The organism is Globicatella sanguinis, assembly GCF_002847845.2.
Classification (GTDB): Bacteria; Bacillota; Bacilli; order Lactobacillales; family Aerococcaceae; genus Globicatella; species Globicatella sanguinis.
This window is the reverse complement of record NZ_CP126962.1, coordinates 807,402-865,072: the sequence shown is the minus strand read 5'-3', so window position 1 is coordinate 865,072 and position 57,671 is coordinate 807,402. Positions and strand designations below refer to the sequence as shown.

Below are 57,671 nucleotides of genomic sequence, written 5' to 3'. Positions count from 1 at the left end.
CGACACCAATCGAAGAAAGCTTCCATAACAGGGCGTAACTCTGACTGTCGTTTGACAAATCGTTCTTCTGGTGTGAGGTCTGCCCATGCTTCTTCTAAGCGGAATAGCTGATTACAATAGTCTAAACCAACTGCTCCCAAACTCTCTTTCGACTGCTTGGGTGTCGCTTCGTAGAATTTTCGTCGCACATGGGCCCAACAGCCGACTAATTTCGCATTCTCGAGTTGACGATAAGCCGCATGCATATCACAATGAACATACCCCGAGTAGTCACCTAAGAGTTCTTTTATCACCTGTCCACTCCGCTTAGCATCATGATGGTAGAGTGTGATGCCTCTTTCAGCGTCTTTACCAGAAGCAACGACCCAATAATAAGTTTGATTCGTTTTACTCTCTAAGACTCGATACGGTGTTTCATCCGCATGTAGATGCGTTTGTGATAACAGCTCTTGTGTTAACCGCCGATAAAGGGGTAGAAAATATTGTTCACTCACTTTCATCTGCCAGTGAGTCAATTCTTTTCGGGTGATGGGAAGGGATAACTTAATCCAATCTGTTTCTTGTCGATAATTAGGGACTTTTAAATTGTATTTTAGATGAATGGAATGCGCAATAATCGAAGCGGAGCCTAAGCTATGGTTCAAGGGAGCCTTCGGTACCGTGGATTTAATAATGACATCTTGATCGTTCAATTGACTACAATGCTCGCATTTATAGGCATGTTGAATATGATCCACCCGTTTTATTTGTGCAGGGATAAAGACTAATTCCTGACGATAACAGTGCGAACCGATTTCTTTTAAATGATGTTGACAATCTGGGCAGTGGCAAGCTTCCCCTTCAAGAGCATAGTGTTTTTCTTCAACAGGAAATTGATCGAGTGTGAGTTGGCGTTTTCCGGACGATTTCTTTCGTGTATACTGTATCGTTTCAATCTCGCCTGGGAGAGTCCGGCATTTGTTTTGCCGGTTCATTTTCATCTTCGAAGAGAGAAAGCTGACCATCAGGAATGATGATCTTCTCAGATTTTTTCCCATAGAGCTGTTTTAATAAATAAGCATTTTGTTCACGAAGTAAAGCAATTTCATTATTGAGTGTTTCGATTAAATTGAATTGTGATTCTAATTGTTTTTCTAAACTGTTCATATGCCTTACTCCGTTCATTAGTATAGGTATAGTATAAAACAGGAAAGAGAGACTATCAATAGAAAGTTCGCTGATTGGCCACTTTAATTTTGGGTTCGATCGAGAACCCTTGAAGTAACCAGTTCACTTGTGTTTCATTTAATTTTATTATGTCATCATTATGAGAAGGCCAAGTTAAACGACCATTTTCGAAACGCTTATAGAATAGCCAAAACCCTTGACCATCCCAATAGAGAATCTTAAACCGATCTTTTTTTGTCCCACAGAATAGAAAAAGTTTTTGTGAAAAAGGATCCAATTGATACTTTTCTCTCACGAGTGATGCAAGGGAATCAATTCCTTGGCGCATATCGGTTTTTCCTGAGATTAGATAAACTTGACCTAATTGATTGATATTCATTTTCAAGATAACACACCCCTAAAATAGTTTGATTATCACTATTTTAAGGGTGTTATCCAATTATTGATAGATACTCTGTTATGGGACGCTTACTTTGCTAAAGAGATGATTGGAGTTCGATTAGAAAAGGACTGTATTTTTTAGTCTTAAACCCAAAATATTTGTCAGACCTGTTCATTTTGGATAGGTTTTTAGACTTTTTCAAAAACAAAATTTTTTTTATCGAAAAACGGGCGATTTTTAATCAAGATTGAGCTAAAATGTGTTCATTTTGAACAGGTATTAATAATAGATTACAAAAGGTTGTGGAGAGTAGTAACGAGAGGTTGGATATTAACATTTAAACTTGATTCATTCATGGTGCAGTATTTGAGTGGCCCAGACTTTTCGATGCTAGACAAATGAAGCGAACTAAAGATGATTTTCTAGATCTAGTCCACTTCAAAGTTCGTTTGAAAGATTATTCTTTAGGCGAGAGAATGATAAAATAAAAAGGATCTATAATTTTTAGTGTTGGTGGCGAAATCACCAGCACTATTTTTATATACAAAAAGCCTGTGATTTCCTCTATAATTAAGTTGTCCAAAAATAATAGAAAGTAGGAAATCACATGGCTACAAACAATAATACTAAAATTTTACTTGGAATGGAAGACCTTAATATCAATATCGAACAGAATGATTTTGATGAAGAATGCTATTTCTCAGTTCATCAATTTAAAAGTTCTACTAAAAAAATGCTTCCTGTCTCAAAAGCCTTTAAAAAAGTATTAACCGTTACAGGAACGCTAAAGAATACGCCTAAAGTGTGCCCTCATTGTGGTAGTAGTAATAATGGAGCGGAAGATATGATTGATTATGGATCTTATAGGACCGTCATCCTAATTGGGCAATATAACCTTCAACCTGCTTATCTTAAACTGACTAAGCAACGATACCTTTGTAAACATTGTCAAAAAACAACGGTTTCTCAAACCAACTTAACCAAACAGCACTGTACGATTTCATCACCCTTAAAGGTAATGATTCTTCAAGAATTAGGTAAAACGAAGCCCATCAAAGATATTGCTGAAACCTGGAATGTTTCGTCGCATACGGTACTACGTCAATTGAAAGCCTATAGTTATCAATATAATACCAAGCCTACCTGACTACCCAAACATATCGCGATTGATGAATTTAAATCCGTGAAGAATGTGGAGGCAGCTATGTCGTGTATTTTAATGGATAATCACAAACATATTGTAGTGGATGTCTTAGAAAACCGAACACAAGCTTTTTTATATGACTATTTTATGCGTTTTTCTAGAGCGGAACGATTGAAAGTTAAAACCATCACGATGGATATGAACGGGGCGTTTAAAGACTTTCTTCCCTCGATTTTTCCAAATGCTGTCGTGGTCATCGACCGTTTTCATATCGTACAGTTGGTGACAAGGGCTTTAAATCAACATCGGATAGAAGTGATGAATCGTTTAAAATCAAAAAACAAACCTGATGCGAATAAGTTTAAACGATATTGGAAACTATTATTAAAAGATTGGAATGAGTTGGAGTTCGAAGAATATAAGAAATATTCATTATTTAAGCAAGCGATTCATGAAAGAGGTATTGTCGATTATTTATTATCAAAAGATTCTACTCTTAGTCTCAGTTACCGTTTGATTCATGAAGTAATGGATGCCATAAAGGAACATTCCTATGATCAATTCATCCATGTATTGGAGGAGAGTAAGAAATATCGCCTCCCTAGAAAAATACGAACGGCATTTAATACTTTATATCATTATCGCCATCATATACAGAATAGCTTAAAATATACGCTATCAAATGGTTGTGTGGAGGGTACAAATAATAAAATTAAAGTCATTAAACGAATCAGTTATGGATATCGAAACTTCTACCACTTAAGAAGTAGAATTATATTATCGACTGCTCATAATAATGTGAAGAATGAAGCTTATCGTCCACTATTATTTGCTGAAGAAGATGCCATTAAAAAATATGAGGAAGAATACCAAAAACAATTAGAAATGCAAAATGAGATAGCTTAATTTAAGTAAAAAAAGAGCACTTGAGCAAATGTTCAAGTGCAACTATTACTATTTACCAACACTACTTGACAAAGAGCCAATAAAAAACAATATCCATTGTTAGACAATTGTTGCTAACAAAGGATATTGTAGTGATGATTTATTATTGACGATTCCCAAAATGTCGCCATTCAATTTGGCGAGCATCGGCCCAGTCTCGCAAGTCAGATGATAATATTAAATTAACCTGATGTAAATCTTTAACAGATTTGGCGTTTAACATTAACATTAAATGTTGAATGGCTTCTTTCCAATTTTCAATCACTTCAATTGACTGCTCAACGCCTTGTTCATGAACCATCTGCAAGAAACGACCGGATAAGCCAACGGCATTGGCTCCTAAGGCTAAGGCTTTGACGATGTCTAAGTAATCGGTAATCCCGCCACTAGCTAAGATCGTGGTTTGATTTAAGAAAGGTTGTGCTTCTAGTAATGATTCAGGGGTGGTTTGTCCCCAGCCGGCAATGGCCTGATAATCTAATTTTTCGCGGCGTTCATTTTCAATTTGGATAAAGTTTGTCCCACCACGGCCACTGACATCAATATTTTTAACACCTAATTGAATTAAATGTTGAATCGTTTCGCGACTCATTCCAAAGCCAACTTCTTTAACGATAACCGGAACGGGCAACTCGCGTACGATGGTTTCAATGTTTTTAGACCAGCTCGTAAAGTCACGATCACCTTCTGGCATCACAATTTCTTGAGGAACATTCAGATGAATTTGCAAGGCATTGGCTTCTAATAAATCGACCGCTCGTTTAGCATTTTCAAGGTCATGATGAGCTCCAAGATTGGCCATCACAAAACCGTTGGGATTGACTTTACGCACGATGGTAAAGCTATCACGGACGGATTCGTCACTTAAAGCCCCACTGACAGAACCGGTCGCCATTGCTAAACCGGTTGCGGCGGCTACTTGACCTAGCGCTTCATTATATTGTTTGGTTTTAGCCGAGCCACCGGTCATGCCATTAATATAAAAGGGTACTTGATGAATGGTATCAGCCCAATGAGTTGTTAGTTGAATTTGGTCTAAGGTTAAAGGGGCGAAAGACTGATGAACAAAGCGGATGCCTTCAAAGGCTGAAATTTTCTTTTGAGATTGTTGTTCTAACGCATATTTTACATGGTCATCTTTACGTTTTTGTGAAAATGATGGTAATTGAGATTGAAACATGATAGCTCCTTTCATATGAATAAAGACCTGATGATTTACTTGCTCTCGGTAAGGGGTGGGGAAACCTGATAAGGGAGCGGAATGATATTCGCGACTTTCCAACTGTCAATTAGCCCTTGACGATTTGAATAAGCAGATCCAATCGCAATGCCACAATCGCCCCCACCGGCACCTGATGATTTTGCTTCATATTGATACGATTGGGCGATTTCAATTAATTGAGTTAAATGATTCGTTTCAAGTGGCAGTTGCCAATGGCGCGTCATCTTTCTTAATAAGTGACGCGCTTTAGCAATTCCTTTTTGAATGAGAGCCACATCGCCATTTTCTAAATCTTGGGCTAATTGTTGTACAGTCGCCTGAATATTGGCTAGAAATTGTTGATAGAGGTCACTTTCGGTGTCACGATGTTGTTGGTAACGATGGACTAATTCATCCGTCGAAGCCGGTGCGTCCGTCCAACCAATCACCAAGTCAACAGAGTGTGGGACCGTTAAATGGCTAATTGCTAACTGAGGCCAATCTTTAGCTAGTAATTGGGTTAAAGAAGGTGTTGCCTTGATTTGTTCGGCTAGCCATTGACGATCAGGGGATTGATAATAAATCCAACCACCATAAGCACTGGCAGCCAGATCACCAAAACTTCCCTTTGTAGACACCTTTAATGAAGCAATGGCCGCTAATTTATAGATAATTAATGGATTGGCTGAGTAACCATAGAAACGTAATAATGCCCGAATCGTACTGACGGTTACGGCACCACTTGAACCTAAACCATATTTACGACCATTTTCAGCTTCCAAATCGGTTTCATATTGAATATGATAATTTTGTAGAGGAAGATTTAATTCAACTAATAAACGTTCAACTGTTTCAATGGCACTTAAAACATAAGCCCAATGTCTTGGCCACATAGCAGAAGGCATTAAACCCGGTTGATTATGGGTAGAACGAGTATAGTTGAAAGGCTCATTTTGAATAGTTGTTGATTGTAAAGTTCCTGACAAATTATCAGTAGCTAAACTGACCGTACAAGACAAGTAAGCGTCTAATGCCACTAGTATCGCGGCCTGTCCTGGTTCTAAAATCGCATATTCTCCAGCAATATAGAGTTTTCCGGGAGTGGAGACGGTTTGCGTGACAAAAGCCTGTTCACTATCTATTTCTAATAATAAGTCTTTATAATGCATTTTGGGTTCTCCTAATCGATGGGTAATGGGCGCGGTGCCTCACCTGGATAAGCTTTGATGAGCTGTTCGGGTTTAAAATGAGTTAATAACTGTTTAGATAAGGCGTCGATTTCACTTTTACGGCATAAGACTTTTACATTTGGACCGGCATCCATAGTCGCGTAACATTCAAAACCTAAGTCTTCACGTAACGATTGCACAGCTTGTAAAGCGGTAATGGAATCCGGTGCCCAATAAGTAAGCGAAGGATTGGCAGCAATCGTTGTGGCATGCATTTTCATTGCATTATGTTCGGTTACTTCGCCTAAAGTTTTAAAATCTTTATCTTTAATGGCTTTTTTAATAAGGGCTAAGTCTTTTTCAACTTCTTGTGGCCATAAGGCAAAAAAAGGTGAAGTTTGAATGGTATGCTCCATACCCACACGACTACTAATTTTTTTCTTTTGATCATTAATCACAATGACTAACATTGCTATATCCCAGTCAGCATCAGCGATTTGTTCTGCATAACTTGAATCGGAGTCATCACCTTTGCCTTTATGCCATTCAACAAATCCACCAAATAAACTACGACTTGCACTACCAGAACCTTGACGGGCTATAGTGGAAAGAGTTCGTTGATCTAAATTAAGATTAAAAGCTTGATTGAGTGCACAAGCTAAGGCACTAAAGGCACTGGCAGAAGAAGCGAGACCCGCAGCAGTTGGGACATGGTTGACACTTTCAATATGAACATGTTCTTGGCTGCCAGCTAACTTACGGAATAAATCGACAAATTTTGATACTTTTTGAGTATCGGAATAACTTTGAGCGACACCATCTAAAGTAAAATAATCTTGTGATAAATTTGAATCGACAGTAACCTTCGTATCGGTATAAAAAGCATCTAAGGTTAATGATAAACTACTAGTCATCGGTAAAAACAATTCTTTATTGCGTTTTCCCCAATATTTGATTAAGGCGATATTGGTATTAGCACGATAGTAACCAATTTTCTTAGACAAAAGAATTCCTCCTTTATTAAAAAAATGCAGACCTTTAATTGTACGTACGAACACACTCACCAAAAGTCTACAAATCTATTTTTATTAACTTTCTAAATTTAAATACCATGTTTGAACAGCACCGGCTTCACGCATGGCACGTGCAACTTTACGGGCCATTTGTTTAGATTCTGCTAAGGCGATTAGACAACCTCCGCGTCCACTACCGGTTAGTTTTGCACCTAAAGCACCAGCCATCCAAGCGGCATTGACGATTTTATCGATATGGGTATTCGAAACCCCTAGTTGGTTAAGATAATAATGATTATAAGTCATTAAACGTCCTAATTCGATAACATTTTTCTGTGCAATCATTTGATAAGCTTGATGAACAAATTGTCCAATCGCTTTCATTGAATTATCAACAAAAAGTGGTTTGCGTTTACGTAACTCTGCTACATGTTGTACCGCTGAACGTGTTTGACCCGCTTGACCACTATCGGCCACGATTAAATAGGCCGGAATGTTTAATTCAAAATGATGTGGCGCTAAACTCTTGCGATAAATAATCGGCTGAGCCGTACTCGTCATTAAAGTATCAATCCCACTAGTTGACTGATGGGCAATCACTTCCGCTTGGTTAACGATAAATTGTAATTGGTAATCTGATAATTCCACTTTGAATAAATCAGCAATGGCTCTAACAACTGAAACTGATACCGCAGCGGACGAACCCATCCCACGTTCTTGCGGGATGTCACTGACAATTTTAATCGATAAAGACGGCTGTCCTAATTCAAAAGTTTCTAATGTTAACTCGATTGCTTTAACAATGTTTAATAAAATGCTAGGAGCCATTGAAATATCTCCAACAAAGTATTGGCAATCAAGTTCTATATAATCACGATCAGAGTGACGTGCAGTTGTATTCACTTTTACGGCAGGAAAAGGCAACGCAATAGCAGGATAATCATACACTACCGCATGTTCACCCATTAAGATAATTTTACTATGAGCGGTACCAACTCCGATTTCGTGTGAGTCTTGATCATGAAGGGGGACTTGACTTTCCTTTAGCGACTCAGACGATTCGAATTGCTCGATTGACACCGAAAAACCTCCTAAATTTAAGCGTCTGGTCAGAATTAAATCAACTTTCCAAAGCTTATAGTATTTATTTTTAGTATAGTACTTGAATGATATCAAACGCATCCGATGGAATGGGTTGATATCGATTGATTGATGGTACGGACAGACATTGAAAAGAAGCTCATTTTCAAGTTCTGACCCACTCTCAATATAATAACGATAATTTTCTAAAAAAGCGATAAAAAATAACCATTTTTTTGCGAAAGATTAAATATTTTATGTTACAATGGAAAAGCAAGTGCTTATCAATTGTATTTTGACATTGATAACATTAAGATTATAACAAAATATGTAGAAAAAGGAAAATCGAATGAAGTCACCATTATTTCAAAACTTTACTCGGGAAGAATGGCAACAATTACATCAAAATGGGCCATCCGTTTATACTATTGAACGATTGTCTGACTTGGTATCATTGAACGACCGCTTATCACAAAAAGATGTGAAAGAAGTATATGGTCCATTAGTAGATTATATTGATATGGTTTACCAAAATCAAGTTCGTCTTTTGAAGGAAAAACGTGCCTTTTTAGTCTCAAAAGAACCTGTTCGTAAAACCTTGCCACCTTTCATTATTGGTATTTGTGGGAGTGTTGCCGTGGGAAAAAGTACCACCGCACGTGTTTTAACTCAATTATTAGAACAATTCTATCCCGATTTAACGATTAACTATATGACAACAGACGGATTTTTGTATCCTAACGCTGAATTGGAACGTCGCAATCTGATGTCGCGTAAAGGATTTCCTGAAAGCTATAATATGCAATTATTATTAGACTTTATTAAACAGGTAAAAGTTAGTGATGAACCCGTCCAATATCCCATCTATTCACATTATATTTATGATATCGTGGAAGGGGAATATGAACTGATTCAAAATTCTGATATTCTTATTATTGAAGGAATCAATGTTCTACAATTACCACAAAATCAAGAAATCTATGTCAGTGATTTTTTTGATTTATCAATCTATGTTGATGCGAAGCAAGAGTTAATTCGTCAATGGTATATTGAACGATTTGATATGTTAATGGATTTAGCGCAACAAGAACCGGACAATTACTATCATGAGATGAGTAAATGGTCACGCAATCAAGCTCACGAATACGCTAGGAAAGTATGGCGTGAGGTAAACTTAGTCAATCTTAACGAACACATTTTACCAACAAGAGACCGTGCTGATGTGGTTATTCACAAGACTACTAATCACTATGTTGATAAAATTGCTGTACGAAAATATTAATTATTATGGAGGGAAAATTGTGACACAAACAATGACAGAAATGGAAAAAATTGTTGTTTTGGACTTTGGAAGCCAATACAATCAGTTAATCACACGACGTTTACGTGAATTTGGTGTATTTAGTGAATTATTACCTAATGATACCACTGCTGAAGAAATTAAAGCAGAAGGTAATGTTATCGGGGTAATTTTTTCAGGTGGACCGCATAGCGTATACGCAGCAGATGCTTTTACCGTTGATAAAGCCATTTTTGATTTAGGCATCCCTGTATTAGGGATTTGTTATGGTATGCAACTGACGACCCATTTATTTGGTGGAAAAGTTGAACCAGGTATTAAAAAGGAATACGGAACAGCTGCCATTGACGTGAAAAATATAGAAACAGGCTTATTTGCTGGTTTAAGTGAATCAGAAAATGTCTTAATGAGTCATGGTGACTTAATTACCCAAATACCTGAAGGATTTACAGTTACCGCATGCAATAGCCAAACCCCATTTGCTGCCTTTGAAAATGAAGAACGCCAAATTTATGGTGTACAGTTCCATCCAGAAGTACGTCACAGTATCCATGGTAATGAAATGTTACGTAATTTTGCCTTCAATATTTGTGAAGCTAAAGGCGATTGGTCAATGGAAAACTTCATTGAGATTGAAATTGCAAAAATTAGAGAACGTGTGGGTGACCGCAAAGTCTTATTAGGCTTATCCGGAGGTGTAGATTCCTCAGTTGTAGGTGTCTTATTACAAAAAGCCATTGGCGATCAATTAACCTGTATCTTTGTGGACCACGGCTTATTACGTAAAGGCGAAGGCGACCAAGTAATGGAAGCTTTAGGTGGAAAATTTGGCTTAAATATTATTCGTGTCAATGCCAAAGAACGCTTCTTGAATAAATTAGCAGGCGTTAGTGACCCAGAACAAAAACGTAAAATTATCGGTAATGAATTTGTCTATGTCTTTGATGATGAAGCGTCAAAATTACAAGGAGTAGACTTCTTAGCACAAGGTACTTTATATACCGATATTATTGAATCAGGAACTAAAACCGCCCAAACTATTAAATCACACCACAATGTCGGAGGATTACCAGAAGACATGCAATTTGAATTAATCGAACCATTGAATACTTTATTCAAAGATGAAGTTCGTGCATTAGGAACAGCTCTAGGAATGCCAGACTCTATTGTATGGCGTCAACCATTCCCAGGACCAGGATTAGGAATCCGTGTCTTAGGTGAAATTACAGAAGATAAATTAGAAATCGTGCGTGAATCAGATGCCATCTTACGTGAAGAAATCGCCAAAGCTGGCTTAGAACGCGATGTATGGCAATACTTTACTGTCTTACCAGGCATCCGCAGTGTCGGCGTAATGGGCGATGGCAGAACCTATGATTATACAATTGGTATCCGTGCTGTCACTTCAATCGATGGTATGACCAGTGATTTTGCACGCATCCCATGGGAAGTATTACAAGTGATCAGTGCCCGTATCGTCAATGAAGTAGCCCACGTCAACCGCGTAGTTTACGATATAACAAGTAAACCACCAGCAACAATTGAGTGGGAGTAGTAGAAGGAGAGCTGAAAACCCTTTGTTTACAAGGGTTTCGGCTCTTTACTCTATTTTCATTGCATTGTTATTGCATTATTTGTTTTTAATCCTTTACGTAGGTAACGAGCAGTGAATTGATTCTTGGGTGAAGTATCTTCATTTTCTGTTGCTGTTTGGTAAGACATAATACCTTCTAATTTATGGGCTACTTCAAAGTTGCTGTTAGGATACAAATGTCCGTAGGTGCCGAGTGTCGTTTCAATATCTTCATGCCCTAGGCGGTCTTTAATGATTAATGGGTTTTCGCCCATACTAATAAGTAAAGAAGCATGAGAGTGTCTTAAAGCATGTAATCTGATTCGATGAACCCCAGCTTTTTGTGAAAAACGTGTAATGGCATTCGCTAATGTATGCTTTTGTGTAGGGACACCATTATAGCTCATCACAAAATTGGTTTGAACGACAGATTGTTGCACGTCCTTCCATTCACGGAGTAACGTTAATGTATCTCCATCTAATGCAATATGACGAACACTAGCCTTTGTTTTTGGTTCTACAAAAGAATAGTTATCCAAATTCTTATAGTAAAGTGTTTTATCGATAGATAACAGACCTTTGTCAAAGTCAATATCTTCCCATTGAATCGCAGTGGCTTCTCCAATTCGCATGCCTGTCATAAATAAAAACCACAATGAAATAAATAAAAAATGTTGATAATAATCTTCTTTATAGAAAAGAGAGATGACTTTTTCAAATTCCTCTTTTGTCCAAAAGTCTATTTTTGTCTTTGTTTTCTTCACATTACCTACAATTTTTGATGGATTATTTTCAGCTAATCCTAAAACAACAGCGCGATCCATTGCCATAGAAAACAACCCTTGAACATTTCTAATATAAGAAGAACGATACTTCTTTTTAGATAACGCTAATTGCCATTTTTGAACATGAATCGGGGTAATCTCTGTTGTGATTAAGTTATTAAAAAAAGTGAAATGTTTTCTTACAGTCGGTAATCGATTATCGTACGTTCTTCCTTTTACTTGTGTTTTATACCAAGGTAAGAAAATATCTTCAATAAAATGTTGGAATAAAATGTCATCTTGCTTTTCTTCTAATGCATCTGATTTTGTAAGTAGTAACCTTGAATATTCTTCCCTTGCTTCTTTTTTAGTCTTAAAGCCACTGCGGTACTTCTGAATTTGCTTGCCAGTGATGGGGTGATACCCTAAATTTGCACGAAAATAATATGTTCCGTTCTTTGCCTTTTTGACGATATCTTTAGTCATGATTTCACTCCTTACGCAATTAGTGCAAGAAGTACAAATCACACATCTAAAGTTATTCCTAATACTTCCTCAACAGCTTCTTTAGGAACACGATCTAACTTTTTAGATTGATAATACGTGTGCCCTTTTGAAATCATTAGTTTTTTACATTCTCTAATGATATCAGCTGAAAAAGAGGGACCATAACCTAGTTCTATCAAGTCTTTTTTAGTGATTGTGACCATATGAACTCCTTTCCATAGACTAGGATATGCTATTTGATATCTGTCTATTATTATATCGCGTCTATAAAACTAATTCTAATACGTTGCGTGAATTTGGCTCTTGCACTAAAATAAAAAGCTTCTATTGTCATAACTTGATCGTTACTTTAACTTATCTTGCTAAAATGAATATCAAAAATCAGACGGCTGATGGTGCAGCTCCACGGGAATTTCACCCCTGCAAGTATTCCTTCCAGCTCTACTCATAGCTTGCGACGCTTCGAACGCTCGAACCATGACGGTAGAGGAGTATCATTATCCTACTGATGGGTTATCGCCAGCAATCTACCACAATTGCATTAGATTCATAGTTTATCGCTCGTTTCTTTCAAAAGTCATGGCGTATGAATCAAGTGGCTCATCATCAGCAGAATGTATCTGATTTATTGTTTATACTGCACAGCATTATCTTCTGCGCTTTCTTTGTCAAAGAACAATTTATGATTATTGAAAGGGAAAACCTAGCTATTATTTCATCAAATCTTGAAAGCTAAAACAGATTGCATAAGCTTTGAGCGTAAGCGATTACGTGTATCTTCATCGATGCCCCAATAAGTGTTCCCTTGCTCATCACGGAGCTTACGCATGGATAGGCTTGTCATATAGCTTCCATAATGTAGAATAACCGTCTTCATTGCTTCAGCTTCACCCTTATTTGCAGCTAAAATAATTGGGTATGGCAATAAACCACGTTCATTTTCTTTCGTGTTAGCATCAATCATCCCAGTCATCTGCATGTTCCTCCAAAAATCGTTTTAACCTTTCAAAAGAGCTTGTCCGTCTATACTGAACTGTACTACGTGGAATATCGAGTAGTTCAGCTATTTCTACATCTGATTTTTCAAAAAAGTAGTATAGTAGGACCGTCTTACGCTTTTCTTTTGGCAAAGCACGCAACGCCTTAGCAAGTAATTTTGGAGTGATTTTCTTCCCAGCCACTTGAAAACTTTCTCCTTCTTCTCCTTCATATTGCTTATCTAAGGTATAAAGTTGCTTTTCTTCTCGTGGGGTGAGATTAGAAAATGTCATTTCCTTTGTTTGTCTTTGTTGCCTTTCGTTGTAAATATTGATTGCTTCATTTTTCAAGACACGTTTACAAAAGGCATTAAATGCACAGCGAACTTGCCATTCGGTACGATCTGGTTCTATCATGCATTTCCTCTCCCTTCGCAGCGGCAAAGGTGGGTGGTGATTTCCCCTTTCATAACCTTCAACAAGATTTTTTATGAAATGCCAAATATCAAAGAAAATTTCTCGAAAAAAATACCCAGCTGAATTTAAAGTCAGCTGGGCATAAAAAATTAAATATCCAAAAGGATATTGTAAGCTTGCAAGTAATGGACAAGTTAATGAAGTGAAAATTTAGCACTTTTTTTATGGTATAAGATGCTTCAAAGTAAATAGACAAAATAAAAAACACGACGGTATCCTCCTTCATACCACCGTATCTTTTAAAAAATCCAATATATCAAACTAAATTTTTTGAGAAAGAAGCGGCGGTTTTGAATTTTCAGTCTTATAAACCGTCGCTTGTTTCTATACTTTATATAGTTTAATACTTTAAACAACGGTTTTATGTTAAAAGTGTGAATTCTTTAAAAATAATCATTTAAAATAGCTCCTTCAATTAAATTTAATCAGAACATTAAATCAATCTAATTTATTTTTTTCCTTTAAAAGTGTCTGAAATTCCTTTTCTAATTCTTCAGAAGGCTCAATACTTAGACGACTGAGTACTTCTGAAATTCTAGTTTCCAATAAGAGTTTTTTATCTTTTTTTATCTTTTTTTCTTGACTTATTTTGGGTGGTTCAAGCTTAAATTGTTGATAGGTTCCTTCAAATACGTTTATTTTTTTATTTTTAATTTCCATGATACGATCAGCGAGCTTTTCAATAAAATATCGATCGTGAGATACCAAAAGAATAGTTCCCTTATAGTTATTTAAAAGTTCCTCTAATGCTTGCACTGACTCAATATCAAGATGATTCGTTGGTTCATCTAAAATCAAAAAATTTACATCACTTACAAATAATTTTGCCAAAGCTACTTTCACGCGTTCACCACCACTTAGTACCTTTACTTGTTTATATACATCATCCCGAAAAAAATGTAAGCGAGCCAGGATGATTCTAATCAATGTTTCGGATTGAGTAGATGTAGAAGATACATTTTCCAAAATCGTTTGATTATCATTCAATACATCTAAATTTTGACTAAAATAACCTATTTTAACTGCTGGTGAAATCGTAATACCATTAGCTTGTTGAAGTATTTTCTTTACTAATGTTGTTTTTCCACTACCAATGTCGCCGATCAGTGCAATTTTATCCCCACTTTTGACATCTAATCGATTTATTCTCCATAAAATACGTCCGCCTATCCTCGCAACAACATCATCCATCTGTAAAATAAACCTTCCTTGTAATGTATCTTCGTTTACTAAATTCATTTGGATTGGAGGGCTATCTTTTGGCTTTTCAACACTTGGTAATTGTTCAATCCTTTTTTCTAACGCCTTAGATGAACTTCGCAACTTTTTTTGCTTATTAGCATAATGTGTTTTCACACCTTTAATTCTTGCTTCGGATGCACTAACGTTCTTAGGTTTTTTTGTTGCTCGTTGTGCTCTTTGCTCTGTTAATTCTGCAGCGGCTTTTAGTTGCTGCTTCTTACTTACATATTTTTCATATTCTCGTTCTTGTTCTTTTCTTAATCTTTCTTTCTGTTTTATAAAGTTCGAATAGTTTCCTTGATAAATATTGATTATTCCATCATCAATCTCCCATATACTTGTGCAAAGAGAATCTAAAAATGCACGATCATGGGAAACAATGATAAATGCTCCATTCCAATCATTTAGGATTCCTTCCAATGCTTCAATACTACTTGTATCAAGATTTGTAGTAGGTTCATCTGCAAGTAGTAGGTTAGGTTTTTTATCAAGCGCTTTTTGAATATATTTTTTAGTTAATTCACCACCACTTTTAGTCGAATTCACCTGTTTTAACTGTGGTATAAGCTCACAAGTAGAGTATTGAGTAACAGTCCCTTTTTCCGGAGAAATTGTTTTAGATAATATTTCGAGCAACGTTGTTTTTCCATTGCCATTCCGTCCAACTAATCCAATTCGATCGTTTTGATGAACTTGTAAGTGATCAATATCTAACAATAAACGGTCTTGAACATAATGTTTTATATGAAAAGCTTCTAGTAAAAGCATACAGACATCTCCTTTTATATATTTAGGAGACAAAAAAATGCCTCCTATTGAAAATCAGAATAGGAGGCATCATTCAAATATAGATAGATATACCTAAAAAAGACAGGTCTTTTAGGCATAACCAACTATAAGAAATACAATCCTATTCTGAAAATGACAATTGAAGGCACCTCAAATAAAATAGAGCCCATATAACTAATAACCTTCAATTGTTTGATTTCATAAATAGGATTAGTACGCCATTGTAGTTGGTTCACCCTTTCTTATAATTAATTCTACCCTAACTAAGATCCCTACAATTGTCAAATGTTAATGTTTTAAATCATGTCATTTTTAAATGAGGCTATATTGATTTATTATTTAATAACCATCCAATTTGTATCTTTTTCTAACGTGATTGAATATTGGGAAAGCTGTGTTGCCTTTGTCGCTTCGTCAATATATTCAACAGTAACCCAGACTTTTATTTGATGATCTACTGTCTGAAATACTGGGTGGACTAGCTCTGAAAATAAATAATTCTTACCGATCGGTGGTAAGGCATTATTTTTCACATAATAAGCAAGTTCTTTTTCCGTGGCAGTTGGATAAAATGTAAAGAATGTCTCTAGAAACTCTGTCACTTCCTGTATAGTATCGGAATCGACTGTACCATTACTTTCAGGTTGTTCTGGCTCATAATCTGACTTATTCGGGATGTTCCACATAGTTGGGCTTTGTATAACCACTAAGTTTCCGACATTATCTTGATGAAGCAAAATTCGATAGGTAGAACGAATCCTTTGGCTATCTTCATCTTCTGTAATATTTTGATCTACCGAATATACAACTGCATAGGTATTATCACTTTCTGGTGATACTGACCAGATATCAACACCACTCACACTGGAACTAGTAGGAATATCATCTCTTACGGTATCGTTATTTAAAGCCTGTAAATCCTCTGTCAGGTAGTTATTAATCTTTTCCGTACGTTGTTCAATGGAAGCTTTTTCGTTTTGCCATGTGTAGTAGTCTTTGACAAAGTTTTTCGTAAAACTTTCTATGGCACTCGTATCCATAATTTTTGTTTCAATGATTTCTCTTTCATGAACAGTATGCTGATCAATCGCTGTAAAGTTTTTATAAATGGCAAAGGCAAGACTGCCAATGAGTAGCACCCATAAAATAGTTACTATTTTTTTGCGTGTGCCAACAGTCCGTACTTTCGTTTTTTTAGGTTTTGTTTCTAGCATTTGTTTTTCTTTTTTCTTAAAAATACCTTTCATTTGGTTCAATCCTTTCTATTATTTAATACGTCCAACTCCAATAAGATGCTTTTGCCAGTAAGCATTAGTTAAATCTGCATAACCAATCGGGTCACCAGCTTGGTACATCTGATTATTTCCAAGATAGATTCCTACATGTGTGACATACGTTCCTGCATTATATGTGGAATGAAAAAACACTAAATCACCAGGCTTTGCTTCTGATAAAGGAATCGACTCGGTCGCGTCATATTGCTGCTGTGCTGTTCTGGGTAAATTAATCCCTGCTTTCTGGTAACTCCACTGTGTCAGTCCACTACAATCGAAAGAGGTACTCGGATTGTCTCCCCCAAAGACATAGGGATATCCCTCATACTTTAGAGCTTCATCCATAACGATCTGAACCATTTCATCATCAAATTGAGGCGAAATGAAATATTGACTTACTAAATCGACATAAAACATATTGCCATAACGGTAACGCCAACCGCCGTTTTTCTTTACGGCTATTGGATTCGAGTAAGTGACTTTGCTGCCACCTGAACGTTCTTTTGCAAAATTTTCGGCTAATCCAAAGCTGTATTGTGCGTCTCTTTTTGCAACGTAATCAATAAAAGCGCCGCCATAATTATAGGCTTGGATGACTGTATGTCCATCGACACGGCTTGCTTCTGCGGAACGTAACAAATCTGAAAAGTATTTTGTTCCTTGTTGAATAGAAGCTTCGGTATCTAAGGAATTAGGTGGTAATCCCAGCGATTCACTCGACTGCATTACATCTGGCAATTTACCACCACTTTCTACTTCAATAATGGCAAGTAGGGTAGGTACATACTCACTAATTCCGTATTCTTGTGCATATTTCTCCACCATTGGCTGATGTCTTAACACGTCTTTGGAGACCGATACATCGCCTGTATCATGAATGAAATCACCGCCATCTGATGAATGTTCTTCATTGGAGATAAAGATAGCTACAAATGCTAACAGTCCTAAAAAGGCAAGAAAACCTAATCCTCCAACAATTAACATGACCTTTAATCTAATGACTTTCATTAGCGTTTCCTCCTAGTTGCATGGATTGGACGCTTACTGATTTGCTTTTGATTTGTACGTTTCAACGGTTTAGCAGGACGCTTGATAATTGTCCGACTATTTTTTGGTCGAGAACGTTCTTCACGGGGAGATCGGTTTTCTTTTTTAACAGGTTGTTTGGGATGATCAGTAAAATGTTCTTTTCTGTCTGGACTCGATAACTGTCGTTGTAATTTGAAATGTTTCATATGCTCGTTTTTTGTGACAGGTCTTGTCTTTTGTTTTTGTTGAACAGCTGGATTCTTTAATCTATCCTCATGTAAAGATTCATTAACCCCATGTGTGATTGGTCGCTCATGAATGGGTCTATCACGAGAAATCGTGTACTTTTTATCCAATGCCTGTCGCCTATCTGCAATTGTTTGACGATGTTTTGCTTGACGGTCTGCATGTGTTTTTTGTCTCTTTTCCTTTGCTTGTTTCATGCCTTCTTTAAAATCACGGGCAGGCTTTGTAAGCTGTTCTTTTCCTTGCATCACCGCATATTGGGTAGTAGTCGGTAAATCATGTAGTTGTTCTTTACGATGATCTATATTCGCACGGAACTGATTTTTCGCACCAACTATTTTCCCTGTGACTTGACCCATTTTCTGACTTAAAGATGTTGGTTTCGTCCGATCAGTTGGACGTTCTTTATTATCTTTTGTAGTCGATGTTAATCGTTGCAATGGGCGTAGGGGAGAGGACGAACCTTTTGTTTGCTTTGATTTTCCAACCATTGTCCCAACGGTTGCTCCAGCAGTTGCCCCTGCAAGAGTGCGTCCAATTGTTCGCTGTAATCGACGGCTGCCCCGATTGAATATTCGGTAAGGACGACGCATGACTTGACGTCCGACTTGTTGCGAGTCATTACTTTGCAGTTTAAACATGCTCATAATGTCACCGAGTTTCATGTAAATGCCTGCAAATGTCACGATCTGCAAAAAGGCAATCAAGAAAAATGGATAACTCGTTGTTAAGCTGTAAAGCATGGATGAAATGCTAAAGGCAATTGTAATAATTAATGTAATTCCAGCACGGAGCATAATCACATTAAACAATTTCATAATCGCCTGTTTTCCCATGTTTTCAAAAGTCGGTATCATGGAAAGTAAAAAACTAATGGGCAGAAACATCGCATAGATAATAAACAGAATTTGCGAGAAAATCATAATTCCTGATAGAAGAAACACAAAAATTGAAATCCCAATATTGAATAGAAATAAAAAGAAGACCATTCCTAAACGTGTGGTGGTTTTCGTAATCGTTAAGTTTTTATTGTCGTGGTCCTCAATTTCTGATTTGACGGCATCTTCACGATCCTTTCCATTATTCGTATCAGGATTGATTGAAACTAAGTTTTCAACACGCTCTTCACCAATTGTTTCTTTATTCGAATCATCAAACTGCAACAACATCCACGGCTGTTCCACTTGAATGGAAAAAAGGTTATTCCGTATCAAATCGACACTATCTTTTCCTTGACTACTCGAATTCGGCATCAAAATTTTTGTTCCTAGGTCCAAACTTGCTTGATTAATATCAGCAGAAAAGTCATTGATTTTCGTAATATACGTTGGAGCATAGGCGATAAAAGAAGCTGACAAAATAAACACAACTAAAAAGTTTAGAATCGCTCGAATGGCTTTCGTCGTTTCCCGTTTCATTAAACCTGTATAGGCCACATAAATGCCTATCACTAAAATGAAAAGAAGCAAGAAGCCTACATAAAATCCAGAACTGCTGAAGCCGCTTGCCGTAATCCCAGCTAATGTTTGCATGTTTTTCCCGATAGCATCTGCCGTTTGTGATATAAAGTCGAGAGAATAAGCTTGTTGGATTAAGTAGCCTGTTGCATTAGACAAATACAAACTTATAATCCAGATGAAGTTTGTTATCGTGTATAGCCCATACATGACTTGTTTTCCGATTCCATCATTCCAATTCCACGGAAGCCAATCCCAACCTGTGTCCACATAAAAATCTAATTGATAATGGTCAAGGGCATATTTAGAATACAGATTATCTTCTGATACCGTATCATCAACTAATCCAGCTGCTTGAGCAAATGTACCAAGTAAAAGAAGACATAGAAAAACGGCAGCACCAATTAGTACTACCGTCAAGACAATCCTTTTCCATTTTTGTTTATTCAAATTACTCGCCACCTTTCTTCTCCTGTGTTGGTGGACGCGTGTCAAAAGCATGAAATAAATCTTCAAAGACAGGATGGACTTGAATAATACCCACACGTCCATATAAGTCTTGGATTAAACATTGCCCATTTTCCAATTCTCGTAATCGTCTTTGATTGGATTCATCTTCCGCATCCACACCAAAGAATTGAAGGGTTTTCTTTATTTCTGTCATATCTCTAGAGCGAAAGGCGAACTTTACACCGATATTATTTTTGAGCTTTTCATCGGTTAAATCATCCGCATTCTGTGTAACAAAGTAGACACCAGCATTCATTGCGCGACCTGCTCGTACTAGTTTGTTAGATAAAGTCTTTCCTTGTGCGACTTGTAGAAAGCTCCATGCTTCATCCAAATCAACAATTTTGAAAATGCTACGGTCGGAATGGATAAAGTCTAATGCAAAAGTAGAAATAACTATTAGCATAGCGACACTAAGCAACTCCATCGTCGTATATTCTTCAAAACCTGTTTCCGCATCTGGTAATACTAAATCCGCCACTTGAATCATATTCAATTGTTTTTCTAAACTAATCGAATTTTCCACAGTCCCATCCGAAAACAGGAGGTGAGCGAAGTCATAGTCGGTAAAACTTTCTATGTGGTCAGCAATGGGACCAGCTAACGGATTGGGATCACTTCTAAGTTCATGAATCACAAGAAGCAAACCACGTTCCTCCTGTTGACCAACAGCTCGAATCGCTCGTCGTAATACTGGGAATTTATCTCCATCCCGACTGGATATACCTGTGAGGAAGGTAAGAATATCAATCGCAAGACTTTCCGAATCCTTTTTCTTTTTCATAATGACAAAAGGATCAAGTAGTCCTTTGTTGCTTTCCTCACTCGTTAGATTAACAATATTTATTTCATGAGCAATTTCAGGCAACGTTTCTTTCCAGTTTCCCCGTTCTGCTTTTGGGTCAACTATTAAGGCTTGACCACCATACAGTACGGCATAATAGACTAGTAAGTTGTTAGAGAATGATTTCCCACCACCAAGTGAACCTAAGAAAGCAGAAGCTAACGCATTGGTGACGGAACCTTTCACACCTTGACTGGCTAGGCTTGGGTTGAGATACACATTTCTTCCTGTATCTAAGTTGTAACCAAAATAAATACCTTCCGTTTCTCCTAGCATTTGTGTTGCACCAAATCCAAGTCCTGACAAAAAGTCAGAAGTCACGTATTGGATATAATCATTCATATACCGTTTACTGGCTGGGATAAATTCACTGTGTAAACCGATCATATCTCCAAATGGACGAACAAGTTTTACATTTAAATCATCATAAAAATCTTTTACCTCATTACAACGCTGTTTCAGTTCGTCTATATTAGAAGCAGACACGCGAATCACGTAGCTTAACTTGTACATCGATTCTTTACTTTGATCGAGCACATCTTCTAGTTCATTTACCTGTTCCAACGCATCGATGACATTGCTGCCTGTTTCATTATCGGATTCCCAAGCATGGTTATCCAAGTCTTTGAGTTCCTTTTTCTTGTTCCGAACGGTAGATAATGCCTTTTTGTTCGTTACAATTTCTACGTTCATGGATGTATCGATTGGAAAATCGAATTGTTGTTGTTGATAATAAAAGATTTCATCCGATGGAAACTCAAGATCGCCAACAATCGAATTAATCGTAAAGTAAGCCACATATGTTGTCTGTTCTTCCTGTTCGATTTTTAAATAACGTTGATTTTCCTCAATCAAACAACGAGACGGTTTAATTAGATCATAACGCTTTACTAAAGTTTCCTTTTTTAATTTCATTAGAGGGAGGGCATAGTCATATTCGTCATAAGCAATTCCCGTTTGTCCATGAAGATGTTCAATCAGATAGCCAAAGTCATTTTTATCTAGAGGGCGTACTTTAAAACGCCTAGATATTTTGTTTTGTAATAACGATTCCATTTTAGAAAAACGTCTAATTTCTTCATGTGGCATCGAGACAAAATCTCCCATTAAGTGGTGGTTTACATCACGGACAAATGAAGATAGTGAATTTTTAATGCTTTTCCCCATTGCTTTCATACTGACTTCTTCTTCATTCAGCAACAGTTTAAAACCGATAAAAAAACGATAGTCTACTTGATGTTCACCAATCATAGAAACTAAAGCTTCCGTTTGGTCATCAATACGCTCATAAGCAACTTCTTTTAATCGTCCTGTCACTAACTCTTTACTTCGTTCCTGTACCGATCGGATACTGCTTGCCGTACTAATTTGTAAAGCATGAATTTTTCCATCTTGATTTTGTGCAATTAATTGACGGAAGTGATCGTGTACTTGTATTTTTTCGTCTGGTGAAAGAAACGAATAATTATAAGGGAGTAATTCATAATACACAAAACATTCCCCATCATGGTTAAAGACAAGATTATTTTCAATATATTTAATCGGATAACGCATGGATTTCACTCCTGACAGCCGTTAAGTTTTCATTTACCTTTACATGTTGTAGTTTGATAGGTTTTCCTGCATAGGTAATTTTAGGTCGAAACCAATAGGTCAATGCAGATTTAAGAAAGCTATACGGCTTTTTGCCATCAAATGTCTTTTGACTCATAAACCATGTCAAACCAACTGGAATTCCGACATATTTTAATAACGCTCCATCGATTAAAGAGAGTGGGGGAAGATTCCCAAGTAACATTACCATCAGTAGAGAGAGAACAAACCATGACATTTGATTGAATGTTACCGGAAAAGGTAAACGAAAATCATTAATGGCATAAATCACTTTTTCGACTGACCAAATACGGGTATAACTTTTTAGTTTTTTCACATGAAATCATCCTTTCGTACATAGAGAAAGCAGCCTGTACGATAACAAGCTGCTTTTCCACTTACTGCGTATATTCAAATACACCATTTGACGTAATTAGAAAACTACCCTCAATTTCTAGATCACGTCCAAAGGCTTCATAATCAATATAGTTTTGTAGATTAGAAGGGACTTCCCCCAACGTTCCTGTTTCTTCGACCAACACCCTTGCGACATCTGCCATATTGTCACAATCGGGATAATACATAATATCATCTTGGTGTTCCAGTAATTCTTCTATGCTGTTAAACCAATAGCTTTGCACTTCAGAAAGAGAATCATAAAGCGGTGTCCCCGCAATTTCTTCTACCATCGCACATAAACGGTTCACTTCTGAAATAGGTGTATATTCACCGATTTCAAAGGGGAGTTCGTAATCGAAGATGGCATATTCCTCATACTCTCCATTTAAACCAATACGTTCTTTTACTTCCTCAAAATCGATGGGTGGTGTAAACCATGCACCATTAACTTCTCCTTCATTATATTTACCGAGATTTGTTATAAAAACTTGCATTTCCATAGAAATTCACATCCTTTTTATTAAAAATAGCCATAAAAAAACAGCCAACCTTAAAGGTGACTGAAAGTGATAGTTACTCACACATCTATCTTTGTTCCGCTATATAGATAAGTTTTTTTGTAAAAATCCTTTAATAGCTTGTTAAGAAAATCTTTCCTTTATTTCCTTTAGAAGATGATTCAACAACACTTATTGCTTTTTTTATATCCATCAAGTCATACGTAGTGTCAACTTTCATTAATTGTAATTTCTTCTTAACGATAAGCATGATTAAATGCTGGAAAGTCTCTTGCCATTTCGCGATTGATACACTTTTATTCCAATTTCGTAAATGAAATAAATTCGCCTTGACCTTCATCTGATTAACAATCTCTTTCCAATTCACCTGTTCTCCTGATAAGAGCCCGATTGTTAAGAAGTTTCCATTAGGCTGTACACAAAGAGCTAATTCATTTCCAGATGAACCTCCAACAGAGTCAATTGCAGCAGTTGCACCCCTTCCATTGGTCAATGTCATGACCGTTTTATGGAGTAGAGTGTTAGAAGTATCAATGACATATGAGGCACCTAGATGAATTAAGCTCTCTGTATATTTATTATTTCTAGTGACAGCGATTAATCTAAACCCTAGTATGTTCGATAATTGAACAAAAATATGCCCAATCGCCGAACCACATGCATTCACTAATAAAACATCGTTCGGTTTCAATTTTAAAACTTCTGTACAAATAACGAAAGCTGTCATGGGATTGATATACATTTGTGATGCTGTGAAATCATCTACAGAGTCTGGAATAGGGACTGAATATTTTGCTGATGTCTTTACAAATTCTTGCCATGTACCTTCCCCTCGTAAAGGTAGAACTCGTTTACCAATAAGGCTTTGAGGTACCGAATCACCAACATCTTCAACAATGCCCACTCCTTCATAACCAGGAATATTCGGTAAAGAAATTCGATGAGAATATGATCCTTTAATTGGTATCAAATCAGAAGGATTGATAGGTCTTGCTAACATCCGTACAATAACTTCATGTTCTTGTGGCGGTTCTATCCTTTTACTTTCAATTTTCAAGACGTTTTTAGGGCAACCAAATTCGTAAAACTTAATACATTTGGCATTCAATGCTATACAGACTCCTTCATATTTAATACTTTTATTTCATTATAGCATCTGTATCTGCTAATACATAAAACAAACTTGTTAATCCCTACCGCACTACCGTTTGGTTCACCATTTTTTTGCAGAACATAAGAAGAGCACTTATCTTCCACAAAAAAACGGTACAATTTAAGCCCCTATGATTCGATTAAATAAGTTTAACAATACATCTTTCACTCCACTTGCATTAAAGACTAATCCTACTGCAACTAAAGCAATGATTAGAAAGCCGATTAGTTTAGAAAACTCTCGTTTAAAACCCAAGTAAATCCCAATCACGACAATCGCCATTAATACTAAAGATTGTGCATTACTAAGAAACCAGTTGTACAAATTCTGCCCAAAGTTCATTTGAATTTCTCCCTTCATAAGTTAATCAATCGTTGCTTGGCAATGGTTGAATCACTTTCTCTATGGGAATAGTTTGTTGCATGAGTATCTTTTGATGACGTTTAGATAACTCTACCTGTTCCAACATATCCTTGATTACACTAGTTTGGTTGAGTTCATCTATCTTTGTCGCTAGTTTCCAAGTAGGAGCAACTTGTCGCGCCAGCCATCTTAATGATTTATCAAACGTATAAGGTTCAGGTTTTGTCGTTAAAGAAATTTTTCTATTCACGCCTAAATCAATAAATCGTTGCCACTCCTTATTCACTTTCCAACTGCTGCGACGTTTTTCCTCATCTTTATCGACAAAACGAATATACCGATTAATAATCGAAAAGGCGGTTCGTCCAGCGTCTTCATACGTCATTAAATCTACAATCGCATGATAGGCTCGATCATTTTTTAAACGAATTTCAAAACGATTTTTCACATCTGTATCTTCTAGTGATGTTCCATGTTTCACATATTGTTCGTAATCCTTTTCATACGTACAGAAGTACACGTCACTTTTTAACGAACCGATATATAACGTATTTCCCATGTCAGGTTTTTCTTCATTCTGTACAAGTTCACCAGATCGATAACTTTTGAAACTACGAAAAACAGAGATACATTCTTCATGACGGCATTTTTCTGTTAGAAACGGAATATCCAATATGCTTGTCTTATCGTTTATCGCAAGATCAATTCGTTTAAAAACCCCACCAACACGAAATACGTCCATAAAAAAATCGAACCATGTTCGTTGCTGTGCTAATAGGAAATTCTCAAATTGTCTACATCCCTTTCCTTTAAGTTCGAGCAAACAGCCTTTATCTTCATCGGGTGAAACCATGACGACTATATCACCAAAAACGTATTGTTCCATATAAGAGTAAAACGCATAATCCTCATGTAACATGTACTCCATTTTGAGTTTCAAAATACCTTCAATGACAGGCTTCGGGTTTGTCGTTAAAAATCGAATCCGTACATAATCAAACAAGATTTCCAGTGGTGCATCTGGATTAAATTGCTCTAAAATATCGAACATAGCATTTTGTAATGTTTGAGTCGGAGTTACTTTTCCTGTTTCAATTTCACTAATATATTGTCTTGAAATGCCAATGTGAACAGCCAGTTTGTTTTGCGATACACCATATTCCAATCGTTTTTCTCTTAATAGTTGATACCAAGGTACTTGATTCATCTGCATTCCTCCAAACTAAAAAAAGATGTCAACTAAAGGTTAAAAGCTGACATCTTCTTCATATACTCCAAACCGTTGTGCCATCAGGTTTTATTGGTCTTTGGAAAAGCTTCTTATTGTTTTTCTACCCCCCTGTTAGAAATGGGGGGTTAAGGCGTGGCTGTCGCCACGCCGGCTTAGCCCAGCACGCCGGCTTTCGCTTCGCACGCCACCGCACTGGGCAGCCTTTACTGGGCTAGTTTAGCAATTTCATTTAAGAAATCATGTTCTTTCGGGACAAGTGGTGTATAAAATTCAGAAATGACATTATCCCCTTTATCAACATACCCTCGTCCTTTAATCTGTTTTAAGAAAAATTGTTTTTGTACGTCATTGCCAAACATCATGCCATATCCAAGCTCACTCATACGGCCTAAAGCAACCCGAAAATTAAACTGATCTCGAATGCCGTCTCCAAGGTATTTTGCGTCTGGTCGTTGACAGGCAAGAATAAGAAAGAATCCTGATTGTCGTCCTAGCATAACAATCTGTTTCAGTTTAGTTAACACCGTTGTATTTTCCTTAGAAGCAAGCATTTCCATAAAAGCAACATATTCATCAAAGACTAAAAAATGGGGAGATAAGCCTAAATACGCATAGTTTTTCCCTGTTTTATAGCCCTTCATCTGTTTCATTTCTTCACTACGAGTCATCATATCTTCATAAAATTGGTCAATACACATCATCATATCTTCCTTTTTATAATACACATCGGGCATAACTGTGGCTAAATCAGCTAAATCTGCATTTTTTGGATCTAAGATATACAGTTTTGCATTTGTTTTTAATAGCGCTTCAATCAAAGTTAAAATAAAGTAGGTTTTCCCACCACCTGTTCCACCAGCAATTAACATATGCGGGAGTTTATCATATTCCCAATACATCGAGTCCATCAGTTTTAAGCTACCATTTTGTGCAATGACTTCATCAATGGAAATACGACTATTGATTGTGTCATAGAGCAAGATATATTCCACAAAGGAATCGTGTAACTCTTTCGACACCAACTCACAATACAAACCACTTTCAAGTTTGTTTTCGAGGTTTAGTAACTGCTCTTGATATTTCCCCAATGTGATTTCTGTTTGAATATGAAGCAATCCTTTTTCAAGCCGATAGTATATTTTAGGAAAGTAACTAATTTTATCTTTTGCTTTTCCGTTTGGTATATCTTTAAAGAAGCTACTTGATTGTACTTGTTTTGTTTCATACCAACCATTTTCCAAGATCATTTTGGCTAATTTCTGACGATGAATAATCTGTCTGATACAATCATACTGGTAACGATAATAAAGGTAAGCACATACCGCTGTTATAACAACACTTATAAAGAATGTCACCAATCCATAAGAACTTATAAAATGTTCTTGAAATAATGATAGCTTCCATTCCGTAGATAATAAAAAAGACAGATGAAAAAGCGTAAAAGGGATAAGCCATATGACAAATAATCGACTGAATAAAAATTGAAAGAGGAGGGAAGCATCACTAGGTCGAATTCGTTTCCCTCGTCTTCGTAAAGGTCTCATTATTTATCCTTAATTGGTGAAGCTTTTGAAGCATTACTGCTTGATATTCCTGCTTTTCCCTTTAAGGTTAAATCATCTGCTTTAATGTACCAGTCAACATCTGCACCACGGAATGTCGCATTTGCGACCGTATCGGCGACAGGATTAATAATTTCTACTTCTGCATTATAATCAAATTCTTTTAAGGGAACGGAAGCAGGAATACTCACTTGAATCATGCGACCTTGTTCACGAGATTTTAAATCATAGGTGCGTTCTTTTACCTCGGTTGATACCGTGCCATCTTCATTTTGAAGGAACACTTCACGTCGTAATGCGGAAAACTTTAATAATCCAAACGTCTTTTCTTTATCAATGACAATACCTTGTGCTAATCTCATATCATTTTCCTCCTTATGCTTTTACCATGTCATCTGCATGTAAAATATAATTTGTGAAGCCACGTTCTCCAATTTTATAGCCCTCTGCGGTGATTCTTGCATTGACTAGTTTTACTTTTTCCTCATGTTCAAAGAACTTTTCTCCAGCTTCTTGGGGGAGAATCACCTCGACATCATCTGCACGTTGAATATCGGAATACAGATTATAACTTCGAGAAAGAGTAGTCATGCGTCCATTAATCCGTCGCTGTTCGACTTTGCCTTCTCCTGCGTATTCTAAATTTCCAAAAGTCTTTTCCATATTTGGAATGACATGTTTCAATTCCATGATTCATTACCTCTTTTCTTGTTTTAAGTTTTGGTTATTTATTCATATGGAAAGCAAGGAAAGAAGGGAGGGGAACGAGAAAAATATATCTTCATTTGTCAATCACTCCTATGCTTCTTGTAAACGATAATCTACACGTCCATAAATGACACACCAAAATACAACCATTGTTTCTCCATTTTCATCACGGATCAATTTCCCATGAAGAAAAAACGGAAAGTCTTCAATCTCAATTTCATTCAATATAAAATGATCATCGATCCATTCCATGACCTTTTCTTCATAAACTTCTTGTTCATTCAAGGACATCATGCACATTTCTCCTTTCTCCGTTTTCGCCCATAAAAAAAGCACGTCAGATGAGAATAATCCAACAAGCTAAAAAATTGATTTATCTATAAAGTTTCCGCAATACCAGCCATGATATATTCCGCACATGGTACGGCAATCGCGTTTCCAATCGCTTTATATCTCGCATAATCACTAATGACCTCATTCCCATTTCCCAGAGCTGTCCAGCCCTCTGGTAATCCCATTAACCGTTCACATTCCAATGGTGTAAGCTGTCGGATATAACCTTCTTGTTCTTTCCCTTCATACCAAAAAGAAAAGTTACTGACTGAGCCAGCTAGCAAAGTTGGGAAAGGGTCATTTGTCCGTCCGAAACTTCCAATGAATCCTGATTTGTTTTTGTCTTTTGCGGTACTTCGCATACGTCTTTCTTGAAAGGGACGGACGACGGGTATTTTCCTCCTTGCTTTTTCAGAAGATACTCGACTGGCTGCGGTGGAGGGTGGCCGGCTTTCATCGCAAGTCGTAGAAAATGATTGCAGTTCGCGGCTTTTAAATAATATTTCTCTGGCACGTGTTCCTCCAAAATCTGCCACGAGGAAGATACGTCTTCTTCTTTGAGGAAGTGTGGGCTTTCCCCAATATCGGGCATCCAACACGCGCCAGCACACATCAATTTCATTCCCTCGGACCATTCCTGCTTTTGCCCAGACTCCAGAAGTAGGCATTGGAATTTCGGTATTTGTGAACGACTCCAGGACGGCTTTAAAATCCAACCTGTTATTTGATGAAAAAGCTCCCATGACGGTAAGCGCCGAATAACCAGGTACGTATCACAGCCCAACCACCTCCTGTATGATTAAGTTAAAACTTATGGAGGTGGTTGATTGATTATTAATCTCGATGCTGCTAAACGCTATTACATTATGACTGGTCGGACAGACTTACGCAAGGGAGTTGATTCTCTGGCTGCTCTCGTTCAAAATGATTATCAATTAAATCCCTTTGAAAAGAATCTCTTTCTCTTCTGCGGGTCCAGGCTTGACCGCTTTAAAGCTCTTTATTGGGATGGCCAAGGTTTCTGGTTACTGTATAAACGCTATGAATCTGGCCGAATTCATTGGCCTAGACAGGAGGAATCACTGAAGGAAATTGACCGTCACCAACTCATTCAGCTTATGGATGGCTTTCTGATCGAACCATCCGTTCAATCATTGGAAGGATCTTACACAATGTGAAAAAACTTGATTAAATCGTTTACATGGTTTATAATCAAAGAAATTTGAACAGAAGGGAGGTCCGGGAATGGGCATCAAATCCATCGAGACGCAGACACCTGAACAACTAATCGATATTATTGAAACACAAGAACGTGAAATTGAATGGTTGAAAGAACAGCTTCGTTTGATGATGAACCAACAGTTTGGTCGCAAGAAAGAAACGGCGCCTCAACCTGGACAAACCAGTCTGTTCGAGGATTGGCAGGAAGCTCTAGACAGCCTAGAACTAGAAGAAGAGATCGTCCAAGAAGTGAAGGCTCATAAGCGTAAAGCAAAGAAGAATAAAGGGATCAAGCGGGCGATTCTCGACCAGTTCCCTGCCGAAGAAAAGCTACACGAACTTTCAAACTGCCAGTGTCCAGACTGTGGGGAATCGATGAAACAGATAGGGGCTAGTGCTGTTCGTGAAGAGCTTGTCTTCATTCCTGCTCATATGAAACGAATCATTCATAAACAAGCTTCTTATAAATGCGAGGGTTGCACTCAAAAAGAGGGGGCCAATGACAAAATCGTGAAGGCTCCCGTTCCTAAAGCTCCCCTCAACAATAGCTTGGGGTCTGCATCATTGATCGCTCAAACGATTCATCAAAAATATGGCTTGAAGTTACCCGCTTATCGTCAAGAACAGGAATGGAAACAAATGAATCTGCCCCTAAGTCGGGATACGATTTGCGGTTGGCACATTCGCACCTATCAATATTATTTCCAGAACCTCTGTGACTTACTTTTAAACAAGCTCCGTCAACAAGAAGTTCTCCACGCAGATGAAACCAGCTATCGGGTATTAGAGAGCCAAAAAGCGAAGAATTATTTTTGGCTTCTCATGAGTGGCAAGGACACCCCAGAACAGGGGATTATTTATCAATTTGATGAAGGCAGAGGACGCCAAGTCATTCTTGACCTATTGGGTCCAGATTTTGAAGGCAGCCTTCATGCAGATATGTATGGTGCCTATGTCAACCTATGCAAGGAGAAAGTTAAAGTCAGTGGCTGTTGGGCGCATTTAAGGCGGAAATTCTTTGAAGCCCTGCCAGCTAAAGTGTCTAAGCATCATCCTGCTTATCAGGCGGTTAAATGGTGCGATTCCTTTTTCCAATTCGAACAGAATTGGAAGGAGCTGACGCCTGAGGAACGCTTGACTTGGCGCCAAACTTGCCTTCAAAGACAAGTTGACGAGTTCTTTGATTGGGTCAAGACTTTGAATGCCTTACCTCAAACCAAGCTGGGAATGGCCATCTCCTATGCTCTCAAACATGAGCCTTTCTTCCGTCAATTTCTTGAAGATGGTCGACTAGAGATGAGCAATAATCGAGCGGAGAGACAAATCAAGCCACTGGTAATTGGGCGCAAGAACTGGTTGTTTAGCCAAAGCATTCAGGGAGCCCAAGCGGCTGGGGGGATCCTCAGTCTCTATGAGAGTGCGAAGCTTAATGGTATCCATCCTCCGTCTTATTTTCAATATTTACTTGAGGAGCTTCCTGAACTTCCGGTGCAAAATTTTGAAGCACTCGAGGCTTATTTGCCTTGGTCTTCGAAGGTCAAGGAAGCCTGTCAGGCCATTAAATAATTAAAAAGACTGAAACTGGCCCTTCAACACCTATTGTAGAGTGTTGAGGGGCCGGTTTCTATATACTTGGCTATTGGGCGCTTACCCATGACGTTTTCCCAAACAGCGATAATTGGATATGCTCCATTCGTTGCACACCTCATTTCTTCGATAATTCGTATCGCATGATAAAATAAACTAGATTGACTTCCTGTAAGACCTTCTCGTTTACCGATATTGGATAAGTTTTGACAGGGTGAACCAAAGGTAATGATATGGACAGGTGTTATTTTCCCACCATCTATTTTTGTAATATCTCCGAGATGGAGCATGTTAGAGAAATGGCGTGTTGTAATAGATGCAGGTGCTTTCTCTATTTCACTTGCCCATGTCGGACTAATTCCATAACGAGAAGCGGAGAGGGGGAAGACGCCGATTCCATCAAAAAGACTTCCTAATGTTAGAACAGTCATATTTCACCTCTACTCTTTATTTTTAAGCATAAAAAAAGACGCTCATTTTAATTGAACGTCTAAAAATTATAGGATCTATTAAGTTAAAATATAGTTTCTAATCTCAAAAAGCAACGGGATAGCAGCTAAATGGTATGCTATCCTGCTAATGATTAAAGGTTAATTTTTTCTAATAATAATCATGTTATTTCATGCTCTTAATTTTTATCAAGTTTATCGCTTTAAACCGTTAAACAATTTGTAACTATTGAAAACAGATTGAAGTTGATCAAAATCAACATTTCTTAAATCATTTATCCCTGCGTGTTTTAAAGCCCTATTAAATTGGTTTTTTGTGAACAATTTTTTATATTCTTTGTTAACCCATTTCATCACAAAGTATTTATATACTTTTTTCTCTTCGGCTGACATTTTTGTTGATTTTCTTTTTAACACGATTAACGCACTGTCTACTTTAGGTTTCGGATGAAAATAGTCTCTAGGGATTTTTGCTAGAATAGAAATGTCAACCTCTGCCATTAAAAGTAATGATAGTGATCTATTTGTATTTAATAATCTTTTAGCAAACCCATATTCTACAATTAAATAACTTATTGTAGCCGTACTTTCGAACACAATTTTTCTAACTATACTTGTACTTATATTATAAGGTATATTACCGTATATTTTATATGGATTTTTCCTAGGAAACTTAAACTGCAATATATCAACATTGACCATTTGATAATTAGAATAGTTTAAGAGCTTATTCTTTGTTATATCACATAATTTAGGATCGATTTCAATGGCAGTTACATAATTACATCTTTTTACCAGCTCCAAAGTGAAATGACCCTTACCTGCTCCTATCTCAAATACATTATCTTTAACGTTTAAATTCATATGACTCATTATTTTTTCTATATAATATTTTGAAGTAATAAAATTTTGACTGACTTTTATATTTTTTTTGTTCATTATAACCTCTCCAATAAGGTTACAATGAATTTATTTCAACAATTCATTATAACCTTTTATTTTTCATTTGGTTGATAATGAACTGTATCTATTACGAAAATACAAAAAATACACATGTAAATATTCTCCTTCATTATTTAGTCTAGTTGACATTAATAATGAACGTTATCAATTACAAAAATAGAGTATAAACCCATTATAATTCCTCCTTACATTTGAACTTATATTAGCACAAATATTTATCAGATTCAAATCTCTAACTATTGTGCGACAGCATAGATTATGTTATATTTCATTTTTATCACTCGAATTTCCCATAAAAAAGACGCTTCTATAGAAACGTCTTTTGTTTAAGATATCAAATACCTATAGTAAATAACCCTAAACTGTGATTTGCATTTATTGCATTGAAATTGCATTATTTTAATTTTTAATATCATATTATAAGAGTTGATACTCCTTAAAAACCCTTTAAAATCAATGATATTGCTCTATACCTAGCAGGGTGAAAGTAGAGTGGGAATAGGGAGTAGGTCCCAGCGATTTTCAAGACGAAGTCGAAGGAAGAGCTGTTGGGACTACCCCGGCAAGGTTATCCCGCGAATGAGGAACTGATGTGACGAAATGAGTGGCTGATAACCACTGCCAGAATCCTTAAGGTCAGTATAAAGTAAATTAAAGTGCGGAGGCGGACGTTAAATTATTTCTACGTCCGTCCAACGATTGCCGAGCCATAAGGCGAAAGCAGAGTTGTTGACGGCCCATCTGCGTATCAAGGACAAGCAATGCGACGAATAGGAGCAATGCGCGACTTGATGAGAAGAATGGGAGTAGTCGCAAAATTTTCTAAAATGGCTTAATTACAAGCTATATAGAGAATGAAAAATGGCTATCGGTACTCAAATGGTACTGGAAGTAAAAAAGAATAAATTGAATAATAGTTCCAAATGGTTTACATTTGGACAAAAAATTAGACCGTAGTCTTTAGGCTGCGGTCTTTTTACGTACATATTTTTATTTTAAAAATATCGTTTTATTAAATTTTGATTGTCAAATTAAGCTAGAATTTTTACCTAACACATAATACGTTTGCTTTTTTTGTAATTGATAATTAAAATGGTTGTTCGAAAGTTCAAGTATAAATTAGCCACTGACTTTAAGGTTTCCACAACGTCAGATTTGTGGCAAGTGTAGTGAGTCAGATTGATGCATTAAATCGTTAGAGCTTTACTTGGATGCTCCGGTATGATACTCGCGAATAGCGAGTTGGGGAAAGGGTTTGGGTAGGAGACCCAAAAAGCATCCCCAAATCATCATGCCGGGCTAGGCTATAAAAGTTACAATAAGATTACCCAATTTGTTGCACGTAACTTTCCTCAGTTACAAAAACAATTGAGGTAATCTTTTTTGATATAATTATTCCATTAGGAGGAATGATTATGTCAGAAATTGCAAAAATCACAATCACATCATTAGATGATTTATCCAGGTTAAGTGAATGGTATCAGAAAGGAGAATTGAAATTGAATCTATCAAAGATTGCACGTGAATTAAACTGTGACCGAAAAACGGTTAAGAAGAGACTAGAAGGCGTGATACCAAAGACAACACGTAAGAGAAAAAAGTATTTAGATGAGTTTAAACCGCTGATGCTTTCCTATCTTCATGATTCAACGCGTCACTTCAGTTATATCGATCACCTTTTCTATTTTATGAAAAGAGAACATCATATCACCTATGCCCGTTCTACTTTTTATCGCTATATTGTGAATGATGAAGAGCTGAGTCAGTCATTCCAACAAAATACTAGAACAGCGTTCACACAACGTTTCGAAACTCAACCCGGTCAACAAGCTCAATTCGATTTAAAAGAAAAAGTAAAATTAGTAACGAATGACGGGCAGACCATTACAGTATATATTCCAACGTTAACTCTTTCATGGTCACGTTACAATGTTCGTCGACTGATATTAAATCCGACAACAGAAAACTTACTGTCATTTTTAGCAGAAGCATTCGAGGAAATTGGCGGAGCACCACGAGAATTAGTCATTGATAATTTGAAAGCATTTGTCGAAAAACCACGAACGAGTATGGGAGATAAAGCTGTCTTAACTTCACGTTTTTCAGAATTTTGTAAAGATTATGGTATTGAACCACTGCCGTGTATGGTCTATCGTCCTCAAACAAAAGGAAAAACGGAGACGCAGAATAAATGGGTGGAACAATTATATAATTACAATGGTACCTATGAAGGGATATGGACTATGCATCATCGGTTAAAACAACTGAATGAAGAAGATAACAGAGGCATTTCTCAAGCGACAAGGTTGCCACGAAATTTCTTATTAGAAAAAGAAAAAGGTGATTTGGTCCCACTGCCATCCTTATCAGTCAGAAAACCTTATCAGCTTCATCTTAAAAAAGTTCATGTTACCAACGACTCTCTCTTCCAATACCATTATAATAAATATTCCGTTCCAAAAGAATTTATCGGTAAACAAGTAGAAATTATCGTTCAAAACAATAAACTTTATATTTATTATAACGGAAACATCATCGATAGTCATCCTATAACCAATCAACTGTTCAACATAAAGCCAGAGCACCAATTGTATTATGCAAAACAGCAGGATGAAACAAATAACTTAGAAACAGCGACAGAACCGAGTCTTATTTCAAGGGAATTAGGAGGCATCCGTTATGACAATCTATCTTAAAGTACAAGAGCAATTAGAGTATTTAAAATTTAAATCAGCACAGCACTACTTAGAACAATTATATCAAAACCATCAAATGACCGAGGCAGAATTATCTGGATTATATAAAATACTGGCCAAAGAAGTGGAAGCGAAGGATGAAAATAACCGTTTGTATAATGTTAAAGTCGCTGCTTTCCCTTACTTAAAGACTATCGACGATTATGACTTCACGTTTCAGCCAAGTATTGAGGAGGATCAAATAAGAACGATTATTGAGTCATCCTTTTATAACGAAGCAAAGAACGTGGTATTAGTGGGGAATCCAGGTACAGGCAAAACGCATTTAGCGATTGCGATTAGCTATAGTGTCGCAATTAAACGTAATAGTGTTTACTTTATTAAATTTAGTAAACTAATCCATTCCTTGAGAACGGCTTATCAGGAAGGAACGCTCGAACGAAAAATAAAATTATTCTTCAAATATAAGTTACTTGTGATTGATGAAGTAGGATTTAATGAAATAAGTCCACTTGAAGCAAAATTATTCTTTCAATTGATCGATATGCGATATACAAAGCGATCCACGATCTTCACGAGTAACTTAACTTTCGATAAATGGCATACCATTATGGGACAAGATGAGATGTTAACAAAGGCGATTATTGATCGTATTTTACATCATTCTTATCTCATTAATATAACAGGGCCTTCTTATCGAATTAAAGACAAGCTTTCCCCACGAAAAAGTGGGGAATCTTAAGTGAGACAAATCGGGATTTTTAAGTTGACTTTTATATAGGCACCAAGTCAAGCTCTAACAATCAGGTGCCTTACGTAATGGATTCACTGTCTTAACAAACACATTGTGTGCATTAGAAAGCATCTATCCACCCAAGTTCCTTACAACAATAGATAAAAACTTCAATTGGCGTTCGATAACCTAATGATTTTCGTGGAATTTCATTGCGGAAATGAGCTGTTTGGCTGAGTGTTTTCTGCGATATATCAGTAAAATCCATCCCCTTAGATAACCCATCTCTTCGAAGAAGTCCATTAGAGTGTTCATTTAAACCTCGCTGTGACGGACAACCAGGATCAGCAAAGTAAATATTGATGTCATTGACATTTGAAATGGCTTGCCAATCAGAAAATTCTTTTCCACAATCAAACGTAATGGATTTAAATATATTTCTCGGTAAATAAGCAAACCAGTTATCACAAGCTATTCGCACATCACTTGCTTTCCGACTGCTAATTTTTATCGGGATGATGAGTTTACTGATTCTTTCGACCAGTGTTAGGACGGCACTCTTATGGTCTTTTCCGACAATCGTGTCACCTTCTAGATGTCCAAATTCTTTCTCATATTGTGGATTTTCTTTTTTACGATCTTCGATGGTGCGTCTAAAGTGTTGTTTACCTCTTTTTTCCTGATGCCCATTGGGTTTTCTCTTACCTTTCATCGGTAAAGTTGAGGGATCAAAGAGTTCCGAGTCTTTAAAACGACGATAGAGTGTTCGAGCTGCACATCCTAATGGTATTTCATTCCGACCTATGATGACGTCAGGAGACCACCCCTGGTCCACTTTTTTCTTAATATATGTGATTTGTTTAGTGTTAAAGACCTTCTTTTTGGCACCACAGCGTGATTTATTCTCTTTATATTGATCGTAGTATTCCTGAATATTACCACTATTTTTAAGAAAATTAACGACGTTATAAATGGTTTGGATAGCCCGATTCAATTTTTTAGCGATATCCGTTACTTTTTTACCACTATCGTAATAATTTTCTATCCAAATCAATTCTTTCATGGTAAGATGTGTATAAGCCATTTGTGTGTACTCCTTCCTTAGCATGTGATTTTATGTTTAGGATACCATACAAATGGCCTATTTATTTTTCTAGCTTAATTTTACTATCCAAGTCATTAAAAAAGAGCATATAAAGCTTCTTGAATCAAATACTTATCGAAACGAGATTAAAGATTTTCCTGAATTACTATTATCAATAGCTTATCAAGATGCATTTATACATGTTTTAGAGAGGTGTGTTGCACATAGAAGTAATGGAGAATATTTGATTCCTGGTTACTTTCAGCCTAAAATTCAATCATACGAGAGTTATTATGAAAAGCGTATATCAGAAGAAAATTACGATCAAGCATTCTACAATCTGGGATATTGTGATGGTTTGCTATCGCTATTATTATTTGTTAACAATCCGGAAGAAGCAAAGATACCTCCATTATTTATATATGAAGAGAACTACTTTGAAACAAAAGATGATCTGTTTAAATACATATCAGAAAATAGAAATAAAAAACACTTTGAATATTGTTTAGGAAAAGTACAAAACATGAATGATTTAGTTCCTCATTTTATGCCTTGGTTTATTTAGTTGAAAGTTATTTCAGTTATTCTATTCATACTTAAATGGTGCTGTCGGTATATTAGTGGGGTAAAAATTTTATCCGGTACTGGGACTGGGACGGGACAAAAAATCTGAAAACGTCGTATAATTAGTTGGATTTAGTTGTACTCTAAAAAATAGAATCTAGTAATTTGAATAGTTTGGGATATATCAGATGTTTGGAAAAAAAACATGGGAGTAGAAATAATCACAAGTGATTATTTTTATGTCCGTCCAACGATTGCCGATTCGTAAGGCGAAAGCAGAGTTGTTGACGGCCCATCTGCGTATCAAGGACAAGCAATGCGACGAATAGGAGCAATGCGCGACCTGATGAGAAGAATGGGAGTAGGCCCCAGCGATTTTTAAGACGAAGTCGAAGAAAGAGCAGTTGGGACTACCCGGAAAGGTTATCCCACGAATGAGGAACAGATGTGAAGAAATGAGTGGCTGATAACTACTGCCAGAATCCTTAAGGTCAGTATTAAGTAAATTAAAGTGTGGAGGCGGAATTTTTTTTCACTGCGGCGTATTTGTTGTAAGCCTCAATGTGGGATTTTCTAGAGTGCTCACCGTTTACTAACGAAAATATAAAAATACGTTAATGTGCAACGTAAAAGTGCAACGTAAAAAAATACGTTGCACTTTTACGTTGTTTTTGTTACGATAAAATTATTGAGGTGAGAATATTATCATGAGAGAAACGTATAATCTAGAATTTAAGTCAAAATTATCAGATAGTTTTTTAAAAACAGTTAGTGCATATGCAAATTATAATGATGGAATTATTCAATTTGGAGTAGATGATAGTGGTGAATCTTTGCATATTAATAATTTAAAAGATTTGGCATTAAGGATAGAGAACAAAATAAATGATAGTATCAATCCAATTCCAGAGTATAACATTGAAATAGATGAACAGAATGAAATTGTTTTACTAAAAGTTTATGAAGGTGAGTTAAAACCCTATTTTTACAAGAATAAGGCCTATATGAGAAGAGATTCTTCAAGTCTACCTGTAGATGATAGAGATGAATTAAAAAGACTTATATTAGAGGGAATGAATCAAAATTATGAAGATTTGCCATCTAAAAATAAGAACTTATCTTTTAGCTTTTTAGAAAGTGCATTAAAAGAAAAGTTGAATATAGATAGCTTAAGTTTAGACATCTTAAAAACATTAGGATTATATGATGATAAAAAAGGTTTTAATCTAGCGGCAGTTATTGTATCGGATGAAAATAATTATAAAATACTTGATATTGTTAAATTTGGAGCTAATATTAACGAGTTTAAAGAAAGAATCATAATTGAAAATACTTCTATACTTAGTGCCTATTATCAAACGATAGAAGTGTTTAATAGGTATTTTAAGTATGAAAAAATAGATGGATTTGTTAGAAAAACGATTGAGCTTATACCTGAAGATGCTTTCAGAGAGGCCATAGCAAACGCGCTTGTTCATAGAGATTGGAGTATCTCTGCACCGATTAAAGTTGAATTACATGATCAATATATTGACATATCATCTCCAGGTGGTTTACCTAAGGGAATAAGCAGTGAAGAATATATTAGTGGTCAAATTTCTATTCTCAGAAATGAGAAAATTGGAAGTTTATTTAATAGACTAGGTTTAATAGAAAAATTTGGAACTGGGATAAGAAGGATAAAATATTTATATCAAGGAAGAGCTAGACAACCTCAGTTTCAAACTTATCCTAATTCAATAATGGTTAGACTGCCTATTCTTGTCGATAAAGTAGAAGGAATAAGTAAAAATGCATCTATTATTTTACAAAATATACCTCGAAATAAAGAACTTAGTAGAATTGAAATTGAAAAAATATCAGGTTTTGATAAATATAAGACCCTTAGAGAATTAGAAGAATTAATGAGTGAGGGCTTAGTTAAGAAAGTAGGACGAGGTAGAGGAACAAAATATATAAAGATATAGATGAGAAAAAGAAGTAGAGATGAGGCTAATATGATAAGTTTTTATAGAAAAATAAAATACGTTAAAGTGCAACGCAAAAGTGCAACGTAAAAAAATACGTTGCACTTTTGCGTTGTTTTTGCTACGAAACAAATTTTAGATATATTTAGTGTAATAAATGAGTATTTTTTAAAAGAATTTTTAAAGCATACTTGTGGGTTTCGTATGACAATATTATGTACTTGATAGGAACACCTCAAATAAATGTTTAATCAATGTAAAAAAGGGAGTGGGCAAGAAGTTGAAAATCAGTTGGTTTTCGCTCCGTTTGCCCACCCGTCCCGCACAGTTGAGTATGTCTCAAACAAGTCGTTAAGACGCCATTTGAGACCACACAACCACTGCGCTTTGAATTAAATAGATATGCCTGAACAGAATTTAAAAAGCATTTGCCCAGTCTCTTTTAATTTAAGCCAGTATATTTTAAAAGTATATAACTCCGTATATTATGCCTTCTTCACAAACTCAGATTTTAACTTCATTTGTCCAAAGCCATCTATTGTACAATCAATGTCATGACCATCTGCAGGATTATCAATCAAACGAATGTTTTTCACTTTTGTTCCTTGTTTGATTGCCTGCTTAAAACCTTTCACTTTCAAATCTTTGATAACAATAACATCATCACCTTCAACTAATGGATTGCCATTTGAATCTTTAATTGAAAATTCTTCATTTTCTTCTGATGATTCAACTTGGCTCCATTCATGTCCACATTCTGGACAGACATACATCAATTGATCTTCGTAAGTATAGGTTGACTGACACTGCGGGCAATTAGGTAATTGTTCCATTGCTAAACCTCCAATCTGTTTTCTCTATTTTACCATAAGATATGATAAAAATGTAGAGTAAATATGTTTATAGTTTTAAAAGTTGTGTTTATAAGGTTCTCACACTATATTTGTTATCGGCATTGGGCAAAACTGTAAATTCAGTTTGACTCATATATTAATATATAACTCAGCGAAAAATTTAGCCAAAGCACAATTCGATTGGATAAAGCTGTTGTACCTATGAAAGAACACCATCTTCATTTTAAACTGTTACGGTTGAGATTAAATTTCTTTCGCAATTTTTTCGAGGTGTTGTTTGAATAAACTTGCGGCCATCGGCAACTTAATATCTGAGCGGTAAATCATTTGAATGTCGCGTGAAAGTGGGTAGCCTTCTATTTCCAGTTTACAAAGTTTATTTAACTTAATATCATTTTCAATCAATTGTTCAGACACAATAGCAATACCTAGCCCTTTCGCTACGGCATGTTTAATACTAGTTTGTGTGCTGATATTTGTATATGTTAACTTAAAAGTGAGCTACTATATTAATTGAAAACTGAGCCACTTTTGATAGAAAATAACCCTATTGAATAATAAATAGGGGGAATATCAGGAGTGATTGCATTGAAAGAAAAACAAACGATTATAAAACTCTACCTTGATGGGCTAAGCAAAAGAAAAATTGCTTTACTCACGAAGAAATCTAGGAATACTGTTGATAAATATATCAAGGAATATGAAAGAAGCAAGTATGAAGATGTTCGTGATCTTCCTATCGCTGAGGATATCGTGAAACCACCAACTTATAAAAAAAGAGTCGGTAGACGCAGAGTATTATCAGAATCAATTGAAGTGATGTTACGTGATTTTATTAAAGAAAATGAGTGGAAAAAGAATCATGGCATGGCTAAACAACAAATGAAGATTGTAGACATGCATGAGAAGCTGCTCGAGCGTGGCTATTCTATTAGTTATACAACCGTTAGAAACTTCATTAACGATGAGGTGACAAAAACAAAAGAAGTCTTTATCCGACGCCATGCGGAACCAGGGTATGAGGTTGAATTTGATTGGGGAGAGATAAAATTATTTATCGATGACAAGCTAAAAACATATTCTTTGGCTGTATTTACTTTGGCACACAGTAATTACCGTTTCGCTAGAATCTATCAATCAGAATCCCAAATTTGTGTATTAGACGTTCACACAAAATTTATCAGTCACATCGGCTTTGTCCCTTCTGTCTTTACCTACGATAATATGAGAACGGTTGTTAAAAGCTTTATTGGAACAGAGAAAACCATTACCGACAGCATGATTCATTTATCTAATTACTATCAATTTAAAATTCGTTTATGTGAACCACGAAAAGGAAATGAAAAGGGACATGTGGAACGTAGTGTTGAGTTTATACGTCGTAAGGCATTTGCCTCAACTTATCGTTTCTCCAATTTAGAAGAGGCTCAAACTCATCTTAACAATGAATTAGAGAAACTCAATCAACGTTTGCATCATGAACACAAGGTTTCTCACCTGAAATTGATGCAGACAGAAAAAGAAAGGATTGGCCCTACCATAATCGCTCCCTTCGATGTTTCTGAAATATTGGAATGTCGAGTGGATAAATATAGTACGGTTGTCATTAAGCAGAATCATTACTCTGTACCAGAAGGTCATATTGGAAAATATATCATCGCAAAACTAAGTGCCGATCAAGTTAAGTTGTTTATTGAGGGTGAAATGATCGCAACACATAAACGTCATTGGGGTGTCCATCAGTGGGAAATGAATCTTTACCATTACTTAGAAACATTTAAAAGAAAAAAGGTGCCTTGGCTCAAAGTGAATGTTTGAGACAAGCACCACAACAAATAAAAAATCTTTACCACCATCATTATATAGGAAAAGAGAAAGAATTCATAATATTACTCCACTACATGAAGGACAATAACAACTTTGAACGTGTTATGGCAGCGGTCGAAGAACTGAATGGCATTCGTTGGGGATACGTTAGCACAGAAAGAATTTTATTTCTATGCGAGCAATCAGAGCCGACAGAGGTATCTCTGGCAAGAGATGAGACAACCCATCAATCGGAAAGCAATTTGAAAGCTTATGCGAATCTGTTTCATCAAGCAGATAAGGAGGTCATTCACTATGGATAAGAAAGAACGATTAATTGAGTTATGTAGAGAATTACGATTACCCAGTATTCGGAAAATGGTGCAAGAAGAAGGAACATTTCATAATCCAACCGAAGCCTTTACGGTTCTTCTTCAAGTCTTAGAACAGGAAAAGAATGACCGCTTTATTCGTTCAAAACAAAATCGAATACGTATCGCTAACTTTCCACAAAAGAAATTGTTAGAAGAGTTAGTCATAGATGCCTTACCAGAACAAGCACAGCAAAAGTTACCCCATCTTAAATCGTTAGATTTTATTAAAGAGGGACAAAATGTGATTTTAACTGGATCGCCAGGTACTGGAAAATCACATATAGCGATAGGATTAGGGATGGAAGCTTGTTTAGCGGGCTATCGCGTCTTTTTTGCGACAGTCCCTTCCCTCATCAATCAGTTGAAAGAGCATCGATCAGAAAGAACCTTACGGTCATTCGAATTAAAATTTGAAAACTACGATCTCGTCATTATTGATGAACTTGGGTATATCTCTTTCGACAAAGAAGGGGCGGAATTATTATTTTCACATCTATCTTTACGAGCGGGAAGAAAATCTACCATTATCACGAGTAATTTGTCGTTTTTAAAATGGCAGGAAATATTTCATGATCCCGTCCTAACAGCTGTGTATATGTCAAATGAAAAAGGGACCACTTTGCTGACGAAAAAGGGACCACCTTGCAGTGGTAATAGGAGCTAATCTTCTCCTTTCTCTAGTCCCTTTTTCCATAGGCTTGTTTGCTTCATTCTGTAACTTTCTCCTCGCATATCTACCACATGGGCTTTGTAAGCGAGACGGTCGACAAGCGCTCCTGTTAAAGTAGGATCTTTAAAGCATTCTTGCCAACGATCAAATGTTAAATTAGTGGTAATAATCACCGATCCCTTTCCTATCTGATTCGATAATAAATTAAAGATAAGTTCAGCCCCCGATTCATCGAAGGATAAATAGCCAAGTTCGTCGATAATCAATAAATCTACCTTCTTTAAGCGCTGCTTAAAACGATAAAATTGACTCTGAGTGACGGCCTCTTTCATCTGGATGACTAGATTAGGGGCGTTGACAAATAAGACATTATAACCCTTTAAACAAGCTTCCATCCCTAATCCAATACTGTAATGGGTCTTACCCGTTCCTGGATTTCCTATAAAAATGGCATTCTCCTTTTCTTCAATAAATTGTAACGTCTTTAAGTTCCGTAGTTCCTTTCTAACAGGCTCCTGAAAGACTGTGTCATCAAAGTCCACCAAATACTTCTTCTGATTAAATTTAGCCGCTTTGATTCGCCTTTGATGACTACGGTCCCGTCGATGCATCACTTCTTCATTCAGCCATTCTTCGATGGCCTCTTCAATGTTCAATCCTCTGGCTTGATACTCTTTTATTAATTGCTGGTGATTCTCTTTAAGAAAGGCCAACTTTAGCTCATTAGCTGCTTCAACAATCTTCATCATATAACTTCCTCCAAACCGAAAAGGTCATTGAATTGATGAAGAGTCTGCTGAGTCTGCTGGATGATGGCATCTTGACTCGACTCCATTGAGGGCTCTTCTAGTGAAGAAAGAAGGCTGGCTTCAATGGTTTGAATGCGAACCTCAGGATTTAAAACTTGATATTTTTCAAGTAGTTCTAGGAAATCTCTTGGTTTATCGCTATAATATTTCTCATAGAGGATTTTCAAATCAGGGTTATACTTCAATGCATGTGAATGCTTTAATGCCCCCGGCTTCTTTTTCAAAGTTTTGATATAGTGGAAGATATCGAGACAGAAGCCTTGAGAACCCTCTATTTTTTGATGCCTAGCGACCTCTTGATCATTAGAATAGATAACTAAGCGGTCATGATAGGCTTTCACTTGGACAGTTTTTCCAACTAGGTAATCGGGTACTGAATACTGATTGCGTTCATAATGAATAGCGGAATAACGATTTACCTTTAGTTCATGGAAATCTGCTAATTCAAAAGGTGGGCGATAAGATAAGAGCTGTTCCTTTTCGGCTTCTATTTGGCTACTTTCATTTAGTTTTATCAGTTGGGATTGGAGATGGTCACAAGCTGTTTCTAAACTATCGAACTGATAGACTTTGGTGAAACAAGCTTGACGCACCTTTTTAACCCTGCCTTCTACTGTTCCTTTCTCATTACCGCTGAAACAATTGGTGACGTTGATATCAAACCCATAATAAGTAGCTAATTGAATCAGACGAGCATTCAACTCCTTTTCACTTTTGCCAATAAATCTTGAAACAACGTTACGCATATTATCATAGACAACTTCTAAATAAACACCTCCTACCTGTTCAAAGAAGCGAACATGTGCGTCTTGAAAAACATCTTGTTTCTGATGGGTATATAAATAAGCCCAATAATAATCGGAAGCTGGGCTGGCAAAGACCGCTAGGTAAAGTGTTGTCACCTTTCCATTGATTTCCAGCTTAACTTCTCCAAAGTCGAATTCAACTCGGGATCCTAATTCATACTCTTGGCGTATAAAAGCCTCCTTAGCCTTTTTATTCAATTGTCCCCAATAGTGAGCGACCGTTCGATACTTAATATCATAGCCTTCCTCATTGAGTATTTCAGCGACAGCTACGGCAGTTAGAGCTTGTTTATGTGAACCTAATCTTTTTGTTTTCTCTTTTTCTTCTTCAAGCAACTCCTTCATTCTTGCCTCTACTTCTGGAGTAAAGGCTGTTTTCTTTCGGTTAGAGCTATCATACTTTCTCTTTAACACTAATTCCTCTGTGGCACGTTCAAGGGCTTGGTCGTCTTCAGCTTCGCCCAGTTTAACTAGCGTCTCGTCATAAGCATCACAAATTTTTCTGACTGTTTTTCTATCTACCTCCAGTTTACGACTAATTCCTCTTTTAGTTTCTCCTCGACGATAACAACTGATAATTTCAAATTCAAGAGTCATACTTAACACTCCAAGCAACCTCCACTATAAAAATTCTATCTAAATATTATAGCGGATAATTGACTGCAGGTGGTCCCTTTTTTGGCTGCAATTCTTTCGATTTTTGGCCCCTTTTTAGAATACAATAAACAAGCTGCCTTAACCGACCGTTTGACTCATAAATCACATGTTGTAAATATGGTCGGCCCTTCTTATAGAATGAAAGAAACAGAACAATGGATAAAAGATAATTCAAAGATGACAGTGGCTCAATTTTAAATTGCGAAATGGCTCACTTTTAACTTGCGAAATACAAGTATTTAAATCGTACAGGAGATTTTAAGGCTATAGATATGACTAAAGAAGCAAGGGGAAGAAATTTTAAGGGATTTCTTCACCATATTTCTAAAGGTAAATCTTATCAAAAAAACATTTTAAAGCTTAGGGTCAAAAAGAAAATTGTACAAGTATTAGAACACGAACAAGTTAAAGCAATAATCGATGCGTGTCATACAAAAAGAGATAAGTTACTTATTATGCTTATGTATGAAGGAGGACTTCGAGTAGGAGAGGGATTATCCCTTCGTATCGAAGATATTTCTACTTGGGATAATCAGATTAATATCACGCCAAGAGATCACAATGAAAATGGGGCTTATATTAAGCTTAGAAAAGAACGAACAATCGATGTTAGCAAGGAATTAATGGCTTTATACACCGATTATTTAGTTCATGAATATGGGGAAGATTTGGAGCATGATTATATATTTATAAATCTCAAAGAATCTTATTTTGGGAAACCTCTAAAATATCAAAGTGTATTAGATCTTATAAGGCGATTGGTGAAACGGACAGGGATTACCTTCACTGCCCATATGTTACGTCATACGCATGCCACAGAACTCATTAGAAGTGGATGGGATGCTGCGTACGTACAAAAAAGGTTAGGTCATGCACATGTACAAACAACACTTGATACATACGTTCATCTTTCTGATCAAGATATGAAAAATGAATATAAAGCGTATCTCCAAGGGAGAGAAACATAAAAAATGAAATTTCCAAGCGTTGCAACAAATCGAAAGCTCGTCACTAAGACAGAGATTAATAAAAAAATAGCGGATATGACTGGTGTCTTACAAGGGTTTTGGGCAGCAGATAGATGGGATATAAGAATTTGCCCACATCCTAGTGCGATAGAGTTAAGTAAGAATCCTTCGTTAAGAAATCGTTGGGTAAATTTTGATAGAGTAGAAAACATCTGGTTAAAAACAGAATTAAAATACTTTTATTATGTTCTCTTAAATAATGGAACTTGGAGTGCAAAAACTGTTTGGATTAGAAAAGGAACAGTGATAAGTCGAATGTTGGGATTTTTAAATTTAAAATATCCCGATATTACCTCTATAACTGAAGTGCCTATAGTAAAAGCTTTGGCGGAATACCGAACTTACTTAGTAGAACAAGGAGTAAAATCTACGACTAAAAATTACAAGCTCGATATAAATAAAAATAAAATTTCTGTACAAGCGAACTCCTACTACGTTACTAATCTTAAACAGTGTATGGAGTTCTATGAGGATTTCTATTTTGATGGTGAAGAATGGGATAAAGATGTTTGGGATCTAAGAAAACTTTCATTGCCGGAAGATAAGGTAAATCCAATGTCCTACGAATATACAATCAATTTTAAGGGTTTTGAAAATGATTATTTTAAAGAAATCGTCAAGAAGTATTGTAAGTTAATGTTAAATACATGTAGCTTTTCCCATGTAGTTGATATGGCATCAAAATTAAGAGAGTTTTTTAATTTTATAAATACAAATTGTGAAGGCATACGAAGGATTCATCAATTAACTAGGAATGAAGTTGAGCAATATTTAAATGAAATTAATTTAAAAGGTTTAAAACCTAGTACTGTAACTGGACGAATATCTACTTTGGAAGTTTTTTTCTCTACACTTCAAAGGTTTGATTGGAAGGAATCGCCTTCCAAAATCCTTATTTTTCGAGAAGATTATCCTAAAGTGCCGAAGGCACAACCACGTTATATAGATGAATATGTCCTTGAACAATTAAATGTGAAATTAGATAAATTGGAACCTTATATGGCTGCAATGGTTATGGTACTTCAAGAATGCGGAATGCGTATCGGTGAACTTTGTACATTAAAAAAAGGGAGTGTCATAACAGATAAAGAAGGCGATTGCTTTTTAAAGTATTATCAGTGGAAAATGAAGACAGACATACCATTCCTATTTCTAAAGAAATTGCTGCATTAATATTAGTTCAAGAACAAAGAGTGGCTGATGAACTTGACGATGGATGTGTATATGTATTTCCACGGAAAGATGGTTCTCCATTGAAGCAGGATACCTTTAGAGTTAAATTAAATAAATTAGCTTATGAAGAAAAGATAACGGACAATAAAGGAGAAATTTTCCGATTTCATGCTCATGCCTTTCGGCATACAGTTGGCACTAGAATGATAAACAACGGAGTGCCACAGCATATTGTTCAAAAATTCTTAGGGCATGAATCACCAGAAATGACTGCAATATATGCCCATATTTTTGATGAAACTCTCAAGAAAGAGTTCATAAAATTCAAGGAAACTTTGGTGACGAATAACGGGAGCATTCTGGATTTAACTGAAGAAAATACTGAAGCTGACAATACAGATCTTCAATGGTTTAAAAAGAATATCAATGCACAAGCACTTCCTAATGGCTATTGTCGTTTACCAGTAATTGCGGGACCGTGTCCTCACGCAAATGCTTGTTTAGATTGTACTAACTTCTGTACAAGTAAACAATTTCTAAATGAACATGAAGAGCACTTAGACCGAATTAAAGAAATATTAAATAGCGCTAAACAGAACCAATGGCAGCGTCAGGTTGAAACTAACGAACGTGTTAAAAATAGATTAGAGCAGATTATTCATTCCTTAAAGGAGACGAATTAAGATGACAAGAAAGAGTAACACAACTGCTATAATTCAACTTTCAAAAGAGAAGTCGGAGAAAACAAGAATTAGAGTTGAAAAGACCATATCAGAGATGGCAATTAAAAAAGAGAAAATTAACTTTAATTCTGTTTCTGAAAAAGCAAATGTTTCAAAGTCATGGCTTTACAAAAATATAGACATTAGAACTAGAATTGAGACATTAAGAGGGATGCAAATAAGTGAATTAGTTCCCCGTAAACAAAGTAAAAGCCCTCGTTCAGAGGAAGTATTAATAAAGACATTAAAAAGCCGTATAAAGGCATTAGAGAACGAAAATAAGCAATTAAAAGATCAAGTTGAAAAATTACATGGCAAGTTGTTCTAGCCATATTGTGAATCCAATTATTTTCTATTCAAGTATTCACTTGACTAATAACTTCAAAAGAGTATACTGTAATCAAGTGGTCACTTAAATGAGAATGGGGGTGAGAAAATGAATGAGAAGGATACTTGTGAGATTTATTGTTATGACGAAGAAAAGGTAACTCGAATACAAGACGAATTACAAACAGTTGATATCTCCAGTGTTGCCCAATTATTTAAAGCAGTTGCGGCAGAAAACAGGGCGAAAATTACCTTTGCCTTGTTAAAAGGTGAAGAGTTATGTGTTTGTGATATAGCAAATATTATTGGTGTCACGATTGCAAATGCTTCCCACCATTTACGCACACTCCATACGCAAGGGGTTGTTAAGTTTAGAAAAGAAGGAAGATTAGCATTTTATTCGCTGGATGATGACCATGTTGAGCAGTTATTTGTTAATGCATTAGCACATAAGAAAGAAGGGAAAGTAAATGTCTGAACATTTAGTCAAATTATCTGAACAAGAAATGAAAACCTATCGCGTTCAAGGATTTACTTGCGCAAATTGTGCGGGGAAATTTGAAAATAATGTCAAAAAAACTTCCAGGGGTTAAGGATGCAAAAGTAAATTTTGGTGCGTCTAAGATCTCTGTTTACGGAGATACAACGACTAAAGAACTAGAAAAAGCTGGTGCATTTGAGAATCTTAAAGTAACTCCTGAAAAGTCTACCCGCAATGCTTCGCAAGAGGTAACTGAAGATACGAAAGAAGAGAAAGTTCCATTTTATAAAAAGTATAGTACATTGCTTTATTCAACTTTGTTCCTTGCTTTCGGTTTTTTCTCTCACTTTGTAAATGGAGAAGAGAATCTTCTTACAACCCTATTGTTTTTGGCATCAATGTTGGTTGGTGGATTGTCACTTTTTAAAGTAGGTTTGCAAAACTTACTACGCTTAGAATTTGACATGAAAACCCTTATGACAGTGGCTGTTATAGGTGGAGCCATTATTGGTGAATGGGGAGAAGTTGCTCTTGTTGTCATTCTCTTTGCTCTCAGTGAAGAGCTTGAACGATTCTCCATGGATAGAGCAAGAAATTCGATTCGTTCTCTAATGGGTATTGCCCCTAAAGAAGCACTCGTTAGACGTAATGAGCAAGAAATAATGATTCATGTCGATGATATTGCTGTTGGGGATATCATGATTGTAAAACCTGGTGAAAAGATTGCGATGGATGGTGTAGTTGTAAATGGCTATTCCGCAGTAAACCAGGCAGCGATTACAGGCGAATCAGTCCCTGTTGGGAAAACAGTTGATGATGAAGTATTTGCAGGTACTTTAAACGAAGAAGGATTACTTGAAGTAAAAATAACAAAACTTGTAGAAGATACAACAATTTCTAAAATTATTCATCTTGTAGAGGAAGCACAAGGAGAACGCGCTCCAGCGCAAGCATTTGTTGACAAATTCGCGAAATATTACACACCGATCATTATGATCATTGCAGCATTAGTTGTTGTAGTCCCTCCTTTACTCTTTGGTGGCAGTTGGGAAACATGGATCTATCAAGGATTAGCTGTTCTTGTTGTTGGTTGTCCATGTGCATTGGTGATTTCTACACCGATTTCGATTGTTTCGGCGATTGGGAATGCTGCGAAAAAAGGTGTTCTTATTAAAGGTGGAGTGTATTTAGAAGAAATGGGTGCCTTAAAGGCAATCGCATTTGATAAAACAGGTACATTAACAAAAGGTGTTCCCGTTGTAACTGATTTTAATATATTGAATAATCAAACGAATAGAGAAGAATTATTGGCAATCATTACTGCATTAGAATATCGTTCCCAGCATCCACTTGCTTCAGCAATCATGAAAAAAGCAGAAGAAGAAAACATTTCATATTCTGATGTACTTGTTGAGGATTTCTCCTCTATTACAGGTAAGGGGATAAAGGGTATTGTAAATGGGACGATTTATTATATCGGTAGCCCGAAACTATTTAAAGAATTATTGACTATAGATTTCGATAAAGACTTTGATAAAAATGTGACAGCTCTTCAAAATCAAGGCAAAACAGCCATGATTATTGGAACTGAAAAAGAAATACTAGGAGTTATTGCAGTTGCTGATGAAGTTCGTGAATCAAGTAAGGAAATTATTCAAAAGTTACATCAACTCGGAATTAAAAATACGATTATGCTTACAGGTGATAACCAAGGAACTGCGAATGCAATAGGCAGTCATGTTGGGGTATCTGATATCCGAGCTGATCTAATGCCTCAAGACAAATTAGACTATATAAAACAATTAAAGTCCGAGTACGGAAACGTAGCCATGGTCGGTGATGGTGTCAATGATGCTCCTGCGTTAGCAGCTTCTACAGTTGGAATCGCAATGGGTGGAGCTGGTACAGACACAGCCTTGGAAACGGCAGACGTCGCTTTAATGGGAGACGATTTAAGAAAACTTCCATTCACTGTAAAACTTAGCCGAAAAGCCCTTAATATTATCAAAGCTAATATTACTTTTGCCATTGCTATTAAATTTATTGCCTTATTATTAGTCATTCCAGGTTGGCTAACGCTCTGGATTGCCATCCTTTCCGATATGGGTGCAACCCTCATAGTGGCACTAAATGGTTTGCGACTAATGAGAGTAAAAGAATAAAAATTATGTTTAAGTAAGAAAGGGATAACATTTGTTATCCCTTTAAAATTTGAATAAATTTCTTTTTCGTCACTTTTTCGTCATATTTTCGATTTGGTGTGTATACGTTGAATCCATGTAGTTAAAGTAAAAGGCTTGATTTTATAGTGTTTTTTATACATTACTATTGATATGACCTAGAGCCAAGTCAGGCAGATATTAATGTTACGAGAAAACTAGTAGAAGTAGGAAAGATAATGGGAATTGAGCTGCTTGACAACATTGTGTAAGGAGATGATGAATTTGTTTCACTCAATGAAAAAGGATACATCTACTTACTGGGTGTATGATGCAATTTGTTATAGAGAGAGTATTTTTACGATATTTGGAAAAGTTAGTTTCGATTAGGCATATCAAACAATGTTGTTCCAATCATTACAATCATTCTTAGTATGAGTATAAAAAATCTCAAGAATAGTTTTCACTTTTCTTGAGATTTCCTTATCGATTGGTTATTAAATTCTATGATATTACCAAAAGTGGCTTTTGGCACTTTAGGTTTTGATATTATCTGGTTAATGGTTGCTGCGTTTGTCTTAACTTCAGCAATGTCAGAAACAAATTTAGGTAAGCGAGTAGCGTTGACACTCGTCACTAAATTCGGAAAAAGCAAAATTAGAACCTTAGCCGTTTTTGTTATTGTGAATTTTTTATTAGCGTTTTTTGTACCGTCCACTACCGCAAGAGCTTCTTTAATTGTACCGATTGCTTTAGTATTACTAGAAGTCTATCAAGCTCTACCGGGTGAATCCAAATATGGAAAACTAATGATGTTACAAGGTGTTCATAATAATGCTTTTGCTACCTCAATGGTTATGACTGCAACCTCTGCTCAAGTCATTGCGGTAGGGTTTATCAACGAACAAGCAGGTGGAAATATTGGTTATATGGACTGGTTATTAGGTTCGATTCCTCAGGCGCTATTAACGGCCATTTTCATGTTTATAATTGGTTCAAAATTATTTAACATCGCGGATAATAGTGGTGAGGATGCCAATCAAATTGTTCAAGAAAAACTTAAAACAGAATTGAATCATTTAGGGAAATTTTCTTCGGCAGAAAAACGAGTCGAAATTATCTTTTTAATCACATTAATCTTATGGGCAACAGGTGATTTTCAAGAGAGTTGGTTTGGTTTTGAAATTTCAACTGAACAAACGGCAGTATTGAGTATGTTATTGTGTTTATTACCTAAAGTTGGCGTATTAACTTGGAAACAAGCTAAAATCAAATGGGATTTAATGATCTTTTCTGCTGGTGCTTATGCAGTGGGGAATGCTTTTAATGATTCAGGTGGTGCTAGCTGGTTAATCGAACATCTAGTCGATGCGATTGGTTTAGACAAATTGAATCATGGTTTAGTAGCTGTAATTTTGATTTTCATTACGGTATTTAGTCATCTATTATTTACCAGTAAAACGGTTAGAACCACTATTTTAATTCCTGCTATTATCACCATCGCAACCACTTTAGGAATGGATCCAGCATCGTTAGCTTTAGCATGTTCATTTGGTATTGCTTCAACGATCACATTACCGCCTCATTCAAAAGTCAATACCTTATATTTTGGTACAGGATATTTTTCAGTACTAGATGAGCTTAAATTTGGTTTAGTGGGATGTTTTGTAAATGCCAGTGTGATTTCAATTGTCTATTTTACATGGCTACAATTGATTATACATTAATTGAGAAAGTTGGTTGATAACATGAAAAAGAAAGTAATCGTCGCCATTGCTGATGGTTTAGGTGATCGTCCGGTAAAAGAATTGAACTACTTATCACCCTTACAGTTTGCCAACACACCTCATTTAGATGAAATTGCTAAAATGGGAAAAAGTGGCTTAATGGATCCGATTAGTCCAGGCATTGCTGTTGGAACGGATATGGGACATTTAATTTTATTTGGACATGACCATCAATTATATCCAGGAAGAGGTCCAATTGAAGCGGCGGGTGTTGGTTTAGATCTCAAAGAAGGAGATATTGCCTTAAGATGTAATTTTGCTACAGTGGATGATACAGGAATTGTCATCGACCGTAGAGCAGGCAGAATTAGAGTAGGGACATCAAAACTCGTTGAGGCGATCAATCATACTGTTATTAAGGGCGTAGAATTTATTTTAAAAGAAGCCACGGAGCATCGTGCCGTTTTAGTCATGAGAGGAGAAGGGTTATCGGATCAAATTAGTGATTCAGACCCTAAAGCGCCCAATGATGGCTCCCCGTATAAAGAAGTATTACCACTTGATGATTCGGTACAAGCCCAAAAAACAGCAACAGTATTGAATGAATATTTTAAAGTGGTTTATGAAAAATGGAAAAATCATCCTGTTAATTTGAAAAGAATTGAAGATAACAAGTTGCCTGCTAATTTTTTAATTACACGTGGAGCAGGTAAAATGACGAATATTCCTCAATTAGGTAAAGAGATGGGATTTACTTGTAAGGTAATTGCTGGAGAAGATACGGTCCTAGGTGTCGCTAAAATGACGGGCTACCATACTGAAACGGATGAATCTTTTACAGGCAGCGTCGATACGAATTATCCATTAAAAGGCCAAAAAGCCTTGCAAGCCATTGAAGACTTTGATCTTGTTTATGTCCATTTTAAGGCTACCGATTTAATGGGGCATGATAATGATCCACTAGGTAAAGTCGTAGCGATTGAAAAGTATGATGAAATGGTAGGGATGCTTAAAAATAATCTACCTGAAAACACCCTATTAGCACTCTGTGCAGATCACTCCACTCCATGTGAGAAAGGGGAGCATTCAGGAGAGCCAGTGCCAATTGCGATATATGGTCCAGGCATTTTCAGTGATGAGGTAACGCAATATGATGAAGTGAGCTGTGGAAGAGGTATTTTAAATCGATTAACAGGAAATCAATTTGTCTGGACACTCTTTGATTATTTAGAGGTTGTGCCTAAACAAGGGAATTAATAGGGAGTGGGCAAGAAGTAGAAAATTAAATAATTTTCGCTTCGTCTGCCCACCCCCGCACAGTTGGGAGTAGACCAGAAGTAGAAAATCGAGTGATTTTCGCTTCGTCGGCCTACCCCCGCACAGTTGAGTAGGCCTCAAACAAGTCATTAAGACGCAGTTTGAGACCACTCAACCACTGCGCCTTTAAACATCGAGCAATGACTTGACTGGATTTTTCAAGCTGGTTCTCAGCTACATTAAGACGCCATTTGAGACCACTCAACCACTGCGCTATTAATTAACAAACAATAATCTTAACTAAATTTATTAAGTTTATGCCCAGCCTCTTCCTCCTCAATTTGATACGGACATAGGGGGACATTTACAGGGAGATGACAGGACTACTAATTGGGATTTTGTTTTTTGTGAAAATCTCTGAAACTATATAAAATATTTTGTTGAAAAAAAGTGCTATGGAAGCTTTACATCAGGTGAGCTTTGTAGCACTTTTTTTATAGTTGTCAGTTTAATTGATTAATCAATTTCAGGTTGATTACCAACATGAAGGGCTAAATTTTGATGTGTTTACTTCTTCTTTAGCATGATAGTCTAATATTAATTGAACGCCCTAAAACCATTCGTTTCCAAACTATAATTAGTATGCTCATTTTCTATCATGAAAGGTGAGGGATTATTTGTAGGTGGCTCATTATAATTAATTTTTAAAAGAAAATAATTTTCATAAAAAAAACAATTGAAATTAATTTTTGTCGGTGGTATAATGAAAGCGAAATCAAGAAAGCGTTTTTAAAAGGAGGGGAAGCGAGTGTCATATCTAGGAATAGATATTGGCGGTACATATATTAAATATGCAGTATTTGATAATGAAGGAGTTCAACTGAGTGCCACAGAGCGTCAGAAAACAAAAATAACAGAGTCTACAAATTATATTTTGGATCAAGTTTGTCAAATCTGTACGACAACTCAAGAAAAGTATCGATTACAAGGTGTTGCGATTTCAACAGCGGGAGTGGTGGATTCCCAAAAGGGAGTCATCACGTATGCGGGGTATACAATACCGGGTTATACTGGAACTCCTTTAAAAGAAACGGTAGAAACATTGACCAAAGTAAAATGCACAGTAATAAATGATGTAAATGCTGCTTGTTTAGGAGAGTATTGGCAAGCTTTTACTGAATTAGAAAAACCAAAAACTTTAGTATGCTTAACCATTGGAACAGGTGTCGGTGGAGCCATTATTATTGATGGGAAATTATACGAAGGGCCAAGTTTTATGGCTGGAGAAGTAGGGTATTTGCCAATTGAGGGTCAATATTTTCAAGATATAGCTTCTACTACCGCCTTACTAGTGGACGCGAAGCGACAACTCAATGAGGAGATAACTGGCGAAGAATTTTTTGAACGCTTAAGATTAGCATCAGACGAACGAGTGAATCAAGTGTTTGAACGATTTATAAGTGCTCTAGCTAAAGGCGTACTTATAATGCAATATACTTTGAATCCAGACCAAATTGTACTTGGAGGCGGCATCTTAGCTCAACATGATATGATTATTCCAGCGATTGAGCAAAAGTTAAAAGAGTTAGCAGTCAGTGAACGATTTTTAACCGCAAAGATAAGTCCTGCGCGAGCGGGTAACAATGCCGGCATGTTAGGAGCTTTATACTTTCATCTTTATTAAGATAGTAGGATGTGATTTACAATGAGTTTGGTAGAAAAGATAGAAGCTAATTTTATAAATTTTTCACCAAAAGAACAGATGATAGCAACTTATTTGTTACAAGAACAAAAACATTTAGGAAATATCAGCATTCAAGATTTATCAGCAGCAATTGGTACATCAGCTGCTACGATCACGCGTTTTTGTCGCAAAGTGGGTTGTGATAGTTATGTCCAACTAAAAATGGAACTTTCTGCTTCGGCATTGAGCGATGAGAAAGATGAAAATGTCAATGCGTTTTATCAAGTAACGCAATATTATAACCGGGTAATTGAACGGACGGCGGAGTTACTTGATGAAGCACAGATCAATCGTGTGATTCAAATATTGAAAAATGCCAATCGTATCGTCATTTATGGTATGGGGAGTTCAGGATTAACAGCAAAAGAATTTGCGATTCGCTTATCGCGGATGGGAATAAATGCGATTGCTGAAACTGATTCGCATATGATGATTATCGGAAGTGCGATTACACAGGTTGGTGATATTGTCATTGGGTTTAGTAATTCAGGAGAAACAAAGGAAGTGGTACATGCATTAAAAAACGCAAAATCAAATGGTTCAACTATCATTAGTGTGACAAGTATCAAAGGAAGTACCATTGCAAAGTTATCGGATGAGACATTCTTTGTCCATAGTAGTCGTTTTGTGAATAACGATCAATTCGCTAATTCACAATTGCCGTTTTATTATTTAATCGACATCATCACATTGCAATTATTAGAAAATCATCACTATGCGATGAAGATGAAGACCACAGTTCAAGAAATTTTACAAAAAGCTATTTTTACGGAGGAATAAAAGATGAAATTTAAGAAATTCAAGCAATTAGTAGCTTTCGCTATGTCAGCAACCGTATTATCTGGTGTTGTAGCATCGGTAAC

The 57,671-nt window shown here is 36.3% G+C and carries 54 protein-coding genes and 5 pseudogenes (2 of these 59 cut by a window edge); 24 read left to right on the top strand and 35 right to left on the bottom strand.

Annotated features, from left to right (window positions below; genetic code table 11):
• The 3 genes in view from tnpC (CYJ72_RS03645) to tnpB (CYJ72_RS03635) are tightly spaced (at most 55 nt apart) and all read right to left on the bottom strand, a layout consistent with a single transcriptional unit that may run on beyond the window.
• Nucleotides 1-980 carry the 5' portion of an IS66 family transposase gene (tnpC, locus tag CYJ72_RS03645; protein ID WP_431606495.1) on the bottom strand. Its footprint begins 379 nt before the window's first position, so only the first 980 of its 1,359 coding nucleotides appear in the window; it begins with the start codon at nt 978-980; the stop codon falls past the left edge of the window.
• On the bottom strand, nt 931-1,146 hold the full coding sequence (locus tag CYJ72_RS03640) for a transposase (RefSeq protein ID WP_284629745.1): 216 nt from the start codon (nt 1,144-1,146) through the stop codon (nt 931-933). Before CYJ72_RS03640 ends, tnpC (CYJ72_RS03645) begins: the two co-directional genes overlap by 50 nt.
• A gap of 55 nt (nt 1,147-1,201) precedes the next feature.
• Nucleotides 1,202-1,546: an IS66 family insertion sequence element accessory protein TnpB gene (gene tnpB, locus CYJ72_RS03635; protein WP_234982891.1), complete on the bottom strand. Its 345-nt coding sequence runs from the start codon at nt 1,544-1,546 to the stop codon at nt 1,202-1,204.
• 610 nt (nt 1,547-2,156) lie between these two features.
• On the opposite strand from tnpB (CYJ72_RS03635), the gene CYJ72_RS03630 reads away from it, so the two are divergent.
• Both CYJ72_RS03630 and CYJ72_RS03625 read left to right on the top strand, forming a co-directional pair.
• Nucleotides 2,157-2,696 (top strand): transposase family protein, encoded by a 540-nt coding sequence (locus tag CYJ72_RS03630; RefSeq protein WP_284630516.1) that lies wholly within the window; start codon nt 2,157-2,159, stop codon nt 2,694-2,696.
• Nucleotides 2,697-2,708: 12 nt separating this feature from the next.
• Nucleotides 2,709-3,599: an ISL3 family transposase gene (locus CYJ72_RS03625; RefSeq protein ID WP_284630878.1), complete on the top strand. Its 891-nt coding sequence runs from the start codon at nt 2,709-2,711 to the stop codon at nt 3,597-3,599.
• 142 nt (nt 3,600-3,741) lie between these two features.
• On the opposite strand, the gene fni is transcribed toward CYJ72_RS03625, so the two are convergent.
• The 4 genes from fni to mvk form a co-directional block, all read right to left on the bottom strand.
• Nucleotides 3,742-4,818 (bottom strand): type 2 isopentenyl-diphosphate Delta-isomerase, encoded by a 1,077-nt coding sequence (fni, locus tag CYJ72_RS03620; protein ID WP_066125197.1) that lies wholly within the window; start codon nt 4,816-4,818, stop codon nt 3,742-3,744.
• A gap of 35 nt (nt 4,819-4,853) precedes the next feature.
• Nucleotides 4,854-6,008, bottom strand: coding sequence for a phosphomevalonate kinase (locus CYJ72_RS03615; protein ID WP_284630513.1), 1,155 nt, complete (start codon nt 6,006-6,008; stop codon nt 4,854-4,856).
• Nucleotides 6,009-6,019: 11 nt separating this feature from the next.
• The gene (gene mvaD, locus CYJ72_RS03610) at nt 6,020-7,012 is read right to left on the bottom strand and encodes a diphosphomevalonate decarboxylase (protein WP_306306901.1); all 993 of its coding nucleotides are present in this window, start codon (nt 7,010-7,012) and stop codon (nt 6,020-6,022) included.
• 84 nt (nt 7,013-7,096) lie between these two features.
• Complete coding sequence (gene mvk, locus CYJ72_RS03605; RefSeq protein ID WP_245631271.1) at nt 7,097-8,101, bottom strand: mevalonate kinase; 1,005 nt, start codon at nt 8,099-8,101, stop codon at nt 7,097-7,099.
• 349 nt (nt 8,102-8,450) lie between these two features.
• On the opposite strand from mvk, the gene coaA reads away from it, so the two are divergent.
• Complete coding sequence (gene coaA, locus CYJ72_RS03600) at nt 8,451-9,383, top strand: type I pantothenate kinase (protein WP_284630510.1); 933 nt, start codon at nt 8,451-8,453, stop codon at nt 9,381-9,383.
• A gap of 31 nt (nt 9,384-9,414) precedes the next feature.
• Nucleotides 9,415-10,956: a glutamine-hydrolyzing GMP synthase gene (gene guaA / locus CYJ72_RS03595; RefSeq protein WP_284630877.1), complete on the top strand. Its 1,542-nt coding sequence runs from the start codon at nt 9,415-9,417 to the stop codon at nt 10,954-10,956.
• 56 nt (nt 10,957-11,012) lie between these two features.
• Here guaA and CYJ72_RS03590 read toward each other — a convergent pair whose 3' ends face one another.
• From CYJ72_RS03590 to CYJ72_RS03500, 19 genes are all read right to left on the bottom strand, one after another.
• Complete coding sequence (locus tag CYJ72_RS03590; protein WP_101813524.1) at nt 11,013-12,224, bottom strand: tyrosine-type recombinase/integrase; 1,212 nt, start codon at nt 12,222-12,224, stop codon at nt 11,013-11,015.
• A 38-nt stretch (nt 12,225-12,262) separates the two neighbouring features.
• Complete coding sequence (locus CYJ72_RS03585; protein ID WP_101813525.1) at nt 12,263-12,448, bottom strand: DUF3173 domain-containing protein; 186 nt, start codon at nt 12,446-12,448, stop codon at nt 12,263-12,265.
• A 515-nt stretch (nt 12,449-12,963) separates the two neighbouring features.
• Complete coding sequence (locus CYJ72_RS03580) at nt 12,964-13,218, bottom strand: helix-turn-helix domain-containing protein (protein ID WP_102227847.1); 255 nt, start codon at nt 13,216-13,218, stop codon at nt 12,964-12,966.
• Nucleotides 13,202-13,639, bottom strand: coding sequence for an RNA polymerase sigma factor (locus CYJ72_RS03575; protein ID WP_101813526.1), 438 nt, complete (start codon nt 13,637-13,639; stop codon nt 13,202-13,204). The genes CYJ72_RS03580 and CYJ72_RS03575 overlap by 17 nt, the downstream gene beginning before the upstream one ends.
• A 498-nt stretch (nt 13,640-14,137) precedes the next feature.
• Nucleotides 14,138-15,709, bottom strand: a complete 1,572-nt coding sequence (locus CYJ72_RS03570) for a Vga family ABC-F type ribosomal protection protein (protein WP_284630876.1) — start codon at nt 15,707-15,709, stop codon at nt 14,138-14,140.
• Nucleotides 15,710-16,065: 356 nt separating this feature from the next.
• Nucleotides 16,066-16,977 carry a conjugal transfer protein gene (locus tag CYJ72_RS03565; protein WP_431606502.1) on the bottom strand — a complete coding sequence of 304 codons (912 nt, stop codon included), beginning with the start codon at nt 16,975-16,977 and terminating at the stop codon, nt 16,066-16,068.
• An 18-nt stretch (nt 16,978-16,995) separates the two neighbouring features.
• A complete protein-coding gene (locus CYJ72_RS03560) occupies nt 16,996-18,003 on the bottom strand; it encodes a bifunctional lytic transglycosylase/C40 family peptidase (RefSeq protein ID WP_180764806.1) in 1,008 nt (335 codons plus the stop codon).
• An 8-nt stretch (nt 18,004-18,011) separates the two neighbouring features.
• A complete protein-coding gene (locus tag CYJ72_RS03555) occupies nt 18,012-20,237 on the bottom strand; it encodes a CD3337/EF1877 family mobilome membrane protein (RefSeq protein WP_284630505.1) in 2,226 nt (741 codons plus the stop codon).
• A complete protein-coding gene (tcpF, locus tag CYJ72_RS03550) occupies nt 20,188-22,644 on the bottom strand; it encodes a conjugal transfer ATPase TcpF (RefSeq protein WP_102227849.1) in 2,457 nt (818 codons plus the stop codon). Before tcpF ends, CYJ72_RS03555 begins: the two co-directional genes overlap by 50 nt.
• Complete coding sequence (locus CYJ72_RS03545; RefSeq protein ID WP_101813530.1) at nt 22,628-23,020, bottom strand: conjugal transfer protein; 393 nt, start codon at nt 23,018-23,020, stop codon at nt 22,628-22,630. Before CYJ72_RS03545 ends, tcpF begins: the two co-directional genes overlap by 17 nt.
• A gap of 61 nt (nt 23,021-23,081) precedes the next feature.
• Entirely contained in the window at nt 23,082-23,582 is a 501-nt protein-coding gene (locus tag CYJ72_RS03540) for an antirestriction protein ArdA (RefSeq protein ID WP_101813531.1), read from the bottom strand.
• A 130-nt stretch (nt 23,583-23,712) separates the two neighbouring features.
• Nucleotides 23,713-24,708 (bottom strand): zinc-dependent alcohol dehydrogenase family protein, encoded by a 996-nt coding sequence (locus tag CYJ72_RS03535; protein WP_101813532.1) that lies wholly within the window; start codon nt 24,706-24,708, stop codon nt 23,713-23,715.
• A gap of 165 nt (nt 24,709-24,873) precedes the next feature.
• A complete protein-coding gene (locus tag CYJ72_RS03530; RefSeq protein WP_017473211.1) occupies nt 24,874-25,095 on the bottom strand; it encodes a hypothetical protein in 222 nt (73 codons plus the stop codon).
• A 25-nt stretch (nt 25,096-25,120) separates the two neighbouring features.
• Nucleotides 25,121-26,329, bottom strand: a complete 1,209-nt coding sequence (mobT, locus tag CYJ72_RS03525) for a MobT family relaxase (RefSeq protein ID WP_219721646.1) — start codon at nt 26,327-26,329, stop codon at nt 25,121-25,123.
• Nucleotides 26,330-26,550: 221 nt separating this feature from the next.
• Complete coding sequence (locus tag CYJ72_RS03520) at nt 26,551-27,891, bottom strand: FtsK/SpoIIIE domain-containing protein (protein WP_101813534.1); 1,341 nt, start codon at nt 27,889-27,891, stop codon at nt 26,551-26,553.
• Nucleotides 27,891-28,271: a YdcP family protein gene (locus CYJ72_RS03515; protein ID WP_101813535.1), complete on the bottom strand. Its 381-nt coding sequence runs from the start codon at nt 28,269-28,271 to the stop codon at nt 27,891-27,893. The genes CYJ72_RS03520 and CYJ72_RS03515 overlap by 1 nt, the downstream gene beginning before the upstream one ends.
• A 13-nt stretch (nt 28,272-28,284) precedes the next feature.
• Nucleotides 28,285-28,599, bottom strand: coding sequence for a YdcP family protein (locus CYJ72_RS03510; protein ID WP_101813536.1), 315 nt, complete (start codon nt 28,597-28,599; stop codon nt 28,285-28,287).
• A gap of 108 nt (nt 28,600-28,707) precedes the next feature.
• A complete protein-coding gene (locus CYJ72_RS03505) occupies nt 28,708-28,911 on the bottom strand; it encodes a hypothetical protein (protein ID WP_101813537.1) in 204 nt (67 codons plus the stop codon).
• An 83-nt stretch (nt 28,912-28,994) separates the two neighbouring features.
• The gene (locus tag CYJ72_RS03500; RefSeq protein ID WP_284630493.1) at nt 28,995-29,693 is read right to left on the bottom strand and encodes a DNA cytosine methyltransferase; all 699 of its coding nucleotides are present in this window, start codon (nt 29,691-29,693) and stop codon (nt 28,995-28,997) included.
• A gap of 84 nt (nt 29,694-29,777) precedes the next feature.
• On the opposite strand from CYJ72_RS03500, the gene tnpB (CYJ72_RS03495) reads away from it, so the two are divergent.
• A complete protein-coding gene (gene tnpB, locus CYJ72_RS03495) occupies nt 29,778-30,128 on the top strand; it encodes an IS66 family insertion sequence element accessory protein TnpB (RefSeq protein WP_084801928.1) in 351 nt (116 codons plus the stop codon).
• 67 nt (nt 30,129-30,195) lie between these two features.
• Entirely contained in the window at nt 30,196-31,737 is a 1,542-nt protein-coding gene (gene tnpC / locus CYJ72_RS03490; RefSeq protein WP_284630444.1) for an IS66 family transposase, read from the top strand.
• Between the two features lie 23 nt (nt 31,738-31,760).
• Here tnpC (CYJ72_RS03490) and CYJ72_RS03485 read toward each other — a convergent pair whose 3' ends face one another.
• The 4 genes from CYJ72_RS03485 to CYJ72_RS11625 all read right to left on the bottom strand — a co-directional run bounded on the left by CYJ72_RS03485 (nt 31,761) and on the right by CYJ72_RS11625 (nt 33,343).
• Nucleotides 31,761-32,189, bottom strand: coding sequence for a DNA cytosine methyltransferase (locus CYJ72_RS03485; protein WP_284630491.1), 429 nt, complete (start codon nt 32,187-32,189; stop codon nt 31,761-31,763).
• A 213-nt stretch (nt 32,190-32,402) separates the two neighbouring features.
• Nucleotides 32,403-33,146 (bottom strand): 23S ribosomal RNA methyltransferase Erm, encoded by a 744-nt coding sequence (erm, locus tag CYJ72_RS03480; protein ID WP_068128656.1) that lies wholly within the window; start codon nt 33,144-33,146, stop codon nt 32,403-32,405.
• A gap of 56 nt (nt 33,147-33,202) precedes the next feature.
• Nucleotides 33,203-33,262: an erythromycin resistance leader peptide gene (locus CYJ72_RS11630; RefSeq protein WP_143740015.1), complete on the bottom strand. Its 60-nt coding sequence runs from the start codon at nt 33,260-33,262 to the stop codon at nt 33,203-33,205.
• Between the two features lie 36 nt (nt 33,263-33,298).
• Nucleotides 33,299-33,343 carry an ErmCL family antibiotic resistance leader peptide gene (locus tag CYJ72_RS11625; RefSeq protein WP_143740016.1) on the bottom strand — a complete coding sequence of 15 codons (45 nt, stop codon included), beginning with the start codon at nt 33,341-33,343 and terminating at the stop codon, nt 33,299-33,301.
• A 1,242-nt stretch (nt 33,344-34,585) separates the two neighbouring features.
• Here CYJ72_RS11625 and istA (CYJ72_RS03475) point away from each other — a divergent pair.
• The gene (istA, locus tag CYJ72_RS03475) at nt 34,586-35,866 is read left to right on the top strand and encodes an IS21 family transposase (protein WP_284630488.1); all 1,281 of its coding nucleotides are present in this window, start codon (nt 34,586-34,588) and stop codon (nt 35,864-35,866) included.
• Nucleotides 35,850-36,608, top strand: a complete 759-nt coding sequence (istB, locus tag CYJ72_RS03470) for an IS21-like element helper ATPase IstB (protein ID WP_101813547.1) — start codon at nt 35,850-35,852, stop codon at nt 36,606-36,608. The genes istA (CYJ72_RS03475) and istB (CYJ72_RS03470) overlap by 17 nt, the downstream gene beginning before the upstream one ends.
• Nucleotides 36,609-36,720: 112 nt before the next feature.
• Here istB (CYJ72_RS03470) and CYJ72_RS03465 read toward each other — a convergent pair whose 3' ends face one another.
• Nucleotides 36,721-37,683, bottom strand: coding sequence for an IS30 family transposase (locus CYJ72_RS03465; protein WP_284630486.1), 963 nt, complete (start codon nt 37,681-37,683; stop codon nt 36,721-36,723).
• A 244-nt stretch (nt 37,684-37,927) separates the two neighbouring features.
• On the opposite strand from CYJ72_RS03465, the gene CYJ72_RS03460 reads away from it, so the two are divergent.
• Together CYJ72_RS03460 and CYJ72_RS03455 are read left to right on the top strand one after the other, a co-directional pair.
• Nucleotides 37,928-38,248, top strand: coding sequence for a hypothetical protein (locus tag CYJ72_RS03460; RefSeq protein WP_257877017.1), 321 nt, complete (start codon nt 37,928-37,930; stop codon nt 38,246-38,248).
• A gap of 706 nt (nt 38,249-38,954) precedes the next feature.
• Nucleotides 38,955-40,214, top strand: coding sequence for an RNA/DNA-binding domain-containing protein (locus tag CYJ72_RS03455; RefSeq protein ID WP_066126994.1), 1,260 nt, complete (start codon nt 38,955-38,957; stop codon nt 40,212-40,214).
• 485 nt (nt 40,215-40,699) lie between these two features.
• Here the strand turns inward: CYJ72_RS03455 and CYJ72_RS03450 are convergent, their stop codons facing one another.
• Together CYJ72_RS03450 and CYJ72_RS03445 are read right to left on the bottom strand one after the other, a co-directional pair.
• On the bottom strand, nt 40,700-41,047 hold the full coding sequence (locus tag CYJ72_RS03450) for a zinc ribbon domain-containing protein YjdM (RefSeq protein ID WP_078755733.1): 348 nt from the start codon (nt 41,045-41,047) through the stop codon (nt 40,700-40,702).
• 264 nt (nt 41,048-41,311) lie between these two features.
• On the bottom strand, nt 41,312-41,524 hold the full coding sequence (locus CYJ72_RS03445) for a LysR substrate-binding domain-containing protein (protein ID WP_348651918.1): 213 nt from the start codon (nt 41,522-41,524) through the stop codon (nt 41,312-41,314).
• A gap of 132 nt (nt 41,525-41,656) precedes the next feature.
• On the opposite strand from CYJ72_RS03445, the pseudogene istA (CYJ72_RS03440) reads away from it, so the two are divergent.
• Nucleotides 41,657-43,197: pseudogene (gene istA / locus CYJ72_RS03440) on the top strand (IS21 family transposase).
• The gene (locus tag CYJ72_RS03435) at nt 43,190-43,912 is read left to right on the top strand and encodes an ATP-binding protein (protein WP_284630481.1); all 723 of its coding nucleotides are present in this window, start codon (nt 43,190-43,192) and stop codon (nt 43,910-43,912) included. Before istA (CYJ72_RS03440) ends, CYJ72_RS03435 begins: the two are co-directional and overlap by 8 nt.
• Here the strand turns inward: CYJ72_RS03435 and istB (CYJ72_RS03430) are convergent.
• Complete coding sequence (gene istB / locus CYJ72_RS03430; RefSeq protein ID WP_071408384.1) at nt 43,909-44,667, bottom strand: IS21-like element helper ATPase IstB; 759 nt, start codon at nt 44,665-44,667, stop codon at nt 43,909-43,911. The genes CYJ72_RS03435 and istB (CYJ72_RS03430) overlap by 4 nt on opposite strands.
• Entirely contained in the window at nt 44,664-46,130 is a 1,467-nt protein-coding gene (gene istA / locus CYJ72_RS03425) for an IS21 family transposase (RefSeq protein ID WP_284630479.1), read from the bottom strand. Before istA (CYJ72_RS03425) ends, istB (CYJ72_RS03430) begins: the two co-directional genes overlap by 4 nt.
• An 81-nt stretch (nt 46,131-46,211) precedes the next feature.
• On the opposite strand from istA (CYJ72_RS03425), the gene CYJ72_RS03420 reads away from it, so the two are divergent.
• The 12 genes and pseudogenes from CYJ72_RS03420 to CYJ72_RS03365 all read left to right on the top strand — a co-directional run.
• Nucleotides 46,212-46,388 (top strand): hypothetical protein, encoded by a 177-nt coding sequence (locus CYJ72_RS03420; RefSeq protein ID WP_284630477.1) that lies wholly within the window; start codon nt 46,212-46,214, stop codon nt 46,386-46,388.
• 38 nt (nt 46,389-46,426) lie between these two features.
• Nucleotides 46,427-47,158: pseudogene (locus tag CYJ72_RS03415) on the top strand (phage lytic cycle repressor MrpR family protein); the annotation flags it as partial.
• Between the two features lie 3 nt (nt 47,159-47,161).
• Nucleotides 47,162-49,074: pseudogene (locus CYJ72_RS03410) on the top strand (tyrosine-type recombinase/integrase).
• Between the two features lies 1 nt (nt 49,075).
• Nucleotides 49,076-49,441: a DUF6262 family protein gene (locus tag CYJ72_RS03405; protein ID WP_066126646.1), complete on the top strand. Its 366-nt coding sequence runs from the start codon at nt 49,076-49,078 to the stop codon at nt 49,439-49,441.
• Nucleotides 49,442-49,549: 108 nt separating this feature from the next.
• The gene (locus CYJ72_RS03400) at nt 49,550-49,918 is read left to right on the top strand and encodes an ArsR/SmtB family transcription factor (protein WP_066126648.1); all 369 of its coding nucleotides are present in this window, start codon (nt 49,550-49,552) and stop codon (nt 49,916-49,918) included.
• A pseudogene (locus CYJ72_RS03395) lies at nt 49,911-52,083 on the top strand (heavy metal translocating P-type ATPase). Before CYJ72_RS03400 ends, CYJ72_RS03395 begins: the two are co-directional and overlap by 8 nt.
• Nucleotides 52,084-52,268: 185 nt before the next feature.
• A pseudogene (locus CYJ72_RS03390) lies at nt 52,269-52,352 on the top strand (JAB domain-containing protein); the annotation flags it as partial.
• Nucleotides 52,353-52,586: 234 nt separating this feature from the next.
• Nucleotides 52,587-53,807, top strand: a complete 1,221-nt coding sequence (locus CYJ72_RS03385; RefSeq protein ID WP_284630473.1) for an SLC13 family permease — start codon at nt 52,587-52,589, stop codon at nt 53,805-53,807.
• A 21-nt stretch (nt 53,808-53,828) separates the two neighbouring features.
• Nucleotides 53,829-55,064, top strand: coding sequence for a 2,3-bisphosphoglycerate-independent phosphoglycerate mutase (gene apgM, locus CYJ72_RS03380; protein ID WP_284630471.1), 1,236 nt, complete (start codon nt 53,829-53,831; stop codon nt 55,062-55,064).
• 808 nt (nt 55,065-55,872) lie between these two features.
• Nucleotides 55,873-56,748: an ROK family protein gene (locus CYJ72_RS03375; RefSeq protein WP_284630470.1), complete on the top strand. Its 876-nt coding sequence runs from the start codon at nt 55,873-55,875 to the stop codon at nt 56,746-56,748.
• Between the two features lie 21 nt (nt 56,749-56,769).
• The gene (locus tag CYJ72_RS03370) at nt 56,770-57,588 is read left to right on the top strand and encodes a MurR/RpiR family transcriptional regulator (RefSeq protein ID WP_066126425.1); all 819 of its coding nucleotides are present in this window, start codon (nt 56,770-56,772) and stop codon (nt 57,586-57,588) included.
• 3 nt (nt 57,589-57,591) lie between these two features.
• Nucleotides 57,592-57,671: the 5' portion of an ABC transporter substrate-binding protein gene (locus CYJ72_RS03365; RefSeq protein ID WP_284630467.1), read on the top strand. Its footprint extends 1,237 nt past the window's final position; 80 of the gene's 1,317 nt are visible here — the first part of the coding sequence; its start codon is at nt 57,592-57,594; the stop codon falls past the right edge of the window.

Bases quoted from the DNA above. Each gene is read 5' to 3' on its own strand.
- CYJ72_RS03640 (WP_284629745.1), bottom strand. From the start codon at position 1,146: ATGAACAGTTTAGAAAAACAATTAGAATCACAATTCAATTTAATCGAA.
- tnpB (WP_234982891.1), bottom strand. From the start codon at position 1,546: ATGAATATCAATCAATTAGGTCAAGTTTATCTAATCTCAGGAAAAACC.
- CYJ72_RS03630 (WP_284630516.1), top strand. From the start codon at position 2,157: ATGGCTACAAACAATAATACTAAAATTTTACTTGGAATGGAAGACCTT.
- fni (WP_066125197.1), bottom strand. From the start codon at position 4,818: ATGTTTCAATCTCAATTACCATCATTTTCACAAAAACGTAAAGATGAC.
- CYJ72_RS03615 (WP_284630513.1), bottom strand. From the start codon at position 6,008: ATGCATTATAAAGACTTATTATTAGAAATAGATAGTGAACAGGCTTTT.
- coaA (WP_284630510.1), top strand. From the start codon at position 8,451: ATGAAGTCACCATTATTTCAAAACTTTACTCGGGAAGAATGGCAACAA.
- guaA (WP_284630877.1), top strand. From the start codon at position 9,415: ATGACAGAAATGGAAAAAATTGTTGTTTTGGACTTTGGAAGCCAATAC.
- CYJ72_RS03590 (WP_101813524.1), bottom strand. From the start codon at position 12,224: ATGACTAAAGATATCGTCAAAAAGGCAAAGAACGGAACATATTATTTT.
- CYJ72_RS03585 (WP_101813525.1), bottom strand. From the start codon at position 12,448: ATGGTCACAATCACTAAAAAAGACTTGATAGAACTAGGTTATGGTCCC.
- CYJ72_RS03580 (WP_102227847.1), bottom strand. From the start codon at position 13,218: ATGACTGGGATGATTGATGCTAACACGAAAGAAAATGAACGTGGTTTA.
- CYJ72_RS03575 (WP_101813526.1), bottom strand. From the start codon at position 13,639: ATGATAGAACCAGATCGTACCGAATGGCAAGTTCGCTGTGCATTTAAT.
- CYJ72_RS03570 (WP_284630876.1), bottom strand. From the start codon at position 15,709: ATGCTTTTACTAGAAGCTTTTCATATAAAACATTATGTTCAAGACCGT.
- CYJ72_RS03565 (WP_431606502.1), bottom strand. From the start codon at position 16,977: ATGAAAGGTATTTTTAAGAAAAAAGAAAAACAAATGCTAGAAACAAAA.
- CYJ72_RS03555 (WP_284630505.1), bottom strand. From the start codon at position 20,237: ATGCTTTTGACACGCGTCCACCAACACAGGAGAAGAAAGGTGGCGAGT.
- tcpF (WP_102227849.1), bottom strand. From the start codon at position 22,644: ATGCGTTATCCGATTAAATATATTGAAAATAATCTTGTCTTTAACCAT.
- CYJ72_RS03540 (WP_101813531.1), bottom strand. From the start codon at position 23,582: ATGGAAATGCAAGTTTTTATAACAAATCTCGGTAAATATAATGAAGGA.
- CYJ72_RS03530 (WP_017473211.1), bottom strand. From the start codon at position 25,095: ATGAACTTTGGGCAGAATTTGTACAACTGGTTTCTTAGTAATGCACAA.
- mobT (WP_219721646.1), bottom strand. From the start codon at position 26,329: ATGCAGATGAATCAAGTACCTTGGTATCAACTATTAAGAGAAAAACGA.
- CYJ72_RS03520 (WP_101813534.1), bottom strand. From the start codon at position 27,891: ATGAGACCTTTACGAAGACGAGGGAAACGAATTCGACCTAGTGATGCT.
- CYJ72_RS03515 (WP_101813535.1), bottom strand. From the start codon at position 28,271: ATGAGATTAGCACAAGGTATTGTCATTGATAAAGAAAAGACGTTTGGA.
- CYJ72_RS03510 (WP_101813536.1), bottom strand. From the start codon at position 28,599: ATGGAATTGAAACATGTCATTCCAAATATGGAAAAGACTTTTGGAAAT.
- CYJ72_RS03505 (WP_101813537.1), bottom strand. From the start codon at position 28,911: ATGATGTCCTTGAATGAACAAGAAGTTTATGAAGAAAAGGTCATGGAA.
- CYJ72_RS03500 (WP_284630493.1), bottom strand. From the start codon at position 29,693: ATGGGAGCTTTTTCATCAAATAACAGGTTGGATTTTAAAGCCGTCCTG.
- tnpC (WP_284630444.1), top strand. From the start codon at position 30,196: ATGGGCATCAAATCCATCGAGACGCAGACACCTGAACAACTAATCGAT.
- CYJ72_RS03485 (WP_284630491.1), bottom strand. From the start codon at position 32,189: ATGACTGTTCTAACATTAGGAAGTCTTTTTGATGGAATCGGCGTCTTC.
- erm (WP_068128656.1), bottom strand. From the start codon at position 33,146: ATGAACAAAAAAAATATAAAAGTCAGTCAAAATTTTATTACTTCAAAA.
- istA (WP_284630488.1), top strand. From the start codon at position 34,586: ATGTCAGAAATTGCAAAAATCACAATCACATCATTAGATGATTTATCC.
- istB (WP_101813547.1), top strand. From the start codon at position 35,850: ATGACAATCTATCTTAAAGTACAAGAGCAATTAGAGTATTTAAAATTT.
- CYJ72_RS03465 (WP_284630486.1), bottom strand. From the start codon at position 37,683: ATGGCTTATACACATCTTACCATGAAAGAATTGATTTGGATAGAAAAT.
- CYJ72_RS03455 (WP_066126994.1), top strand. From the start codon at position 38,955: ATGAGAGAAACGTATAATCTAGAATTTAAGTCAAAATTATCAGATAGT.
- CYJ72_RS03450 (WP_078755733.1), bottom strand. From the start codon at position 41,047: ATGGAACAATTACCTAATTGCCCGCAGTGTCAGTCAACCTATACTTAC.
- CYJ72_RS03435 (WP_284630481.1), top strand. From the start codon at position 43,190: ATGGATAAGAAAGAACGATTAATTGAGTTATGTAGAGAATTACGATTA.
- istB (WP_071408384.1), bottom strand. From the start codon at position 44,667: ATGATGAAGATTGTTGAAGCAGCTAATGAGCTAAAGTTGGCCTTTCTT.
- istA (WP_284630479.1), bottom strand. From the start codon at position 46,130: ATGACTCTTGAATTTGAAATTATCAGTTGTTATCGTCGAGGAGAAACT.
- CYJ72_RS03405 (WP_066126646.1), top strand. From the start codon at position 49,076: ATGACAAGAAAGAGTAACACAACTGCTATAATTCAACTTTCAAAAGAG.
- CYJ72_RS03400 (WP_066126648.1), top strand. From the start codon at position 49,550: ATGAATGAGAAGGATACTTGTGAGATTTATTGTTATGACGAAGAAAAG.
- CYJ72_RS03385 (WP_284630473.1), top strand. From the start codon at position 52,587: ATGATATTACCAAAAGTGGCTTTTGGCACTTTAGGTTTTGATATTATC.
- apgM (WP_284630471.1), top strand. From the start codon at position 53,829: ATGAAAAAGAAAGTAATCGTCGCCATTGCTGATGGTTTAGGTGATCGT.
- CYJ72_RS03370 (WP_066126425.1), top strand. From the start codon at position 56,770: ATGAGTTTGGTAGAAAAGATAGAAGCTAATTTTATAAATTTTTCACCA.